This window comes from Leifsonia virtsii (genome assembly GCF_030433675.1).
Taxonomy (GTDB): Bacteria; Actinomycetota; Actinomycetes; order Actinomycetales; family Microbacteriaceae; genus Leifsonia; species Leifsonia virtsii.
Genome location: NZ_JAROCB010000001.1, coordinates 480,228 through 536,992 on the forward strand (window position 1 = coordinate 480,228; position 56,765 = coordinate 536,992).

Here is a 56,765-nt window from a genome sequence, read left to right on the forward strand (position 1 = left end):
GGCACGCAGCGCAACGGCGTGACGGTCGACGAGGCGATCGAGCGGATCGTGGAGAGCATCCGCAGCCACGAGCTGGTCGACACGGCATGGCACGACTGAACCTCGGCTCGTACGAGGACGGCGGCGGTGCGGACGGGTCCGACGGTCCCGTCCGCATCGACGACCCGTCGTACCTGGTGGGGGTGCCGGATGAGTTCCAGCGGCTGTGGACCCCGCACCGGATGGTCTACATCCAGCAGGGCGACCCCGGTCACCACGACTGCCCGTTCTGCGTGGCGCCCAGCATGAGCGACGAGGACGCGCTGATCGTCGCGCGCGGCACGCACGCGTACGCGCTGCTGAACCTGTTCCCGTACAACAGCGGGCACCTGCTGGTGTGCCCGTACCGCCACATCGCGACCTACGACGAGGCGACGCCGGAGGAGGTCGCCGAGATCGGCAGCCTGACCCAGACGGCGATGCGCGTCATCCGCGAGGTGTCCAAGAACGACGGCTTCAACATCGGGATGAATCAGGGCGCGGTCGCGGGCGCGGGCATCGCGTCGCACTTGCACCAGCACATCGTGCCGCGGTGGGCGCAGGACGCGAACTTCCTGCCGATCATCGCCAAGACCAAGGCGCTTCCTCAACTCCTCGGCGAGGTCCGCGTCGCCCTGGCGAACGCCTGGCCTCACTCCGCCTAGCCATCAGCTCCTGAGTTCTTCGAGTCTTTCGCGGCGATTCGCACGAACAACTCAGGAGCTGATGGCGGGAGAGCGGGTCAGCGGACGCGGGTGACGGTGAACTGCTCGCGGGGGTGGGCGTACGACTCCTGCGACTCGACGAGCTGCAGCTCGCGCTCGCCCGAGGCGAGGGTGCGCTCCAGCAGGTCGAAGACGCTCGACACGGTCTTGCCCAGGGCGAGCGCGGCGTCGCCGGTGCGGACGTAGTGCGCGGTGAACAGCGCGGCCGTCACGTCGCCCGAGCCGTTCGCCTTCATCGGGAGGCGCGGGGTCTGCACGATCCAGGCGCCCTGGTCGTCGACGGCGAGCATCTCGATCGTGTCCGCGGGCGCATCCGGCCGTTCGACGCTCGTGACCAGCACGGTGCTCGGGCCCATCGCGCGGGCCGCATCCACCGACTCCAGCGTCGACTCGAGGGTGTCGGGCTCGGTCTCGGTGAGGAAGCCGAGCTCGAACTGGTTGGGCGTGATGATGTCGGCGACCGGCACCACGCGCTCGCGCAGCAACACCGGGATGGCCGGCGCGACGAAGCAGCCCGACTTGGCGTTCCCCATCACCGGGTCGCAGGCGTACACCGCGTCCGGGTTGGCCGCCTTGACCCGCGCGACCGCGTCGATGATGACGTCGCCGATCCCTTCGCCGCCCTGATAGCCCGACAGCACGGCGTCGATCTGGCCGAGCACCCCGCGCTCCTCGATGCCGGTGATGACTTCGCGGACGTCGTCCGGAGAGATCATCGGCCCGCGCCAGGCGCCGTAGCCGGTGTGGTTCGAGAAGTTGACCGTGTACACCGGCAGCACCTCGACGCCGATGCGCTGCAGCGGGAAGACGGCGGCCGAGTTGCCGACGTGACCGTAGGCGACCGCGGACTGGATCGAGAGGATCTTCATCCCCCCATCCTCTCATCGGCGCCGCCTCTCATCGGCGCGGGCCCTCACTTCCCGAGCGCGGCCTCCGTCAGGTCGTCGAGCAGGCGCGCGGTCTCGTCCTCGTCCAGGTCGTGCACGGTCAGCCGCAGGTGCTGGGAGGGTGCAGGATGCTCGGCGAGCTGGAACTCGTCCCCGGTGCGGGCGAGCCACCCGCGGCGCATGAGCCGCTCGACGACGACCCGCGCCTCGACCGGCAGCGGCACCCACAGGTTGAGCCCGTCGCCTGGCTCGGTCGGCAGCCCGCGTTCCGTGAGGCGCGCCGCGAACGCGGCATTGCGGTCGGCGTAGTACCGCCCGGCGTCGGCGACGCGGTCGAGCACGGCGTCGTCGGTGAGCTGCGCCAGCACGAGCCGCTGCAGGATGTGGCTGACCCAGGTGGTGCCCGGGCTCAGCCGGAAGGCGAGCCGGTCCGCGGTCTCGGGGTCGGTGGCGGCGACGGCGAGGCACATGTCCGGACCCAGCGACTTCGACACCGACCGGACGAGGGCGTAGCGGCGGTGCTCCGGGCCGATGAGCGTCTCGTAGCCGCGCTGGGAGAGCATCGAGAAGTGGTCGTCCTCGATCACGAGCACGTACGGGTGGTCGGCGAGCACCTCGCGCAGCGCGGCCGCCCGAGCGGGCGAGAGCGAGGCGCCGGTCGGGTTCTGGGCGCGCGGCGTGCAGATGACAGCGCGCACTCCGGCGTCGAGTGCGGCGCGCAGGCCGTCGACGGTCATGCCCTCGGCATCCACCGAGACGGGGACCGCCCGGTAGCCGCCGAGCCGGACGGTGTGGATGGACGCCAGGAAGCACGGGTCCTCCAGCGCGACCGCGTCGTCACGGTGCAGGGCCTGCGCCAGCAGCCGCTCGACCGCGTCCACCGCGCCGTTGGTGACCGTGATGCGCACGTCCGTCGCGGGCAGGTCGGCACGCACCCAGTCGAGTGCGCGCTCCTCCAGAGCCGGGTCGATGACCGGCTCGCCGTAGAGCACCGGTCGGCCGATCGCGCGGGCCAGGGCGGGGGAGAGGTCGGGGATGCGGCCGGGGTCGGGGTTGCCGGTCCCGATGTCGCGCAGCACACTGTCGGCCGCGTAGCCCTCCTGGGCCACGGCCTCGCGTCCCGCGACGACGGTGCCGGCGCGGCCGCGCGCCGTGACGACGCCGGCCTGCGCGAGCATCCGGTAGGCGGCGACGGCGGTGTTGCGGTTCACGCCGAGCCGGACGGCGAGCTCGCGGACCGGTGGGAGGGCATCGCCGGCCCGCAGCGCGCCGCGCTCGTGCAGGGCGCGCACGCTCGCGGCGATCTCCGACGCGGTCGTGCCCGCGATGCTCAGCTGGTCCATCGGGTCGAGTCTATCGACCGGCGAGGAGGATGCTATCGTTCGGCATAGGCCAAAAGATTCTTTGTTCCGCACGAGAGGGCGACGATGACAGACAACGACAAGGGCACGTTCACCGGATCGAGCCGCGTGAAGCGCGGACTCGCCGAGATGCTGAAGGGGGGCGTCATCATGGACGTCGTCACGCCCGAGCAGGCCCGCATCGCCGAGGACGCCGGCGCCGTCGCCGTGATGGCGCTGGAGCGCGTCCCCGCCGACATCCGCGCGCAGGGCGGCGTCGCCCGCATGAGCGACCCCGACCTCATCGAGGCCATCATCGCCGAGGTGTCCATCCCGGTCATGGCGAAGGCCCGCATCGGCCACTTCGTCGAGGCGCAGGTGCTGGAGGCGCTCGACGTCGACTACATCGACGAGTCGGAGGTGCTCTCGCCCGCCGACTACGTGAACCACATCGACAAGTGGAAGTTCACCGTCCCCTTCGTCTGCGGCGCCACCAACCTCGGCGAGGCGCTGCGCCGCATCAACGAGGGCGCTGCCATGATCCGCTCGAAGGGCGAGGCGGGCACCGGCGACGTGTCGGAGGCGACCAAGCACATCCGGAAGATCACCTCGGAGATCAACGCGCTGAAGTCGATGACCAAGGACGAGCTGTACGTCGCGGCCAAGGAGCTGCAGGCGCCGTACGAGCTGGTCGCCGAGATCGCCGAGACCGGCAAGCTCCCGGTCGTGCTGTTCACCGCGGGCGGCGTCGCCACCCCGGCGGACGCCGCGATGATGATGCAGCTGGGCGCGGACGGCGTGTTCGTCGGCTCCGGCATCTTCAAGTCGGGCAACCCGGAGCAGCGCGCGGCGGCGATCGTCAAGGCGACCACGTTCTACGACGACCCGTCGGTCATCGCGGAGGTCTCCCGCGGTCTCGGCGAGGCGATGGTCGGAATCAACGTGGGCGACCTCCCCGCCCCGCACCGCCTGGCAGAGCGTGGCTGGTAACGGTCTGCGCGTCGGCGTCCTCGCCCTGCAGGGCGACTTCCGCGAGCACCTCGCCGTGCTGCGCGGGCTGGGCGCCGACGCGGTCCCCGTGCGCCGTCCGGCGGAGCTGGACGAGGTCGAGGGGCTGGTCATCCCCGGCGGCGAGTCGAGCGTGATGGACAAGCTCTCGCGCGCGTTCGGACTGGCAGGGCCCCTGCGCGACGCGATCGCGGGTGGCCTGCCGGTGTACGGGACATGCGCGGGCCTCATCATGCTGGCCGACCGTGTCCTGGACGGGATCGCCGGCCAGCAGACCCTCGGCGGCCTGGACGTCTCGGTGCGCCGCAACGCGTTCGGGTCGCAGGTGGACTCCTTCGAGACCGACCTCGACATCCCGGCCGTGGGAGGGGAGCCGATGCACGCCGTGTTCATCCGCGCCCCCATCGTCGAGGAGGTCGGGCCGAACGCGACCGCGCTCGCCCGCGTCGACGACGGCCGCGTGGTCGCCGTCGAACAGGGCAACCTGCTCGGCACGTCCTTCCACCCGGAGATCACGGGCGACACCCGCTTCCACGAGTACTTCCTGACGAAGGTCAGGGACGCCGTGCAGAAGGCGGCCTGACGCGGGCCGTCCTCGGCACCGGTGCCCCGGCAGGGTCGAACCTGGAGTGGGGAGCGTTCGAATCTCCGTCTGGGCTGCCTTCCGTCGGAGATTCGAGCCCATTGCGACCGGATCTCCGACCGAAGTCGGGGCCCGGCGGGAGCGTCGCGCGGGCGGCGGGGGAGACCGCTCGCGTACAATGGACGAGTTTTCAGACGTACGACGAGGGAGCACCAGTGTCCGGGCATTCCAAGTGGGCAACGACCAAGCACAAGAAGGCGGTGATCGACGCCCGCCGCGCGAAGTCCTTCGCCAAGCTCATCAAGAACATCGAGGTGGCGGCGAAGACCGGCGGCGCCGACCTGTCCGGCAACCCGACGCTCGTCGACGCGGTGCAGAAGGCCAAGAAGACCTCGGTCCCCAACGACAACATCGACCGCGCCATCAAGCGCGGCGCCGGGCTGACCGGTGAGTCCATCGACTACACGACGATCATGTACGAGGGCTACGGCCCGGGCGGCGTCGCCCTGCTGATCGAGTGCCTCACCGAGAACAAGAACCGCGCCGCCGCCGAGGTGCGCACCGCGATGACCCGCAACGGCGGCACGATGGCCGACCCGGGCAGCGTCGCGTACAACTTCCACCGCAAGGGCGTCATCGTCGTGCCGCACGCGGACGGCGTCGACGAGGACACCGTCCTCGCCGCCGTGCTCGACGCGGGCGCCGAGGAGGTCACCGACCGCGGCGAGAGCTTCGAGGTCCTGACCGAGGCGTCCGACCTGGTCGCAGCCCGCACCGCCCTGCAGGAGGCCGGCATCGACTACGACTCGGCCGACGCCGAGTTCGTCGCCACGGTCAACGTGGAGGCCGACGCCGAGGTCGCCCGCAAGGTCTTCCGCCTGATCGACGCGCTGGAGGACTCGGACGACGTGCAGAACGTCTACACGAACCTCGACATCAGCGCCGAGGTGCAGGCGCAGCTCGACGACGAAGAGTAGGCGGAAGCCGTGACGATCCGGGTGCTCGGCATCGACCCGGGTCTGACGCGCTGCGGCGTCGGGATCGTGGATGTGCGACCCGACCGCCGCGCGGCGCTGGTCGCGGTCACCGTCATCCGGACGCCGCCCGACATGCCGCTCGAGGAGCGGCTGCTCACGGTCGGCACCGGCATCGAGGCGCTCCTGGACGAGCACGGCCCCGCGGTCGTGGCGATCGAGCGCGTCTTCGCGCAGCACAACCTCCGGACGGTCATGGGCACCGCCCAGGTGAGCGGCGTCGCCCTGCACTCGGCGGCCAAGCGCGGGCTCCCGGTCGCGTTGCATACGCCGAGCGAGGTGAAGGCGGCGATCACGGGATACGGTTCCGCCGACAAGAAGCAGGTGCAGGCCATGGTGGCGCGCATCCTCGGACTCGACGAGGCGCCGAAGCCCGCCGACGCCGCGGACGCCCTCGCCATCGCGATCTGCCACGCCTGGCGGGGCGGCCCCGTCGCGCCGGGCACCGGGGGAGCGACCGGCACGGCGCTGACGCCCGCCCAGGCGGCGTGGCGCGCCGCCGAGCGCTCCAGCCGGACGTCGGCGGCTCCCCGTAGGCTTGCCAGGTGATCTCCTCCCTCCGCGGCACCGTGCTCTCGGCCGTCGGCGGCACCGCCGTCGTCGAGGTCGGCGGCGTCGGCTTCGCCGTCCAGCTGACCCCCGACCACGTGCTCTCGCTGCGCGTCGGCGAGGAGGCCTTCGTCTACACGTCGCTCATCGTCCGGGAGGACGCGCTGCAGCTGTTCGGCTTCGCCGACCGCGAGCAGTTGGAGGTGTTCGAGCTGCTCACGGGTGTCTCCGGCGTCGGCCCGAAGTCGGCGATCGGCGTGCTCTCGGTGCTCTCGCCCGACGACATCGCCGCCGCGGTCGCGGCCGACGACGACGCCCCGTTCCGCAAGGTCTCGGGCATCGGACCGAAGACCGCGAAGCTCATCGTCGTGTCGCTGACCGGAAAGCTGACCGCTTCGCGGCGTCCCGCCCGGGTGGCCAAGACGGCCGGTGCGCCTTCCTCGGTGGCGGACAGTGTGCTGGTGGCCCTCGTCGGGCTCGGCTGGCCCGAGAAGGTCGCGTCCGAGGCCGTCGCGGAGGTCGTCGGCGACACCGACGAGAAGCAGCGCGACAGCGTCCAGAGCCTCCTGCGGCTCACCCTCGCCCGGCTCGGCCCGGCGCAGCAGGCGGCGCGATGAGCGACGACGACCTGACGACGCCCGAGCTGGAGTCGGAGTCCGAGCTCGCCTTCGAGGGCGCGCTCCGGCCGCGCAGCCTGTCGGAGTTCGTCGGCCAGGCGAAGGTGCGCGGGCAGCTGCAGCTGCTGCTCACCGCGGCTCGCATGCAGGAGCGCACGGCCGACCACATCCTGCTCGCGGGTCCTCCCGGGCTCGGCAAGACGACGCTCGCCATGATCGTCGCGCACGAGAGCGGGCGGCCGCTCCGGCTCTCCAGCGGCCCCGCCATCCAGCACGCCGGCGACCTCGCCGCCCTGCTCTCGTCGCTGACGCCCGGTGAGGTGCTCTTCATCGACGAGATCCACCGCATGGCGCGCTCGGCGGAGGAGATGCTGTACCTCGCGATGGAGGACTTCCGCATCGACATCATGGTCGGCAAGGGGGCGGGGGCGACCTCCATCCCGCTCGACCTCGCGCCGTTCACCCTGGTGGGAGCGACCACGCGCTCGGGCCTGCTGCCCAACCCGCTGCGCGACCGCTTCGGCTTCACCGCGCACCTCGAGTTCTACGACGACTCCGAGCTGACGCAGGTGCTGACGCGCGCCGCCGCGATGCTGGAGTTCGAGGTCGACCGGGAGGCGCTGGCCGAGATCGCCGGGCGCTGCCGGGGCACTCCGCGCATCGCCAACCGGCTGCTCCGCCGGGTGCGCGACTACGCGCTCGTCCACGGCGGGCGGGCCGACGTCGCGGCGGTGCGTGCGGCCCTCGAGCTGTACGACGTCGACCCGCTGGGGCTCGACCGGCTCGACCGCGCCGTGCTGCACGCCATCCTGGAGCGCTTCGACGGCGGCCCGGTTGGCCTCAATACATTGGCGGTGTCTGTCGGCGAGGAGGCGGAGACGATTGAATCGGTCGTGGAGCCGTTCCTCGTGCGCATCGGGCTGCTCTCGCGCACCCCGCGTGGGCGGGTGGCCACGCCCGCGGCGTGGCGGCACCTGGGAATCCCCAGCCGCCCGCGGGACAGCTCACAGCCTCCGACGCTGATAGATGACATATAATCCAAGCTGGCCGTTCGGCCAACCCCTTGCCCCCATTGAAAGGTTCGGCATCTCCCCATGGCTGGATTTGATCCGCTGACCATCGTGATGGTCGTCATCCTGGCGGCCCTCGTCTTCTTCATGTTCCGCAACAGCCGCAAGCGGCGTCGCGAGCAGGAGGAGACCCGCTCGAAGATGGTGCCCGGCGCCGAGGTGATGACCAACTTCGGACTCTACGGGACGCTGAAGTCCGTGGACGAGGAGAACAACACCGCCGTCATCGAGACGAGCCCCGGCCACGAGGTCAAGGTGCACCGCCAGGTGCTCGCGCGCGTCGTCGAGCCGACCGAGACCGAGACCGCGGGCGACGACGCCGCGCCGGCCACCGGTGTCGAGCTCAACGAGGACCACGCCATCCCGGCGGAGGGCAGCACGCAGCCCGAGTACGGCGAGCGTCTCGACGACGGCTCGAAGAAGCCCGGCTCGAAGAGCGACGACTGACCTATTCCCTGTGCTCACGCGCCGTAACGGCGCGGGGGTGCTCGTAGAAAGCTGAGTTCCTGGTGGCAAAGTCGACCCCGGTCAAGAAAGCCTGGCGTTCGCTGACGTGGCTCGGCGTCCTCGTGGTGGTGCTCCTCGGCACCCTCACGGCCGGCGTCCTGTTCAGCAATGCCACCTGGCTGCCCAAGCTCGCCCTCGACCTCGAGGGCGGCACGCAGATCATCCTCGCCCCGCAGGTCGAGAACGGTCAGTCCGTGCAGCAGCAGCAGCTCGACCAGGCCGTCTCGATCATCCGCCAGCGCATCGACGCGTCCGGCGTCTCGGAGGCGCAGATCTCCACCGAGGGCTCGCGCAACATCGTCGTGTCGCTCCCCGGCAAGCCCGACCAGGCGACGCTCGACCGCGTCAAGTCGAGCGCCCGGCTCGACTTCCGCCCGGTGCTGATCGCGGGCGGCCCGACCAACAAGGTCGTGGGCGCCGACGGCAAGTCGACGCCCGCACCGTCGCCGGCGCCGGGGCTGCAGTCGACACCGTCGACCAAGCCGACCAACGGCTCCGACCTGGCCTGGGTGACGCCGGAGCTGCAGGCGCAGTTCAACGCGTACGACTGCAAGGCGAACGCGAACAAGACCACCAGCCAGGCGCCGACCGACAAGCCGCTCATCACCTGCGACGACCAGAACACGGTCAAGTACCTGCTCGGCCCGGTCGAGGTGAAGGGTCAGGACATCCAGGACGCGAGCGCGGGCCTCGTGCAGAGCTCGCAGGGCGTCACCACCGGACAGTGGGCCGTCAACATCGTCTTCAACGGCGCGGGCACCAAGGCGTTCGCCGACGTGACGACGCGCCTGGTGGGGCTGCAGGGATCGCAGAACCAGTTCGCGATCGTGCTCGACGGCAAGGTCATCTCGGCGCCCACCACGCAGGCCGCCATCACCGACGGCAAGCCGCAGATCACCGGAAACTTCACCGAGACCACGTCGAAGGCCCTCGCCGACCAGTTGAAGTTCGGCGCACTGCCGTTCAGCTTCAAGGTGCAGAGCCAGGACACCATCTCCGCGACCCTCGGAACCGCGCAGCTGCTCGCCGGTCTGATCGCCGGCCTCATCGGACTGATCCTGGTCGGCATCTACACGTTCTTCCAGTACCGGCTGCTCGGCTTCGTCACGATCTTCTCGCTGGTCGTCGCGGGCGTCCTGACCTGGCTGACGATCTCGCTGCTGTCCTGGCACTACGACTACCGGCTCTCGCTCGCGGGCGTCGCGGGTCTGATCGTCGCCATCGGCTTCACAGCCGACTCGTTCATCGTCTACTTCGAACGCATCAGAGACGAGTTGCGCGATGGGCGCGGTCTCGAATCCGCCGTCGAGGCGGGCTGGGGACGCGCGCGGCGCACCATCTACGCGTCCAAGGCCACCAACCTCCTCGCGGCCATCGTGCTGTACGTGCTCGCCGCGGCGAACGTGCGCGGGTTCGCGTTCACGCTGGGACTCACCACGATCATCGACGTCATCGTCGTGCTGCTCTTCACCCACCCGACGCTGCAGCTGCTGGCGCGCACGCGCTTCTTCAGCTCCGGCCACCCGCTCTCGGGTCTCGACCCGGAGGCGCTCGGCGCGGTCTACCGGGGTGCGGCGCAGTTCCGCACGCCGACCGCCGTCAAGGCGGGCACCGCCGCGCGCAGCGGCAAGGAGGCGGCCCGCCGCCAGACGATCGCGGAGCGCAAGGCGGCGGAGCTCGCCGGCGCGTCGACCTCCAGCGATCGTTCGACCGAGGGGAAGGACTCCTGATGGCCAGCCGTCTCGTCACGTTCGGAAACGACCTCTACACCGGCGCCCGGTCGATCGACTTCGTCGGTCGCCGGAAGATCTGGTACTCGATCGCGGCCGTCATGGTCGTGCTGTCGATCCTCATTCCGGTGATCAAGGGCGGGTTCAACTTCTCGATCGAGTTCCGCGGGGGCTCGCAGTTCCAGATCAGCGACGTGTCGAGCACCGACACGTCGAAGGCGCAGAGCGCGGTCACCAGCGTGGTCCCGAACGCGGTCTCGCACGTCAGCGTCGTCGGCGACAACGCGGTGCGCGTGCAGACCGACCAGCTGTCGGAGTCGCAGACCCGCGAGGTGTCGGACGCGCTGGCGAAGGCGTACGGCGTGAACTCGTCGGAGATCTCGGCGACCTTCATCGGGCCGTCCTGGGGCGCGGACGTGACCCAGCAGTCCATCCAGGGCCTCATCGTCTTCCTGCTGCTCGCGTTCATCGCCATGGCGCTGTACTTCCGCACCTGGAAGATGTCGGCGGCCGCGATCATCTCGCTGTTCCACGACCTCATCATCACGGCCGGCGTGTACGCCCTGGTCGGCTTCGAGGTGTCGCCTGCGACCATGATCGGCTTCCTGACCATCCTCGGCTACTCGCTGTACGACACCGTGGTGGTATTCGACAAGATCCGCGAGAACACCAAGGAGGAACTGGAGCTCACGCGGCGCACCTTCCCGGAGGCGGTGAACCTCGCGGTGAACCAGACCCTCGTCCGGTCGATCAACACGGCCGTCGTCGCGGTGCTGCCGGTCGCCTCCATCCTGTTCATCGGCGCCTACGCTCTCGGCGCGGCGACGCTGCGCGACATCTCGCTGGCGCTCCTGATCGGCATCATCGTCGGAACGTACTCGACGATCTTCCTCGCGGCTCCGATGTACTCGCAGTTCCGCGAGAAGGAGCCGGCGATCCGCAAGCACGACCAGAAGGTGCTCTCCATTCGGCCCAAGGCCACGGCGAAGAGCCCGGCCGACGCGGTCACCGCGAGCGCGGAGTAGCCGGCCCGGATGACCGACGGCGTGCCGCAGCAGCGCTTCCTCCCCGAGGACGAGGTGTCGGCCGCGCGTGCGCGGGAGCTCACGGAGGCCGGAGGTGCCTGGCTGCTCGACGTCCGTGAGGACTTCGAGTGGGAGGCAGGTCATGCGCCGGACGCCCACCACATCCCGCTCGGGGAACTGGGCGCTCGTCAGCACGAATTGCCGGAGGACCGCCAGCTTCTGGTCATCTGCCGCAGCGGTGCCCGTTCCCGGATGGTGACCGACGCGCTCACCGAGGCGAACTATCCCGCCGCGAACGTGGCCGGCGGGATGGGCGCCTGGCAGGCCTCCGGAGGCCCCGTGCTCCGGGACGACGGTACGCCAGGAGCGATCGTCTAGACCCGGATGCGTTCACCGTGACAGAACGGTGATCCGAAAAGGTCATAATGGACGACAGGAGGCGCGCGCGAATGGTTGACACGACGACATCGCAGAGCGCTTCGCTGCGCCGCCTCGTCCCGCGCATCTTCTCGCGGGCGCAGCCGTCGGGCGCCGTGGACACGCTGATCCGCACGGTCCGCATGCACCACCCGAAGGCCGACCTCTCGCTCATCGAGCGGGCGTACTCCGTCGCCGAACGCGCCCACCGCGGTCAGAAGCGCCGGTCGGGGGAGCCGTACATCACGCACCCGGTCGCTGTGGCGCAGATCATCGCCGACCTCGGCATCGGCGCCAAGACGATCGCGGCCGCCCTGCTGCACGACACGGTCGAGGACACCGAGTACACGCTCGACGAGCTGCGCGACCAGTTCGGCGACGAGATCGCCATGCTGGTCGACGGCGTCACCAAGCTCGACAAGGTCAAGTACGGCGACAGCGCCCAGGCCGAGACCGTGCGGAAGATGATCGTCGCGATGTCGAAGGACATCCGCGTGCTGATCATCAAGCTGGCGGATCGTCTGCACAACGCCCGCACCTGGGGCTTCGTGCCCGCCGCCTCCGCCACGCGCAAGGCGACCGAGACCCTGGAGATCTACGCTCCGCTCGCGCACCGCCTCGGCATTCAGGCGATCAAGTGGGAGCTGGAGGACCTCTCGTTCGCCGTGCTGTACCCGAAGCTGTACGCCGAGATCGAGAGTCTGGTGAAGCAGCGCACGCCGGAGCGCGAGCGGCTGGTGCAGCAGGTCATCGACGCGATCAACGACGACCTGAAGTCGGCGAAGATCCGCGGCAAGGTGGTCGGTCGCCCCAAGCAGTACTACTCGATCTACCAGAAGATGGTCGTGCGCGGCCGCGAGTTCGACGACATCTACGACCTCGTCGGCATCCGCGTGCTCGTGAACACAGTGCGCGACTGCTACGCGGTGCTCGGCCAGATCCACGCGCGCTGGACGCCGATGCCCGGCCGCTTCAAGGACTACATCGCGACGCCGAAGTTCAACCTCTACCAGTCGCTGCACACCACCGTGATCGGCCCGCAGGGGCGCCCGGTGGAGATCCAGATCCGCACCGAGGAGATGCACCAGCGCGCCGAGTTCGGTGTCGCCGCCCACTGGAAGTACAAGGAGCAGACGACCGGCAAGAGCAGCGGCGGCCCCGCGAACGTGGACACCGACCTGGCGTGGCTCGCGCACATCTCGGACTGGCAGGCGGAGACCGCCGACCCGAGCGAGTTCCTCGACTCCCTGCGCTTCGAGATCGGTGCGAAAGAGGTCTACGTCTTCACGCCGAAGGGTCGCGTCATCGGTCTGCCCGCGGGCGCGACTCCGGTCGACTTCGCCTACGCCGTGCACACCGAGGTCGGCCATCGCACCATGGGCGCGAAGGTGAACGGCCGGCTGGTGCCGCTGGAGAGCGGCCTCAACACCGGCGACGTCGTCGAGATCTTCACCTCCAAGAACCCGGACTCCGGCCCGAGCCAGGACTGGCTGAACTTCGTCAAGAGCCCGCGTGCGCGCAACAAGATCCGCCAGTGGTTCACCAAGGAGCGCCGCGACGAGGCGATCGAGCAGGGCAAGGACGCGATCGCGCGCGCGATGCGCAAACAGAACCTGCCGCTGCAGAAGCTGATGACGCAGGACGCCCTGGTGGAGGTCGCGTCGTCGCTCAAGCACCCGGACGTCTCCGCCCTGTACGCCGCGGTCGGCGAAGGCCACATCTCGACGCAATCGGTGATCGAGAAGATCGTGGCCTCGTTGCAGACCGAGGTCGAGTCGGACGGCGAGCTGGAGATCCCGGTCAAGGGACGCCGGCAGCTGCGCAACAGCGACTCCGGCGTGCTCGTTCGCGGCGCGCCCGACATCCTGGTCAAGCTCGCCAAGTGCTGCACCCCGGTGCCGGGCGACCCGATCGTCGGCTTCATCACCCGCGGGCAGGGCGTCTCGGTCCACCAGGCCAGCTGTCACAACGTGCAGTCGCTGCTGCAGGAGCCCGACCGCATGATCGACGTGGAGTGGGCGCCGAGCTCGAAGAGCGTCTTCCTGGTGCAGATCCAGGTCGAGGCTCTCGACCGCTCCGGCCTGTTGAGCGACGTGACTCGCGTGCTCTCGGAGCATCACGTGAACATCCTGTCGGCCACCGTCACCACCTCGAGCGATCGCCTCGCGCTGAGCCGGTTCGTCTTCGAGATGGGCGACACCACCCACCTCGACCGCGTGCTCAACGCCGTGCGCCGCATCGACGCCGTCTACGACGTCTACCGCGTCAGCGCGGGCTGACCGGCCCATCAGGCCGCCTCGGGCGGTGCGCCGAGAAGCGACGCCCGGGCGACCTGCGGCAGCCGCGCCCGCGCCACGTCGCGGCCGCGGCGGCGGGCGGCGCGCAACAGCTCGTCGAGCCGTGCGGGCGTCACCTCGGCCAGGACGAGCAGGTGCCGGATCTCGAGCGCGTCGGCGTCGGCGAAGGGCCCGGGCGTGCAGAGCAGATCGTGCGCCGTGCGGAGAGGCGTGGTCACCCGGATGCCGGCGAACGTGAGCGTCTCGTCGGCGGACACGGAGCGGTAGGCCGTGTCGAGCCGTGCGAGCGTTCCGCCGCCGCGGTGGGAGGGCGGAACGCACACCTGGGGAACGGGCGGCGGCGAGGACCGCGTGCCGTGGATCCACGCGGCCGTTCCCCGGTCGGCCACCGCCCACGCCGGCGCGGTGCGGGCGAAGGCGTGTGCGCGCAGTTCGGGGCCGTCAGGAGTGTCGGCGGACGCGAACGCGTCGCCGACCCGGTAGATCTGACCGTCGAGGCAGAGGGCGAGCAGCTCGACCATCGGCAGTACGTCGTCGTCGAGCAGGGGAGAGGTGGTGGGGGTCATGGGTCCACCCTCGCCGGAATCGGCCGCGTGCGGCGGCCGGGAACGGAAACGGTGGAGAACTCGGGCGGAGCCCGGGCTGTGGACGGGTGGGCTCAGCCCAGCGCGTCGAGCCAGATCTTGCGCGCGTCGAGCGCCTCCTGCGCCGCCTTCACCTTCGCGGCGTCGCCGGAGGCCTGCGCCTCCGCGAGCTCCTGCTCCAGCTTGGCGATCGCGGCGTTCAGCTGGCCGGCGAGGCCCTCAGCGCGCGCCTTCTTCTCCGGGTCGTTCTTCTCCCAGTGCTCCTCGTGGAGGCGGCGTACGGCGGCCTCGACCCGACGCAGGCGGTCTTCGATGGGACGCACCTGGTCGCGCGGCACGCGCCCGATCTGGTCCCAGCGCTCCTGGATCGACAGCAGCTGCGCGCGGGCCTGCTCGCGGTCGGTGGCCTTGAGCAGCGGCTCCGCCTCCTCGAGCAGGGCCAGCTTCTGCTGGAGGTTGGCGTCGTACTCGGCGTTGTCGCGCGCATCCACCTCGGCCTTGGCGGAGTAGATGGCGTCGCCCGCGGCCTTGAAGCGCGCCCACAGAGCGTCGTCGTTCTTCTTGCCCGCGCGACCGGCGGCCTTCCACTGGTCGAGCAGGCGCCGGTACTCCGGCACTCCGTCGGCACCCAGCGGGATGAGCTTCTCGGCCTGCTCGATCAGCTCGTTCTTCCGGTTGCGGACGTCGCGGTGCTGCGTGTCGAGCTCGGCGAAGAACGCCTTGCGGTTGTGCTCGATGGTCGACCGGGCGGCGCGGAACCGCTTCCACAGCTCGTTCGCCTCGTTCTTCGGCAGGCGCGGACCGTCATGCTGGTGGGCCTGCCAGCGGGCGAACAGGGCGTCGAGCGCTGCGCTGGTGGACTTCCACTGCGTGCGCGCCGGGTCCTGGGCCGCGAGGGCCTCCGCCTCTTCGACGATGGCGGTGCGCTCGGCGACGGCGGCCTCCAGAGCAGCCTTGGCCTCGGCGGTCTGCTGCTCGGTGAGCTCCTCGACGGTGCCGCCGAGGGCGTCGAGCCGGGTGAGCAGCGACGCGAGGTCGCCCACGGCGTTGGCGCCCTCGACCGACGAGCGGAGGTTGGCGACCGACTTGGCGATGTCGGCGGCGGGAGCGCCGCGGCGGGCGCGCTGCTCCAGCAGGCCGACCTGCCCGGCGAGGTCGTTGTACTTGCGCTCGAAGTAGGCGAGCGCCTCGTCGGCCGTGCCGTCGGGGTACTCGCCGACGACGCGTTCGCCGTCGCCCTCCCGGACGTAGACGGTTCCGCTGTCGTCGACGCGTCCCCAGGGGTGCTGTTCAGAAGTAGCCAAGAGCCTCACCTTGCTGCTGCGTGGTCGGGCGGGGATGCCGCCCCACGTGTCGGGAATCAGCCTATTGCACGCGCCGGGATCACTGCAGGGTGAAGCCGTCGATGGTCGTCTTCACCGCGGGCGCGCCGTCGGTCTTGCCGCCCTCGATCCCCTTGTCGGTGACCTGCGTCTTGAGCTCGTCGAGGCCGGAGGTGACGTGGCCGATGACGGTGTAGCCGCCGGCCTGGTCGGAGGGGATGGTGGTGTCCTCGTAGACGATGAAGAACTGGCTGCCCTGGCTCTCCGCGTTGTTCCCCTGGCGCGCCATGGCGATCGTGCCCGCCTTGTAGACGTTGTCGGCCGGCGCGTTCTCGATCGGGCCGTACGAGTAGCCCGGGCCGCCGCTGCCGTCGCCCTTGGGGTCGCCGCACTGGAGCACGTAGAAGCCGCCGTTGGTGAGGCGGTGGCAGGTGAGGCCGTCGTAGAACTTCTTCTGCACGAGCGACACGGTGGAGGCGACGGCCTGGGGTGCCGCGGCGCCGTCGAGCGAGACTCCGAGCGGGACGTTGTTGATCGTCAGCGTGCCGGTCCAGGTACGGTCCTCCGCCAGCGACTTGGGCGGCACCGTCGCAGCGGAGGACGACGGCGAGGCCGACGAGGACGCCTTGGCGGCGCCGGGACCCGCCGAGAAGTAGAGCAGCTGCGTGCCGACCGCCAGGGCGACGATCACGACGGCCGCGATTCCGGCCACCCAGTTGTCACGACGGCGTCGCTTGGCCTTGTGCAGGTGCACGGTCTGGCGGGCCTGATAGGCGCGCAGCCGCTCGCGGGCCTGGCGTGCTTCTCTGTCGTTCTGCTTCGGTGCCACGTGTGTCCTCCGGAGGCGTGTTCGGGGGATCTCCGCGAGACCTGGCCCGCTGGATCATGGAGAACCCTATCCGGCGCCGCTATGGACGACAAAGTCACCGCTCACAGCGAGAGTGTCGGTGGTCGCGACTAGCCTTGTCGGGTGGTCGACGTGCAACCAGGGCTCCGGACGGGAGCGACACCGCTCGCGGTCCGCATGCGCCCCAAGTCGCTCGACGAGGTGGCGGGGCAGCGGCACCTGCTGAAGCCGGGGTCTCCGCTGGTCGCGCTCGCGTCCGACAAGGAGGGGCAGTCGGGCTCTGTCTCCGTGATCCTGTGGGGCCCTCCCGGCACGGGCAAGACCACGCTGGCGCAGGCCATCGCGCACTCGTCCGGTCGCCGGTTCGTCGAGCTGTCGGCGGTCACCGCCGGGGTCAAGGACGTCCGGCTGGTGATGGACGAGGCACTCTCGACGCGCGACCTCTACGGCGTCTCCACGGTTCTCTTCCTCGACGAGATCCATCGGTTCACCAAGGCCCAGCAGGACGCGCTGCTCCCTGGCGTCGAGAACGGCTGGGTCATCCTGGTCGCGGCGACGACCGAGAACCCGTCGTTCTCGGTGATCTCCCCGCTGCTCTCGCGCAGCCTGCTGCTCACGCTCGAGACCCTCAGCGACGACGACCTCGGCGTGGTCGTCGACCGTGCGGTGGCGGACGACCGCGGGCTGGGCGGCCAGTACACGCTCGACCCCGAGGCGCGCGCCGCGCTGATCCGGCTCGCGTCCGGCGACGCGCGCCGCGCGCTGACCGCCCTGGAGGCGGCGTCGGTGACGGCCGCATCGGCCACGCCGGCGACCTCGAAGAAGAAGCCCGTGATCACCGCGGAGCTCGTGGCGCAGGCGGTCGACCGCGCGCTGCTGCGCTACGACCGCAACGGCGACGAGCACTACGACGTCATCAGCGCCTTCATCAAGTCGGTGCGGGGCTCCGACGTGGACGCGTCCCTCCACTACCTGGCCCGCATGATCGAGGCGGGGGAGGACCCGCGGTTCATCGCCCGGCGCATCATCGTGCTGGCGTCGGAGGACATCGGCATGGCCGACCCGACGGCGCTCGGCGTCGCGATCGCCGCGGCCGACGCCGTGCAGTACATCGGGATGCCGGAGGGCCGCATCCCGCTCGCGCAGGCCGTGGTGCACCTCGCGACCGCGCCGAAGTCCAACGCCGCCTACATGGCGCTCGACGCCGCGATCGCCGACGTGCGCGCCGGGAAGATCGGCCGGGTGCCGAAGCATCTGCGCGACGCGCACTATCCGGGGGCGAAGCGGCTCGGCCACGGCAAGGGCTACAAGTACCCGCACGATGACGCGCTCGGAGTGCTGCAGCAGCAGTACCTGCCCGACGAGTTGGACGGCACGACGTACTACACGCCGACCGAGCACGGCAACGAGCGCGACGTGTCGGCACGCCTCGCGAAGCTCCGCCGTATCGTGCGCGGACGCTGATCCGGCTCTGCTATGATTGATCCGCCTAGAAGCGTGTGCGGGGTCGGCTGCCGAGTACACGATTCGACGGGACAGGCCCTGTAGCCGGGCGTCCCTGGTGACAATCCCTCTCTCTTCGGGCGCGCGTGTGCGCCCGCATCCATCACTTCAGAGAGAAATTTCGAAAGGAAACCGTGTCTTCACGTTCCCGCAGCAAGACCCGCGAGTCGCGGGCCCTGGGCATCCCGCTCACCCCGAAGGCGGCGCGCTACATGGAGAAGCGCCCCTACGCTCCGGGTGAGCACGGCCGCACCAAGCGCAAGGCCGACTCCGACTACGCGGTGCGTCTGCGCGAGAAGCAGCGTCTGCGCGCCCAGTACGGCATCCGCGAGAAGCAGCTGCGTATCGCCTTCGAGGAGGCCCGCCGCACCCAGGGCCTGACCGGTGAGAACCTGGTCGAGCTGCTCGAGATGCGTCTCGACGCCCTCGTGCTCCGCGCCGGCTTCGCCCGCACCATCACGCAGGCCCGCCAGTTCGTCGTGCACCGTCACATCCTCGTCGACGGCAAGCTCGTCGACCGCCCCTCCTTCCGCGTGAAGCCGGGCCAGCTCATCCACGTCAAGGCCCGTTCCGAGGGCACCGAGCCCTTCCAGGTCGCGGCCGCCGGCGGTCACGTCGACGTCCTGCCGAAGACCCCGGGCTACCTCGAGGTCGAGCTCGACAAGCTGCAGGCCCGCCTGGTGCGCCGCCCGAAGCGCGCCGAGGTCCCCGTGACCTGCGAGGTCCAGCTGGTCGTCGAGTACTACGCGGCCCGCTAAGCACCCAGGTACGACCCGGACGGGGTCGCGGCGTCACGCCGCGGCCCCGTTCGTCGTTCCAGCCGGGCCGTCGGCGGACTACGCTGGAGCCGTATACCCGCAGCGGAATGGAAGGGGCGCACGTGTCCGGAGGAGACATCGCAGGGTTGATCGCGGCCGTCGTGTTCGCGGTCCTCGTGGGCTTCATCGCCATACCGCTCGTGAAGCTCGGGCGCGTGCTCGACTCCACGCGCGACGCGATCAAGGAGGCGAGCGACGGCATCACGCCGATCCTCGACGAGACCGCCACCACCCTGCAGGAGACCAACAAGCAGCTGGCGCGCGTCGACGTCATCACCAAGAACGTCGCGGATGTGACTGGCAACGTGTCGGCGCTCGTCGCGTTGTTCGCGGCCACCGTCGGCGGCCCGCTGATCAAGCTCGCCGGTTTCAGCGCGGCGGCCAGGGCTGCCTTCAAGGCGGCGGGCGGCTTCGGCTCCCGGAAGCCGCGGGGCGGGTCGCACTAGACTTGGTTTCCGTGCGCCCGCGTCCGCGCGCGGTGCCGTCCAGAGAGGGAGGATCAGCATGAAGAGTTTCCTGTGGCTGCTCGTCGGCGTGGCCATCGGCTTCGCCGTGGCCCACAAGGTCAACGAGACCCCCAAGGGTCGCGAATTCTTCAGCACCATGGACCGCAAGGCGCGCGATTTCGGGGAGGCCGTCACCGACGGCTACCGGCAGCGCGAGGCCGAGATCCGCTCGGCCATCCAGGGCGACTGACGCCGCCACCCCTCACAGACTCCTAGACAAAGAACCCATGCAGACTGCTGAAATCCATCGCCGCTGGCTCGACTTCTTCGCCAAGCGCGGCCACACCGTCGTCCCCTCCGCCTCCCTGGTCAGCGACGACCCGTCGCTGCTGTTCACGGTGGCCGGGATGGTGCCGTTCGTCCCGTACCTGACCGGTGTGGTGCCGGCGCCCTTCCCGCGCGCCACGAGCGTCCAGAAGTGCATCCGCACCCTCGACATCGACGAGGTCGGCAAGACCCCGCGGCACGGCACGTTCTTCCAGATGGCCGGCAACTTCTCCTTCGGCGACTACTTCAAGGAGCAGGCCATCACGTTCGCGTGGGAGCTGCTGACGACCTCCGAGGAGGAGGGCGGCCTCGGTTTCGACCCGAAGGACCTGTGGGTCACGGTGTACGAGGACGACGACGAGGCGCGTGAGATCTGGCAGCGGGTCTCCACGCTGCCTCCGGAGCGCATCCAGGGTCTCGGCAAGGACACCAACTACTGGTCGACCGGCCAGCCGGGACCCGCGGGCCCCTGCTCGGAGATCTTCTTCGACCGTGGACCTGCGTACGGCATCGACGGGGGACCGGCGACCGACGACGACCGCTACGTCGAGATCTGGAACCTCGTGTTCATGCAGTACCTGCGCGGCGAGGGCGACGGCAAGAAGGACTTCGAGATCCTCGGCGACCTGCCGAAGAAGAACATCGACACGGGCCTCGGGCTCGAGCGCGTCGCGTTCATCAAGCAGGGCGTCGACAACATGTACGAGATCGACCAGGTGCGGCCGGTCCTCGACCGCGCGGCCGCGCTCGCGGGCAAGCCTTACGGCAACGAGGCGCACGAGGACGACGTGCGGCTGCGCGTCGTCGCCGACCACGTCCGCAGCGCCCTGATGCTCATGGCCGACGGCGTGACGCCGTCGAACGAGGGCCGCGGCTACGTGCTGCGCCGCCTGCTCCGCCGCACGGTGCGCGCGATGCGCCTGCTGGGGGTCGAGACGGCCACCTTCCCCGAGCTGTTCCCGGTGTCGCGCGACGCGATGAAGGCGGCGTACCCGGAGGTGGACACCGAGTTCGAGCGCATCTCGCAGCTCGCGTACGCGGAGGAGGAGACCTTTCTCCGCACCCTCGCGGCAGGCACCAGCATCCTGGACACCGCGGTCGCGTCGACGCAGAAGGAGGGCCGAAAGCAGCTCGCGGGCGACACCGCGTTCCTGCTGCACGACACCTACGGCTTCCCGATCGACCTGACGCTGGAGATGGCGGAGGAGGCCGGCCTCAGCGTCGACCGCACCGCGTTCGACAAGCTGATGGCCGACCAGCGTTCGCGCGCGAAGGCGGACGCGAAGGCCAAGAAGACGGCGCTGGCCGACCTCTCGGTCTACAGCGGCTTCCGCTCGCTCGGCGAGACGGTCTTCACGGGCTACACCGAGCTCGAGACGGAGTCGAGCGTGCTCGGCCTCATCGTCGACGGCCGTACGGTCGACCGTGCGAGCGAGGGCCAGGTCGCCGAGATCATCCTGGGCGCGACCGCGCTGTACGCCGAGTCCGGCGGTCAGGACGCCGACGCGGGCACGATCGTCGGCCCGGGCTACGAGCTCGAGGTGCTCGACGTGCAGAAGCCCGTCAAGGGCCTCATCAGCCACAAGGTCCTGGTGCGCAGCGGCGAGGTCGGCGTCGGTGCGCCGGCGACGAGCATCGTGGATGCGGACTACCGCCGCGGGGCGCGCCAGGCGCACTCGGGCACCCACATCATCCACGCGGCGCTCCGGCAGGTGCTCGGCTCGAACGCGCACCAGTCCGGTTCGTTCAACAAGGCCGGTTACCTGCGCCTCGACTTCTCCTGGAACCAGGCGCTCTCGGCCGAGACCCGCAGCGAGATCGAGGAGATCTCGAACAACGCCATCCGGCAGAACCTCGAGGTCACCACGCGCGAGCTGCCGCTCGCCGAGGCCAAGTCGCTCGGCGCCATGGCCCTGTTCGGCGAGAAGTACGGCGACGTCGTGCGCGTCGTCGACATCGGCGGACCGTGGTCGCGCGAGCTGTGCGCGGGCACCCACGTGTCGACGAGCGCCGAGATCGGGATGATCAACCTGGTCAGCGAGTCGTCGGTCGGCTCCACCAACCGCCGCGTCGAGTCGCTGGTCGGTCTGGAGGCCTTCAAGGACCTGGCGGTGGAGCGCACGATCGTGTCGCAGCTCTCCAGCTCGCTGAAGACGCCGCGCGAGCAGCTCCCGGAGAAGATCGCCGACCTGATGGCGAACCTGAAGGCGGCGGAGAAGCGCATCCAGGCGTTCGAGGCCCGCGCGGTGCTCGACAAGGTGCCCGCGCTGCTGGAGTCGGCGACCCGTCGCGGCGCGGTCACGGTCGTGGCGGAGGACGCGGGCACGCTGAACACCGCGGACGACCTGCGCCTGCTGGTCACCACGGTGCGCGAGCGCCTCGGCTCCGACCCGGCGACCGTCGCCCTGGCGGCGCGGGCGGGCGGCAAGCCGGTCGTCATCGTCGCCACCAACCAGGCGGCGCGCGACGCGGGTGTGAACGCCGGCGCTCTCGCGAAGACGGCGGCGGGCGTGCTCGGTGGCGGCGGCGGCGGGAAGGCCGACCTGGCGCAGGGCGGCGGCACCGACGCGGACGCGATCCCCGCGGCGCTCAGCGCGGTCGTCTCGGCGATCGGATAGCGCCGGGTGCGCAGCGGGGTGCGGGTCGGCATCGACGTCGGCAAGGTGCGGATCGGCGTGAGCCGGTCCGACCTGCACGGGATGCTGGCCACGCCCGTCGAGACCGTCGCGCGCTCCGAGGATGCTGCGGATCGCCGCAGGATCGCGGAGATCGTCGGGGAACTCGGAGCCTTCGAGGTTATCGTCGGACTGCCGCTGGCGCTCTCGGGAGCGCGCACGGCCTCCACGGCGGATGCGATCGGTTTCGCCGAATCGCTGGCTTCGGAGGTCGGTGTTCCGGTACGAATGGTGGACGAACGCCTTTCGACCGTGTCCGCGACCTCGGCGCTCCGCGCGTCGGGCAGGAACACGAAGAAGGCGCGTCCCGTCGTCGATCAGGTCGCGGCCACGATAATTTTGCAGCACGCCCTCGATGCGGAGCGGGCCACTGGCCGTCCGCCGGGTGACACCGTCGAATCGAGCATTGGACCTTAGCTTGTCTCAGAACCCCCAGGAGCGGCCGGAGCCGCCCGTCTTCCCGGCCGTGAACCGGCCGCCGACGGCGCCGCAGAATCCGCCCGCCAGCCTGTCGGCGCAGGCCGAGCGACCCCCGATGACGCGCCGCGAGGCGCGCGCCGCCCGTGAGGCGGAGGAGGCACGGCTCGCGCCGCAGGAGGGGACGCAGCCGCAGGAGCAGCAGCCGGCAGCGCCGCCGGCGGAGGCTCCCGCGCCGGTCGGGCCCGCATCCGCCGGGCCCGCTCCGACGCAGCCCGAGCCCGGCGAGCCCGAGCCCGCACAGCCCGCTCCGCCGGTCTCGGCCGCATCCACCCCGTCCGCCGGCTGGTCCCTCGGCGGTGAGCCCATCTCGTCGCCGACACCGACCCAAGAGTCGTCCGCCGACCGCGCCGCCCTCGCCGGACTGGACTTCGACGCCGTCATCACCGGCCCGGTGGCCCAGGTGGAGGAGCCGCAGCCGGTCGGCGCCACCGCCCGTCACGGAGCCGACGACCGGGTCGCCTCGCCCCCGGACCATCCTGCGCGTACTGTGTTTGGCGTGCTCGAGGACACAGAAGACGAGACCGCCGAAGACGGCCATCCGCTGATCTGGCGGCAGCAGAACTACCTGTCGCACGACGAGCCGCCGAAGAAGCGCCGCTGGGTGCGGGGCCTCGTCGTCACGGTCGTGATCCTCGCGGTCCTGGGCGGCCTGGCCGGGGGTGCGTACGCGATCTTCCAGCCGCAGATCGTCAAGCTCCAGGACGCCCTGTTCCCGCCCGAGAACGACTACAAGGGCAGCGGGAGCGGCGAGGTCATGTTCACGATCAAGTCGGGCGACGACGGCTCGACCATCGCCAACAACCTGGCGAAGGCCGGCGTGGTGAAGACCTACGAGGCGTTCTACTCGCTCCTGCTCCGGCAGAAGTCGGACCCGGAGTTCCAGCCGGGAGTCTTCAAGCTGGCGAAGAAGATGAGCGCCGCGTCCGCCCTGGCCGCGCTCCAGGACCCGCAGTCCCGGGTGGAGAACACCGCGGTCATCCCGGAGGGGACGGCCGAGAAGGACATCCTGCAGACGGTCGCCGACGCCACCAAGATCCCCCTGGCCGACCTGCAGGCGGCCGCCGCGAACCCGCAGGCGTACGGCGTCCCGGCGGAGGCGAAGTCGCTCGAGGGCTTCCTGTTCCCGGCCACATACACCTTCGCCCCCGGCACCACGGCGCAGCAGGCGATCAAGACGATGGTCGACCGGATGTTCCAGGCTCTGGATGAGGCGGGCGTCGCGCCCGAGAACCGCTGGAACACGATCGTGCTGGCCTCGATCGTGCAGCGGGAGGCCGGGCTCAAGGACGACTACCCGAAGGTGGCCCGCGTCTTCCTCAACCGCATCGCGCAGGGCTGGGACCTCCAGTCGGACGCGACGGTCGCCTACGGCACGGGCCACACCGACCGCGTGACGACGACCGACGCCGAGCGCGAGGACGCCAACAACCCGTACAACACGTACGTGCATCCCGGTCTCCCGGTCGGGCCGATCTCGAACCCGGGCGACCTGGCGATCAACGCGGTGCAGCATCCCGCCGACGGCACGTGGATGTACTTCGTGACCTGGAACCTGCAGACCGGCGAGACCATCTTCTCGACGACGCAGGCCGAGCACGAGGCGGCCGTGGAGAAGTGGCAGCAGTGGATGAAGGACAACCCCGGCTATGGATGAGCGCAAGCGCACGGACGAGGAGACGGCTGAGCCGGCGGTGCTCGAGGACGATGGCGAGCTGACGACCGGAGCCGAGGCGGACGACGAGCCTGCGGTCGAGGACGGCGTCTCCGAGGCCTCGGCGGAGGCCGGCATCGCGGAGCTGGTCGAGGCCGAGCGCGAGCGCGAGGCCGAGGAAGCCGCGGTGGCGGAGGCCGAGGAGGCCCTCGAGCGCGAGGAGCCCAAGGACGCGGAGCCGGTGGCCGAGCCCGAACCGCTTGCCGCGAAGCCCGCCGCCAAGGCGAAGACCGCCAAGCCGCGGAAGGCAGCCGCGCCGAGCCGCCGCCTCGCGGTGCTCGGCTCGCCCATCCAGCACTCCCAGTCGCCGGCCCTGCACAGGGCGGCCTACGAGGCGCTCGGCCTCGACTGGTCGTACGAGGCCGTCGAGGTGACCGAGGACGGGCTGGCCGACTTCGTGCAGGACCTCGGCCCGGAATGGCGCGGGCTCTCGCTCACGATGCCGCTGAAGAAGGCGGTGCTCCCGCTGCTCGCCGAGAGCGACCGCTACGCCGAGCAGACCGGCGGTGCGAACACGGTGCTGCTCGACGGCGACAGCCTGCGCGGCTTCAACACCGACGTCGTCGGCATCGTCCGCGCCCTGCAGGCCGCGGGTCTCGAGGAGGCACGCTACGTCCACATCCTGGGCGGGGGAGCGACGGCCGCTTCGGCGCTGGTCGCGGCGGCGGAGCTCGGCGCCGAACGCGTCGACGTGCACGTGCGCGACCTCACCCGCGCCGGATGGATCGAACCGCTCGCGAACGACCTCGGGCTGCGCGTGCGCATCCGGCCGTTCTCGCAGGCCGACCGTTCGCTCGACGTCCCGGACCTCGTGATCAGCACCCTCCCCGGCGGCACGCAGACGGAGGCGGTCTACACCGACTCGACGCGCCGCCGCTCGCTGCTGTTCGACGTGGCCTACGAGCCCTGGCCGACGGCGCTGGCGCGGCAGTGGGAGGCCGTGGGCGGCCGGGTGGTCTCCGGGCTCGCGATGCTGGCGCACCAGGCGCTGCTGCAGGTGCGGATCTTCGTCTCCGGCGACCCGCTGCAGCCGCTCCCGGACGAGCCGGACGTGCTCTCCGCCATGCTCGACGCCGTCGGAATCGACGAGCAGGGCGCCCCGCTGGAGGTCTGACCGCGGCGCGGGAGCTCCACCGCGCTGTGCCAGAATCGAAGCATGCTTCGTTGGCTCACGGCCGGGGAATCCCACGGTCCCGAACTCATCGCCGTCCTGGAGGGGCTCCCCGCCGGGGTCCCGGTGTCGCTCGACGCCATCCGCGCCGACCTCGCGCGGCGCAAGCTCGGCTATGGCCGCGGCGCGCGCATGAAGTTCGAGCAGGACGCGCTGGAGGTCTCCGGCGGCGTGCGCCACGGCTACAGCCTGGGCAGCCCGATCGCGCTCCGCATCGGCAACACCGAGTGGCCGAAGTGGGTGGATGTGATGAGCCCGGAGCCCGTCGATCCGGCCGTCCTCGAGACCGGCCGTGGCGCGGCGCTGACCCGGCCGCGTCCGGGCCACGCCGACCTGGTCGGCATGCAGAAGTACGGCTTCGACGAGGCCCGCCCCATCCTGGAGCGCGCCAGCGCCCGCGAGACCGCCGCACGCGTGTCGCTCGGCGCGGTCGCCCGATCGTTCCTCGCCGAGCTCGGCATCACGCTGGTGAGCCACACCCTCTCGATCGGCCCGGTGCGCGTCCCGGAGGACGCCCCGCTGCCGCGCCCGTCCGATGTCGACACCCTCGACGCCGACCCGCTGCGCTGCTTCGACCCGGCGACCTCCGAGCGGATGGTGGCCGAGGTGGATGCCGCGCACAAGGACGGCGACACCCTCGGCGGCGTCGTCGAGGTGCTCGCCTACGGCCTCCCGCCGGGGCTCGGCTCGCACGTGCACTGGGACCGCAAGCTCGACGCGCAGCTCGCCGCCGCGCTCATGGGCATCCAGGCGATCAAGGGCGTGGAGATCGGCGACGGTTTCCTCACCACGACCCGCCGCGGGTCGGAGGCGCACGACGAGCTGATCGCCGAGGACGGCACGATCGTGCGCACCAGCGACAAGGCCGGTGGCACCGAGGGCGGCATGAGCACCGGCGGCGTCCTGCGCGTCCGGGCCGGGATGAAGCCGATCGCGACCGTGCCGCACGCGCTGCGTACGGTGGATGTCGCCACCAGCGAGGCCGCGCCGGCGCACCACCAGCGCTCCGACGTCTGTGCGGTCCCGGCCGCCGGGGTCGTCGCGGAGGCGATGGTCTCGCTCGTGCTGGCGAACGCCGTGCTGGAGAAGTTCGGCGGCGACTCGATCGCCGAGACGCGGCGCAACCTGCAGGGCTACCTCGACAGCATCCCGCAGAACCTCGCCACGGAGCGCGTGAGCGCCCCCTACGCCTGACGCCGTGACACGGGACACCATCGCGCTGATCGGGCCGCCCGCGGCCGGCAAGTCGCGCGTCGGGAAGCGGGTCGCCAAGCTCCTCGACCTGCCGTACGTCGACACCGACGCCGTCGTGGTCGCCGGCCACGGACCCATCGCGCAGATCTTCGCGGAGCACGGGGAGCCGCACTTCCGCGCCCTCGAACGGGAGGCCGTCGCGGAGGCGCTCCGGCGCCCCGGCGTCGTGTCGCTCGGCGGCGGCGCGGTGCTCGACCGCGACACGCAGGCCGACCTGGGTGCCGCGCGCGTGGTGCTGCTGACGGTGCGCCCGGAGGCCATCGCGAAGCGCATCGCGGGGGGCAAGCGGCCGCTGATCACCGACCTGGAGTCGTGGAAGCGGCTCGTCGCCTCCCGGAGCGAGTTGTACGCGTCGCTCGCGGACTACACGGCGGACACCTCGTCCCGCCCGATCGAGACCATCGCCGACGAGATCGCGCAGTGGGTTCTGGCCTCGGAAGCGCAGAATCCGGACCCGCAGAATCCGGACCCGCAGACGGAAGGACCAGCATGACCGACGCCCCCACCGAGATCCTGGTCACGGGCGCGCACCCGTACCCGGTGCTGGTCGGCCGCGGCCTGCGCTACCGGCTTGCCGAGCACCTCGGCTCCGGTGTCGCCAAGGTGCTCATCGTGCACCCGCCGACCCTCGGCGCCGCCGCGGCGGAGCTGCGCGAGTCGCTCGTCGGCCGCTACGAGGTGCTGCTCGCCGAGATCCCGGACGCGGAGGCGGCCAAGCGCGTCGAGGTGGCGTCCTTCCTCTGGCAGATCATGGGCCAGGCCGACTTCACCCGGTCGGACGCGGTCGTCGGCTTCGGCGGAGGCTCGGTCACCGACCTCGCCGGCTTCGTGGCCGCGACCTGGCTGCGCGGCGTCAAGCTCATCCAGGTGCCGACCACCCTGCTCGGGATGGTGGACGCCGCGGTCGGCGGGAAGACCGGCATCAACACCGCGGAGGGCAAGAACCTGGTCGGCGCGTTTTACGCGCCCGACGCCGTGATCTGCGACCTCGACACGCTGACCTCGCTGCCGCGGAACGAGATCCTCGCGGGGTTCGCGGAGGTGGTGAAGTACGGCTTCATCGCCGAGCCGGAGATCCTGGACACGATCGAGGCCGATGTCGACCGGGCGACCGACCCGGAGACGCCGGAGTTCCGCCGGCTGGTGGAGCTCTCCATCGGCATCAAGGCGCGGGTCGTGGGGGAGGACTTCACCGAGCAGGGGCTGCGCGAGATCCTCAACTACGGCCACACCCTCGGCCACGCGATCGAGCACGCCGAGCGGTACCAGTGGCGGCACGGCGCCGCCATCTCGGTGGGGATGGTGTTCGCCGCGGAACTCGCCCGGCTGAGCGGCCGGCTGAGCGACGAGGTCGCCGACCGGCACCGCCGCATCCTGGAGTCGCTCACGCTGCCCGTGAGCTACCCGGCGGGTCGCTGGCAGACGCTGCTGGCCACCATGCAGCGCGACAAGAAGGCGCGGGGCAGTATGCTGCGCTTCATCGTGCTCGACGACGTGGCCCGGCCGACCGTGCTGGCCGGCCCGGACCAGAGCCTGCTGTTCGCCGCATACCAGGAGGTGGCTTCGTGAGCGGGAAGACCGTGCTGGAGAGGTTCCAGGCGAAGCCGGGCGTCGGCGTCGCCATCGTCGTCGCGGACGACGCGGACCGCGTCCTGCTCGGCCCGCTCCCGGAGGGGGCGACGGAGGCGGAGGTCGCCGCCGCGGCCGTCGTCGCGACGGTCGTGCGGTCGCACGACGAGCTCGTCGCCCGATACGCCGAGCAGCTGCCGGTCGCGGCAGGCGCCCGGGCCGTCTGGGTCGTGTACCCCAAGGGCGGCCGTGCCGACGTGAACCGCGACGTCGTCGCGGGCGAGGCGCGTGCCCACGGCTGGCGCGGCGTCAGCAACATCGCGGTCGACGAGACCTGGTCGGCGGTGCGCGTGCGCCCGCTGAAGGACGGCGAGGAGTGACCGTGGCGACCATCCTCGTCCTGAACGGGCCGAACCTCGGCCGACTCGGCACGCGCGAGCCCGACGTCTACGGTTCGGCGACGCTCGACGACCTGCGCGCCGTGCTCGCGGAGGACGCCGGCGACGACACCGTCGACCTGCGCCAGACCGACGACGAAGGCCAGCTGCTGCGCTGGCTGCACGAGGCGGCCGACACCGGTGCGCCCGTCATCCTGAACGCCGGGGCGTGGACGCACTACTCGTTCGCCCTGCGGGACGCGGTGTCCCTGGTCACCTCCGCCGGCGGTGTCGTCGTCGAGGTGCACCTGTCGAACCCGCATGCGCGCGAGGAGTTCCGGCACACGAGCGTGATCACCGCGGTGTCCACCGGAGTGATCGCCGGATTCGGCTTCGAGTCGTACCGGCTGGCGCTCGCGTTCATTCGCCGAAACGCGCGCTGACGTCTAGAATCTTTCCCGGACCGCTGAAGCGCGGTCGTCGTGGGCCGCCCTCTCGTGCGCGGCATCCACCCGAATCTTCACACCGAACGAACGGAACATTCGCCTTGGCTTCTACCGCTGACATCAAGAACGGCATCGTCCTCAACATCGACGGACAGCTGTGGTCCGTGATCGAGTTCCAGCACGTCAAGCCGGGCAAGGGCGGAGCGTTCGTCCGCACCAAGCTGAAGAACGTCACCACGGGCAAGACCGTCGACCGCACCTACAACGCGGGCGCCAAGATCGAGATCACCAACGTCGACCGCCGCGACTACCAGTACCTGTACCAGGACGGCGCCGACTTCGTGTTCATGGACACCTCCGACTACGACCAGATCACGATCCCGGGCCCGGTCGTCGGCGACGCCGCCAACTTCATGCTCGAGAACCAGAACGTCACCGTCGCGCTGCACGAGGGCGAGCCGCTCTACGTCGAGCTCCCGGCCTCCGTCGTGCTGGAGATCACCTACACCGAGCCCGGCCTGCAGGGCGACCGCTCCACCGGTGGCACCAAGCCGGCGACCGTCGAGACCGGCTACCAGATCCAGGTCCCGCTGTTCCTCGAGACCGGCACGAAGGTCAAGGTCGACACCCGCTCGGGCGACTACCTCGGCCGCGTCAACGACTGAATGAGCGCGCGGACCAAGGCGCGCAAGCGCGCCCTCGACGTGCTCTACAGCGCCGACCTGCGGCAGACGCCGCTCCGGCAGGCGCTGGCGACGGAGGCGGAGCGCGCGGCCAACGAGCCCGCGCGCGAAGCCTCGTGGCTGTACGCCCGTGAGATCCTCGACGGCGTCATCGAGCACCAGGACGAGATCGACGAGCAGATCGAGACGTACGCCCAGGGGTGGACGCTCGCGCGCATGCCCGCCGTCGACCGCGCCATCCTGCGCATCGGCGTCTGGGAGGTGCTCTACAACGACGAGGTGCCGGACGGCGTCGCGATCTCGGAGGCCGTCGAGGCGGCGACCGTGCTCTCGACGGACGACTCGGCCGGGTTCGTGAACGGCCTGCTCGCCAAGATCGCCCAGGCGAACGGGGCCGCGGGGAGAGGCGCCTGATGGGCCGCCCCAGCCTCCGCCGTGCCGCGGCCGTCGCAGTGCTCGCGATCGGGGTGGCCGTCGCGGCCGCCGGCTGCTCGCTGCTCGGCGGCGCCTCGAACGTGCCCGCGGCGACCGACGCGCCGCCGAAGGGCTCCGACGGCGCCGTCGACTTCGACGGCGGCTTCATCACCGTCGGCGACGGCGCGAAGAAGGTCGACATCTGGTTCGACGCGATGTGCCCGGTGTGCGGCGCCTTCGAGCAGGCCAACGGCAAGACGCTCGCGAGCGCCGTCGACGACGGCTCGATCACGCTGCGGCTGCACCCGCTGACCTTCCTGGATGCGGTGTCTAACGGCACCGGCTACTCCACCCGGGCCGCGGCGGCCCTGACGTGCGTGGCCGTGACCGACCCGAACGCCGTCCTGCCGTTCTACCAGGCGCTGTACACCGACCAGCCGGAGGAGAACTCCGACGGGCTGACGGACAAGCAGCTGGCGCAGCGCGCGAGCGACGCGGGGTCGCAGGACATCTCGACCTGCGTCGCCGACAGCGGCCCGTACCAGGCGTGGGCGCAGCGGAACACGGCCGACTCGCAGAAGGGCCCGATCGAGGTCGACGGCAAGAAGGTGCTCGACACGATCAAGGGCACGCCGACCGTGCTCGTCGACGGCAAGCAGTACCCCGGCGGCGTCACCGACGCGAAGGCGTTCTCGAAGTTCCTCGCCGGGAACTGATCCGCGCCATCTCGGCCGACTACGGTCGCTCGGAACGTCTGCGGGCGCGCGCGCGCACCCGCAGACGTTCCGTGGGGCCGCAGTCGCGGCTGGTAGAGTGGGTGGCAGAAGTACGTAGGCATCCTTTAAGAGCCGTCCTGTGAGGCGGGGAAGGAGGTCGGCATGACAGCGCGCACCGTGCTGCAGCAGGCTGACATCGCCCGGGCGTTGACTCGGATCTCCCACGAGATCCTGGAGTCCAACCGGGGAACGGACGAGCTGGTGATCCTTGGGATCCCGACCCGCGGCGTCGTGCTCGCGCGGCGGATCGCGGAGAACATCCAGCGCATCGAACCGGCGGCGGTCCACTCGCCCGCCGACATCGTGGGCGCGCTCGACGTCACGATGTACCGCGACGACCTGTCGCGCCACCCCACCCGCACCCCGCAGCCGACGTCGCTGCCCGGGCCCATCGACGGCAAGACCGTGGTGCTGGTCGACGACGTGCTCTTCTCGGGCCGCACCATCCGCGCCGCGCTGGACGCGGTCAGCGACCTGGGCCGACCGCGCGCCGTGCGGCTCGCGGTGCTGGTCGACCGCGGACACCGGGAGCTGCCCATCCGGGCCGACTTCGTGGGCAAGAACCTGCCGTCGGCCGCCTCGGAGCGCATCTTCGTGCGCCTCGACGAGGTGGACGGCGAGGAGTCGGTGACCATCGACGAGCCCCACGAGAACCAGGAGGCCGGAGCATGAGGCACCTGCTGTCGACGCGCGACCTCGCGCGGGAGGACGCCATCCGGCTGCTCGACGTCGCCGAGGACATGGCGGACGTGCAGGAGCGCGAGGTGAAGAAGCTCCCGACGCTGCGCGGCAAGACCGTCGTGAACCTGTTCTTCGAGGACTCGACCCGCACGCGCATCTCGTTCGAGGCGGCCGCGAAGCGGCTCTCGGCGGATGTGATCAACTTCTCCGCCAAGGGCTCCAGCGTCTCCAAGGGCGAGAGCCTGAAGGACACCGCCCAGACGCTGCAGGCGATGGGCGCCGACGCCGTGGTGATCCGGCACGGGTCCTCCGGCGCGCCGCAGACGCTGGCGACGAGCGGCTGGATCCAGGCCGGCATCCTGAACGCCGGCGACGGCACGCACGAGCACCCGACGCAGGCGCTGCTCGACGCGTTCACGATGCGCCGGCGCCTGCACGGCACGGCGTCGCGCGGGAAGGACCTCGACGGGGTCTCCGTCGCGATCGTGGGCGACATCCTGCACTCGCGGGTGGCCCGCTCGAACGTCTGGCTGCTGCGCACGCTCGGCGCCCACGTGACGCTGGTCGCGCCGCCGACGCTGCTGCCGGTGGACGTGTCCGGCTGGCCGGTCGCGGTGCAGTACGACCTCGACGAGGCGATCGCGGACGGGCCGGACGTCGTGATGATGCTGCGCATCCAGGCCGAGCGGATGAACGCGGCGTTCTTCCCGACCACACGCGAATACTCGCGGCGCTGGGGCCTGGATGAGGAACGCCTCGGGCGTCTGCGGGCCGATAGCATTGTGATGCACCCGGGACCGATGAACCGCGGGCTGGAGATCTCGGCCGCGGCCGCGGACTCCCCGCGCTCGACGGTCCGGGAGCAGGTCGCGAACGGCGTCTCCGTGCGGATGGCAGCTCTGTACCTGCTGCTGTCGGGTGCCGGTCGAGAGCAGGCGGTGTGAAGGTGGGCATGGGCGAAAGAATCTTGATCGGCGGCGCGACGCTGGCCGACGGCAGCCGTACCGACCTGCTGCTGGAGGACGGCCGGATCGTCGAGACCGGCACAGGCCTGAGCTCCGCGGGCGCGACCCCGATCGACGCGGACGGGCTGCTCGCGCTGCCCGGACTGGTCGACCTGCACACGCACCTCCGCGAGCCCGGCTACGAGCAGAGCGAGACCGTGCTGACCGGCACGCGCGCCGCGGCGGCGGGCGGCTTCACCGCGGTGTTCGCCATGGCGAACACGTCGCCGGTCGCCGACACCGCCGGCGTGGTCGAGCAGGTGCTGAGCCTGGGGGAGGCCGCCGGTTACGCCACGGTCCGTCCGATCGGCGCGGTCACCGTGGGCCTCGAGGGCGAGCGGCTGGCGGAGCTGGGCGCGATGGCGCAGTCCCGCGCCCGCGTCCGGGTGTTCTCCGACGACGGCAAGTGCGTCTCCGACCCGCTGCTGATGCGCCGTGCGCTGGAGTACGTGAAGGCGTTCGACGGCGTGATCGCGCAGCACGCGCAGGAGCCGCGGCTGACGCAGGGCGCGCAGATGAACGAGGGCGCGCTGTCCGGCGAGCTGGGGCTGACCGGCTGGCCGGCGGTCGCCGAGGAGTCGATCATCGCCCGGGACGTGCTCCTCGCCGAACACGTCGGCTCGCGCCTGCACGTGTGCCACGTGTCGACCGCGGGCAGTGTCGACGTCATCCGCTGGGCCAAGGCGCGCGGCATCGACGTGACCGCCGAGGTGACACCGCACCACCTGGCGCTCACCGAGGAGCTGGCGACCGGCTACGACGCGCGCTACAAGGTGAACCCGCCGCTGCGGCGCCGCGAGGACGTGGAGGCGCTCCGCGCCGGCCTCGCCGACGGCACGATCGACATCGTCGCGACCGACCACGCTCCGCATCCCGTCGAGGCGAAGGACTGCGAGTGGGACGCCGCGGCGTTCGGGATGGTCGGGCTGGAGTCGGCGCTCTCGGTGGTGCAGGCGAGTGTGGTGGACAACGGGATGCTGGACTGGGCCGACATCGCCCGGGTGCTCTCCGCGACGCCCGCGCGCATCGGCCGGCTGGAGGGCCACGGCAGTCCGCTGGAGGCCGGTGCGCCCGCGAACCTGTTCCTCTACGACCCGACCGTCTCGCGCTCGTTCTCCACGGCCGACCTCGCCGGGAAGGGCGTCAACTCGCCCTACCTCGGTCTCACGCTGCCGGGGCGGGTCGTGGCGACCTTCCACCAGGGCCGGGCGACCGTGCTCGACGGCGCGGTGCGCGACGCCGAGGAGGTGGGCGCCCGTGGATAAGCTTCTCCCCACCCTCGGCATCCTCGCGGTCGTCGTCATCGTGCTGGCGCTGGCCGTCGTCGGCTGGCGGCGGCGCGTTCGGCGCGACAGCGGCGCGGGCGGCGGCTACTCGACGCCCGGAACGCTGAGCGCACCGACGGCCGAGACCGAGGCGCTGTACGTCGCGACGACGAAGGCCGGCCAGCACCTGGAGCGGCTCGCTCTTCCGGGGCTCGCGTACCGCGGGAAGGCCACGGTCGCCGTCCGACCGGAGGGCGTCGGGATCGCGGTGACCGGAGAGTCGCCCGTCTTCATCCCGGCCGCCGTCGTCACCGGCGCAGGCCTCGCGAGCGTCGCCATCGACCGGGCGGTCGAGCGCGACGGGCTGCTGCGCCTCGGCTGGACCACCAGCGGCGGCACGGCCGCCGACACGTACTTCCGGGTCGTCGACCCGGCCGGCCGGGCGCAGGTCGCCGCGGCCATCGAACAGATCGTCCCGAACGACAAGGAGGTGTGACGTGCTCGCAACAGAACCAGCGGTGCTCGTCCTCGAAGACGGCCAGCGGTATGTCGGCCGGGCCTACGGCGCCCGCGGGCGCACGCTCGGCGAGGCCGTGTTCGCCACCGGCATGACCGGCTACCAGGAGACCCTGACCGACCCGTCGTACGCGGGCCAGATCGTCCTGCAGACGGCGCCGCACATCGGCAACACCGGCACCAACGACGAGGACATGGAGTCCCGCCAGATCTGGGTCGCCGGCTACGTCGTGCGCGAGCCCAGCCGCGTCGTGTCCAACTTCCGTGCCCAGCGCAGCCTCGACGACGACCTCGTCGCCCAGGGCGTCGTCGGCATCAGCGGCATCGACACGCGTGCCGTGACCCGCCACATCCGGTCGGCGGGAGCCATGCGCGCGGGCATCTTCTCGGGCGAGGACTTCGACCTGAGCGACAGCGAGCAGCTCGACCTCGTGCTCGCCGGTGCGCCCATGGCGGGCCGCAACCTCTCCGCCGAGGTCTCCACGGTCGAGCCGTACACGCTCCCCGCGGTGGGCGAGAAGGTCGGCTCCGTCGCGGTGCTCGACCTCGGTGTGAAGAAGTCCACTCTCGAGAACCTCGCTGCCCGCGGCCTCGACGTCCACGTCCTGCCGCAGCAGGTGTCGGCGCAGGATGTGCTGGGCCTGGGCGTCTCGGCCCTGTTCTTCTCGAACGGCCCCGGCGACCCGCAGGCCTCCGACAAGCACGTCGCCCTGCTGCAGGAGACCCTGCGCGCGGGCCTGCCGTACTTCGGCATCTGCTTCGGCAACCAGCTGCTCGGCCGCGCGCTCGGGCTCGACACCTACAAGCTGCCGTTCGGCCACCGCGGGATCAACCAGCCGGTGCTCGACAAGCGCACCGGCCGGGTGGAGATCACCGCGCAGAACCACGGCTTCGCCGTGAAGGCGCCGATCGACGCCGAGTTCGACTCGCCCGCCGGCTTCGGCCGGGTCGAGGTGAGCCACTTCTCGCTCAACGACCAGGTCGTCGAGGGGCTCAACTGCCTCGACCTGAACGCGTTCAGCGTGCAGTACCACCCGGAGGCGGCGGCCGGCCCGCACGACGCCAACTACCTCTTCGACCGCTTCCTGGACATGATTCGCGCCCAGCACAGCGCCGCGTCCAGCACCGAGAGCCAGGAGAACAACTGATGCCCAAACGCGACGACATCAACTCCGTCCTCGTCATCGGCTCCGGCCCGATCGTCATCGGCCAGGCGGTCGAGTTCGACTACTCGGGCACGCAGGCCTGCCGGGTGCTGAAGGCCGAGGGCGTGCGCGTCATCCTGGTCAACTCCAACCCGGCGACGATCATGACCGACCCCGACTTCGCCGACGCGACCTACGTCGAGCCGATCACCTGGGAGGTCATCGAGACGATCATCGCCAAGGAGAAGCCGGACGCGATCCTGCCGACCCTGGGCGGCCAGACCGCGCTCAACGCGGCCATGCAGCTGCACGAGCACGGCATCCTCGAGAAGTACGGCGTCGAGCTGATCGGCGCCAAGTTCGAGGCCATCCGGAAGGGCGAGGACCGCCAGATCTTCAAAGAGCTGGTCGTCGAGGCCGGCGCGGAGGTCGCCCGCTCGCACATCGCCCACACCGTCGACGAGGCGCTGGCGTTCGCCGAAGACCTCGGCTACCCGCTCGTCGTGCGCCCGTCGTTCACCATGGGCGGGCTGGGCTCCGGCTTCGCCCACACCCCGGAGGAGCTGCGCCGCATCGCCGGCGACGGCATCCACCAGAGCCCGACCAGCGAGGTGCTCCTGGAGGAGTCCATCCTCGGCTGGAAGGAGTACGAGCTCGAGCTCATGCGCGACACGGCCGACAACACGGTCGTCGTCTGCTCGATCGAGAACGTCGACCCGGTCGGGGTGCACACCGGCGACTCGATCACCGTGGCGCCCGCGCTGACGCTGACCGACCGCGAGTACCAGCGGATGCGCGACATCGGCATCGACATCATCCGTGCGGTCGGCGTCGACACCGGCGGCTGCAACATCCAGTTCGCGGTGAACCCGGAGAACGGCCGCATCATCGTCATCGAGATGAACCCGCGCGTGTCCCGTTCCTCCGCCCTTGCATCGAAGGCGACCGGCTTCCCGATCGCCAAGATCGCGGCGAAGCTCGCCATCGGGTACCGGCTCGACGAGATCCCGAACGACATCACCAAGGTCACCCCGGCGAGCTTCGAGCCGACGCTCGACTACATCGTCGTCAAGGTGCCGCGGTTCGCGTTCGAGAAGTTCCCGGCCGCCGACCCGACCCTGACCACGACCATGAAGTCGGTGGGCGAGGCGATGGCGATCGGCCGCTCGTTCACGAGCGCGCTGCAGAAGGCGCTGCGGTCGCTGGAGAAGCGCGGCTCGTCCTTCCACTGGGGCCCGCAGACGCGGACGGTGGAGGAGCTGCTCGCCTCCATCTCGACCCCGACCGACGGCCGCATCGTCGACGTGCAGCAGGCGCTCCGCCTGGGCGCGACGCCCGAGCAGGTCTTCGAGGCGACCAAGATCGACCCCTGGTTCATCGACCAGATCGTTCTGATCAACGAGGTCGCCGATCAGATCCGGGACGCTCCGACCCTCGACACCGACACGCTGCGATTCGCCAAGGACCACGGCTTCTCCGACGCCCAGATCGGCGAGCTCCGCGGCTTCGGCGAGGCCGACGTGCGCGAGGTGCGGCACATCCTCGGCGTCCGGCCGGTCTACAAGACGGTGGACACCTGCGCCGGCGAGTTCCCCGCGCTCACGCCGTACCACTACTCCAGCTACGACCTGGAGACCGAGGTCGAGCCGAGCGACAAGCGCAAGGTCGTCATCCTGGGCTCGGGCCCGAACCGCATCGGGCAGGGCGTCGAGTTCGACTACTCCTGCGTGCACGCGTCGTTCGCGCTGCACGACGCCGGGTTCGAGACGATCATGATCAACTGCAACCCGGAGACGGTGTCGACCGACTACGACACCAGCGACCGGCTCTACTTCGAGCCGCTGACGCTGGAGGACGTGCTGGAGGTCATCCACGCGGAGTCGCAGACCGGCGAGCTGGTCGGGGTCGTCGTGCAGCTCGGCGGCCAGACCGCGCTCGGGCTCGCGAAGGGCCTGGAGGCCGCGGGCGTCCCGATCCTCGGCACCACGCCCGAGGCGATCGACCTGGCGGAGGAGCGCGGCCTGTTCGCCGAGATCCTCGAGAACGCCGGACTGGTCGCTCCGCGCAACAGCACGGCGGTCGACTACCCGTCGGCCGCGCACGCCGCGGAGCAGATCGGGTACCCGGTCCTGGTGCGCCCGAGCTTCGTGCTCGGCGGCCGCGGCATGGAGATCGTCTACGACAACGCGTCGCTGGCGGACTACTTCGAGCGCGTCGCCGGCCAGGGCATCGTCGGCCCGTCGCACCCGCTGCTGGTCGACCGCTTCCTCGACGACGCGATCGAGATCGACGTCGACGCGCTGTACGACGGGGAGCGGCTCTACATCGGCGGCGTGATGGAGCACATCGAGGAGGCGGGCGTCCACTCGGGCGACTCCTCCTGCACCCTGCCGCCGATCACGCTCGGCCGCCGCGAGATCGACCGCGTGCGCGAGGCGACGCTGAAGATCGCCGAGGGCATCGGCGTGCGCGGCCTGCTGAACGTGCAGTTCGCGATCGGCGCGGGTGTGCTCTACGTGCTGGAGGCCAACCCGCGCGCGTCGCGGACCGTGCCCTTCGTGTCCAAGGCGCTCGGCATCCCGCTGGCGAAGGCGGCCTCGCGGGTCATGGTCGGCGAGACCATCGCCGGGCTGATCGCGGAAGGCCTGCTGCCCGAGCAGGACGGCTCGCTCATCCCGATGGACTCGCCCGTCGCGGTCAAGGAGGCCGTGCTGCCCTTCAAGCGGTTCCGCACCGCTGAGGGCACCGTGGTGGACTCGGTGCTCGGCCCCGAGATGCGCTCGACCGGCGAGGTCATGGGCATCGACAAGGACTTCCCGACCGCGTTCGCGAAGAGCCAGTCGGCCGCGTACGGCGGGATGCCGCTGACCGGCACGGTGTTCGTCTCGGTCTCCGACCGCGACAAGCGCGCCGTCGTGCTGCCGGTGCTCCGCCTCCACCAGCTCGGCTTCGGGATCGTCGCGACCGAGGGCACCGCCGAGGTGCTGAACCGCAACGGCATCGAGGCGCGCATCGTGCGCAAGCACAGCGAGGCGCAGGAGTCGGGCGGAGACTCGATCGTCGACATCATCAACCGGTCCGAGGTGGATGTCGTGATCAACACCCCGAGCGGCCGCTCGGCCCGCGCCGACGGCTACGAGATCCGGGCCGCCGCGGTGGCCGCGGACAAGCCGCTGTTCACGACGATCGCGGAGCTGAGCGCGGCGGTGGCCTCGCTCGACGCCATCCGCGAGGGCTTCGACGTGAAGTCGCTGCAGGAGTACGCGCGAGAGAGGCTCGCCCGAGCATGACGTTCGGCGACCGGCTCGCGGCGGTATTCGCCGAGCGCGGCCGGCTGTGCGTCGGCATCGACCCCCACGCCCACCTGCTGGAGGCGTGGGGGCTGCCGGCCACGGCCGACGGCCTGCGCTCCTTCGGGCTCACCGCGGTCGAGGCGGTCGCCGGCCGTGCGGGCATCGTCAAGCCGCAGGTGGCGTTCTTCGAGCGCTTCGGCGCGGCCGGCTACGCCGCGCTGGAGGACGTGCTCGCCGCAGCGCGAGCGGCCGGTCTGCTCGTGATCGCGGACGTCAAGCGCGGCGATATCGGCACCAGCGTCACGGCCTACGCGGAGGCCTGGCTGACGCCCGGCTCGCCGCTGGAGGCCGACGCGATGACGGTCGCGGCCTACCAGGGCGTCGGCTCGCTCGCCGACGCGATGGCCCTCGGCGAGAGCGCGGGGAAGGGCTTGTTCGTGCTCGCGGCGACCTCGAACCCCGAGGCCGCGGCGGTGCAGCAGGCGGTCGTGCAGTCCGGGCCGCGGGCGAACCAGTCCGTCGCGCGTGCGATCATCGAAGACGTGCATGCATTCAACCAGGAGCAGTCCGGGCCGCGCCCGTTCGGATCCGTCGGGCTGGTGCTCGGGGCGACCGTCGACCTGGCGGACTATGGCATCGACGTGGCGACGGCGGGGGAGCGGACGCCCGCCCTTCCGGTGCTCGCGCCGGGGTTCGGCCACCAGGGCGCCCGGGTGGAGGATGCGGCGCGCCTGTTCGGCTCGCTGGCGTCCGGGGTCATCGTGAGCGAGTCCCGTGGGCTGCTCACCGCCGGACCCGCCGGTCTCGCGGACGCCGTGGCGCGCCGCGCCGAGGAGGTGCGCGCCGCGCATGTCTGAGGCGTCGAACCGCCCGGCCCCGCCCGAGGTGGACCGCCGCGCGGCCTCGCAGGCGGCCGTCGCCGCCCGGCGCGCGCGGGCGGCCGTGAAGGCTGCGATCGCCGCGCGCGAGCTGTCCCCGCTGACCGTGCTCGATCGTGCGACCGCCGACCCCGAGGGTGTCGAGGGCCGGCTAAGGGTGACCGAGTTCCTGCTCAGCGTCCCCGCCATCGGCACGACCAAGATGGAGGAGGCACTGAAGCGGCTCTCCATCTCGCCCGCCAAGCGCCTCGGCGGCCTCGGCCGTCACCAGCGGCTGCGGCTGCGGCAGTTCCTCATCGAGCGGGAGAACCGCTCGGAGCGCCAGCGGAACCGCCTCGTCGTGCTCGCCGGGCCGACCGCGGTCGGCAAGGGGACCGTGTCCACGTACATCCGGGAGAACTATCCGGACGTGCTGCTCTCGGTCTCGGCGACCACGCGCAAGCCTCGCCCGGGCGAGGTCGACGGGGTCAACTACTACTTCGTCGACGACGCCGAGTTCGACCGGATGATCGAGGGCGGCGAGCTGCTGGAATACGCGACCGTGCACAATGCGTACCGGTACGGCACGCCCCGCGCCCCGATCGAGAAGGCGCTGGCCGAAGGCCGGAGCGTGCTGCTCGAGATCGACCTGCAGGGCGCCCGCCAGGTGCGCCGGTCGATGCCGGAGGCGCGGCTGATCTTCCTGCTGCCGCCCACCTGGGAGGAGCTGGTCCGGCGGCTGATTGGGCGCGGCACCGAGGACCAGGCCGAGCAGCAGCGCCGGCTGGAGACCGCGAAGGTCGAACTGGCCGCCCAGGACGAGTTCGACTACCGCGTGGTCAACCACGACGTCGCGACCGCCGCCCGCGAGGTCGTAGACTTGATGAAGGTCCGCGCGGCGCCGTCGCGTCCGTAGGCCGTCCTCCGCGCCGCCCCAGGCAGCGCCCACCGAGCCCGGTCGTGCCGCCACGACCGCCCGATCCCGCGTGATCGCGTGATCGATCAGAACAAGGAGCAGCCGCATGGCAACCAGCAACAACGGCATCATCGACCCGCCCATCGACGACCTGCTGTCCCGCGTCGAGTCGAAGTACGCGCTCGTGATCTTCGCCTCCAAGCGCGCGCGCCAGATCAACGACTACTACGCCGACCTCCACGAGGGCAGCCTGTTCGACAACGTGGGCCCGCTGGTCGACTCGTCGGTCGACGACAAGCCCCTCTCCGTCGCGCTGCACGAGATCAACGAGGACAAGCTCGTCGTAAAGCCGATCGCCGCCGAGTAAGGGCGGACGTACCGCAAGACGTCGCACCGGGTCCGGCCGCAGCCGGCGCCCGGCCGAGGAGAGGTGCCGCCGTTGAGCCCACGATTGACCGTCGTCGTCGGAGTGACCGGCGGCATCGCCGCATACAAAGCCGTCGGAGTCATCCGCGCCCTGGTCCTCGAAGGGCACTCGGTGCACGTGGTCGCCACGGAGAACGCGCTGCGGTTCGTCGGCCGGCCCACCCTGGAGGCGATCAGCCGCAACCCGGTGGCGACCGACCTCTACGAGGGGGTCGCCGAGGTGCGGCACGTGGCCATCGGGCAGTCGGCCGACCTCATCGTCATCGCTCCGGCGACGGCGAACACCATCGCCAAGCTGGCGGCCGGCCTCGCCGACGACCTGCTCGGCAACACGGTGCTCGCCTCCACGGCCCCGCTCGTGATCGCCCCGGCGATGCACACCGAGATGTGGCGCAACCCGGCGACGGTCGCCAACATCGCGACCCTCCGTGCCCGCGGCGTCACCATCGTCGGGCCGGCGAGCGGCCAGCTGACCGGCACCGACTCCGGGCCCGGACGCATGGAGGAGCCGGAGGTCATCGTCCGCGCGGCCCTGCGTGCCGCCGGGGCGACCCCGCGCGCGGTGGAGGCGCCCGCGCCGATCGCGCTCCCGTCCGGAGCCGCCGCGGTCAACGACGTGGTCGTGCTCTCCGAGCGCCGCCGCGCCAACGAGGCCGCCCGCCTGCCGCGCGGCGGAGTCGACCTCGCCGGCAAGCGCGTGGTCGTGACCGCCGGAGGGACGCGCGAGCCGCTCGATCCCGTCCGCTTCCTGGGCAACCGGTCCAGTGGCCGCCAGGGCGTCGCGATCGCGAGCGCCGCGCAGGCCCGCGGCGCCGACGTCGTGCTCATCGCTGCGCACCTCGAGGTGGAGCCGCCGGAGGGCGTGGAGCTGATCCAGGTGCAGACCGCGCTCGAACTGCAGGAGGCCGTCGAGGAGGCCGCCCGGGCCGCCGACATCGTCGTGATGACCGCGGCGGTGGCCGACTACCGTCCGGCCGAGACGCAGGACGCCAAGATCAAGAAGTCCGACCACGGCGACCGTTTGACCCTCGAGCTCGTCGCCAATCCCGACATCCTCGCGGGGCTCTCGGCACGCAAGCGCGACGGACAGGTCGTCGTGGGCTTCGCCGCCGAGACCGAGCCGGACCCGCAGGCCCTCATCGACCTCGGCCGTACCAAGCTGGAGCACAAGGGCAGCGACTTCCTGGTGCTCAACCAGGTGGGCTGGACCCACGGCTTCGCAACGGAGAGCAATGAGGTCGTGGTCCTCCGAAAGGGCGGCGATATAGTGATGGAGGCCTCCGGGAGCAAGCTGTCGGTGGCCGACCGTATCCTCGACGTCATCGCCTGACGGGCACCGCTCGACAGGCTCGCGCCGGGAGCATCCGGTCGCGCTCGCATCCCGTCGACCAGGAAGAACCATGGCAGATCTGCGTCTCTTCACGTCCGAGTCCGTGACCGAAGGCCACCCCGACAAGATCTGCGACCAGATCTCGGACAGCATCCTGGATGCGCTGCTGACCGTCGACCCGCACAGCCGGGCGGCCGTCGAGACGCTCGTCACCACCGGTCTCGTGCACGTCGCCGGCGAGGTGACCTCGAACGGTTACGTCGAGATCCCCGCGATCGTCCGCAACAAGCTGGTCGAGATCGGCTACGACTCGTCCGACGTCAGCTTCGACGGCACGCAGTGCGGCGTCTCGGTGTCGATCGGCGCGCAGTCGCCCGACATCGCGCAGGGCGTCGACAACGCGCTGGAGACGCGCGCCGAGCAGAGCCACGACGACCTCGACCGCCAGGGCGCGGGCGACCAGGGCATCATGTTCGGCTACGCGACGACCGAGACGCCGCAGTACATGCCGCTTCCCGTGTGGCTGGCGCACCGCCTCGCCGAGCGGCTCGCCGCCGTGCGCAAGGACCGGACGCTCGACTACCTGCGGCCGGACGGCAAGACCCAGGTCACCATCGGCTACGAGGGCGCCGTGCCGAAGTCGGTGCAGACGGTCGTGCTCTCCACGCAGCACGCCCCGCAGGTGTCGAACGAGCAGCTGCAGGCGGAGATCGTGGAGGAGGTCATCCGTCCGGTGCTGCACGGCGCGGGCCTCGACTCGTCGCACGTGCGCACGCTGATCAACCCGACCGGACGGTTCGAGATCGGCGGCCCGAAGGGCGACGCCGGGCTCACCGGCCGCAAGATCATCGTCGACACCTACGGCGGGGCCTCCCGCCATGGCGGCGGCGCCTTCTCGGGCAAGGACCCGTCGAAGGTCGACCGCTCGGCGGCGTACGCCATGCGCTGGGTCGCCAAGAACGCGGTCGCCGCGGGCCTGGCCGACCGGCTCGAGGTGCAGATTGCGTACGCGATCGGCAAGGCCGCGCCCGTCGGGCTGTACGTGGAGACGTTCGGGACGGCGACGGTGCCGGAGGAGCGCATCATCCACGCCATCCGCGAGGTGTTCGACCTGCGGCCGGCGGCGATCATCCGCGACCTCGACCTGCTGCGCCCGATCTACGCGCAGACGGCGACCTACGGCCACTTCGGCCGCGAGCTGCCCGACTTCACCTGGGAGCGCCTGGACCGCGTCGACGACCTGCGCTCGGCCGCGGGGCTGTAGCGGTGGCGGCGGCCGGACGGGTCGCCCGGGTCGTCATCGACTCCCCGCTCCCGCAGCTCGACCACCTCTTCGACTACAGCATCCCGGAGGAGCTCGCGGAGGAGGCCGTCCCCGGTGTGCGCGTGCGCGTGCCTCTGCGGTCGGCCGGGCGGGTCGCGGACGGTTTCCTGGTCGAGGTGGGCGATCCGGACGACGGCTTCGAGGGCGCCCTGAGCCCGCTGGAGGCGGTCGTCTCGCCCGCGCGAGTCCTCACCCCCGGCGTCTGGCGTCTCGCCCGGCGGCTGGCCGACCGCAGCGCGGGTACCGCGAGCGACATCCTGCGCCTCGCCGTGCCCGGCCGCATGGTGCGCGTCGAGAAGGCCTGGCTCGCCGCCCGCAGCTCCGGAGTTCTTCGACCCGACACGCCGGCGGAGGGTGGAACAACTCCGGAGGCGACGGCAGGGGTGCGGGGGTACGGGGAGCGGGTGCTCGAGGAGGCGGTGGCGCGGGACGAGCGGATCGCGCTGCGTGCCATCCCGCGACTCGTGCCGTTGCCCGACGGGACCTGGGTCGGGGAGTGGGCGGTGACGCTCGCCTCCCTCGCGACCGACTGCTGGCGCGGGGGACGCACGGCGATCGTCGCGGTGCCGGACCACCGCGACCTGGAGCAGCTGTCCGCGGCACTGGCGGCGGTCGGGGCGACCGAAGCGGTCGTGCGCGCGGACGCCGGCCAGCCGAACGCCGACCGCTACCGCGGATTTCTGGAGGCGCTGTCCGGTCCGCGCATCGTCATCGGCAACCGGTCGGTCGTGTACGCGCCCGCCGAACGGCTCGGACTCATCGTGGTCTGGGAGGACAGCGACCCGCTGCACGCCGAACCGCTCAGCCCCTATGTCCACACCAGGGACGCGGCGCTCGTGCGGCAGGAGCTGGAGGGCTGCGCACTCGTGCTGAGCGGCAACATCCGGAGCGTCGAGACCCAGCGTCTGGTCGAGCTCGGCTGGCTGCGCGACGTCGGACCCGAACGGGTGACGACGGCGAAGGTCGTGCTCACCGCCAATCAGCAGGCGGACGAGCCCGCGGCGCGTGCCGCGCGCATCCCGTCGACCGCGTGGCGCACCGCTCGGGAGGCACTGACCGGCGACAGCGGACGGCCGCGCGGCCCTGTGCTGGTGCAGGTGGCGCGCCCGGGCTATGCGCCGGTGATCGCCTGCGCGAACTGCGGACAGGCGGCGCGCTGCATGAACTGCCACGGCCCGCTGCACCAGACGCGCGCCGGCGCTCCGCCGTCGTGCACGGTGTGCGGACGGCTCGCCACGGACTGGCGTTGCGAGCACTGCGAGCACACTCGGTTCCGGCTGGTGACGGTCGGCTCCGGGCGCACCGCGGAGGAGCTGGGACGTGCGTTCCCCGGCACGCGCGTCATCCTGGCCGACGGCGACCACCCCGTTCAGCGCATCGGCCCGGCGCCCGCGCTCGTCGTCGCCACGCGTGGCGCGGAGCCGATCGCCGAGGGGGGTTATCAGGCGGTGCTGCTGCTCGACGGTGAGCGGATGCTGGCGCGCGAGAGCCTGCACGTCGCCGAGGACTGCCTGCGCTGGTGGCAGAGCGCCGCAGGCCTCGCCGCGCCCGGTGCGCCGACCGTGCTCGTCGGCGTCTCGGGGCCCCTCGCGCGCGACTTCGCCACCGGACGTCTGGTCGAGTTCGCCCACGAGGAGCTGGTGGACCGCCGCGAGCTGCGGTTCCCGCCCGCGGTGCGCCTGGCGTCGGTGACCGGCGCCGAAGCGACCGTGGAGGAGGTGCTCGCCGCGGTCGACCCCGCCCTGCTCATCGACGTGCTCGGCCCCGCGGCGGTCGAGCCGGAGGGCGGGCCGGCCCGGGCCACCCGGGCGACGAACGACCAGGTGCGGGCGGTGCTGCGCTTCGAGTACGCCCGCGGAATGGAGGTCGCGGCCGCGGTGCGCGCCGCCGTCGTCAAGAACGCGACGCGCCGCCGCCGCGCGCCGGCCGGAAAGCCGGGCTACCGCCCGGCGCCGTCCCTGCGCGTGCGCTTCGACGACCCGGAGATCCTGTAGCCCTGCATCTATGGGACGCAACACGCCGCTCTCGTTCGCGGGAAGCGGCGTGTTGCGTCCCATGGATGCGCGGCGGGCAGGCGGGCAGGCGGGCGTGCGGTTGGGCGGGCACAAGCGCCCGCCCGCCCGCCGCGTCGCGTGGGGGGCACCCCGGGCGCGCGCGGTAGGCTTGGTGGCCGTCCCGAAACGGAGGAACATGCGCATCGTCTTCGCCGGCACCCCCGCGGTCGCCATCCCGTCGCTTGCGGCCGTCGCGGCCCGCCACGAGGTGGTCGCGGTCATCACGCGCGAGGATGCTCCGCTCGGGCGGAAGCGCGTGCTCACCCCGTCTCCGGTCGCCGCGGAGGCCGCGCGGCTCGGTCTCCCCGTGATCAAGGCAAACCGGCTGCGCGAGGAGGTCACCGAGCGCATCGCGGAGCTGCAGCCCGACCTCGGGGTCGTCGTCGCCTACGGCGGTCTGGTGCGGGAGCCGCTGCTGTCGCTTCCGCGCCTCGGATGGGTCAACCTCCACTTCTCGCTGCTCCCGCGCTGGCGGGGCGCCGCCCCCGTACAGCACGCGGTGATCGCGGGCGACGCCGAGACCGGCGCCGCGGTCTTCCACCTCGTGCCCGAGCTGGATGCCGGCGACGTCTACGCCGAGCTGCGCCGCCCGATCGGCCCCGACGAGACCGCGGGTGAGCTGCTCGACGCCCTCGCGGTCGAGGGCGCGGCCCTCCTGGCCGACACGACCGACGCCCTCGCGGTCGGCACCGCCGTCGCCGTTCCGCAGCAGGGCGAGATCACCGTTGCCCCGAAGCTCTCGCTCGACGACGCCCGGCTCGACCTGACCCAGCCGGCGGAGCGCGTCTACGCACGGCTGCGCGGCGTCACGCCTGAGCCCGGCGCCTTCGCCCTGCTCGGCGGCGAGCGGTTCAAGCTCCACGCGGCGCGCCGCACCATCGACGAGCCGCCCCTCGCGCCGGGCGCGGTCGAGGCCCGCGGACGCCGCGTGCTGCTCGGCACCGGCACCGACCCGCTGGAGCTCGTCACGGTGCAGCCTGCCGGCAAGCGCGCGATGCCCGCGGCCGACTGGCTGCGCGGCGCCGCATCCCCGACTGGGCTGGTGCTGTCATGACACCGCAGAACCGCTCCGGCCACGCTGGGCGTGCCGCCCGCCCGCAGCAGACCCGCGTGCAGCCGTCGCGCCAGGTCGCCCTGGACGTGCTGCAGGCTGTGCGCGAGTCGGACGCGTACGCGAACCTGCTGCTGCCGACCCGCATCGCCCGCGCCGGATTGTCCCCGGCGGACGCCGCGCTCGCCACGGAGCTCACTTACGGCACTCTGCGCCTGCAGGGCTTCTACGACCGGGTCATCACGATCGCCGCAGGACGCCCGGTGGACCGGATCGACCCTCCGCTGCTCGACGTGCTGCGCCTCGGTGCCCACCAGCTGCTCTCCACCCGGGTCGCCGCGCACGCGGCCGTCAACGAGTCCGTCGGTCTCGCGCGCACGGTCGGCAGCCGCTCCGGCACCGGCTTCGTCAACGGCGTGCTCCGGGAGGTCGGCCGCCATACCGTCGAGGAGTGGCGGGATGAGGTCGCCCGGCGCGCGAAGAACGACGACGACCGCCTCTCCGCCCTGTACTCGCACCCGGTCTGGATCGTGCGCGCGTTCCGGCGGTCGCTCGAGAACGAGGGCCGGGGCGAGGAGCTGGAGAGCCTGCTGGAGGCCGACAACACCGCGCCGCGCGTCAACCTGATCGCGCTGCCCGGCCTAGCCGAGATTCCGGACGACGCGCGACCCGACCGGTTCTCGCCGCCGGGGTTCACCGCGGGCGGGGGAGACCCGCAGGGGATGGTGGAGGCCGCCGAGGGCCGCATCCGGGTGCAGGACGAGGGGTCGCAGCTCGCCGCGCTTGCGCTGACCCGGGCTCAGGCCGTGACGCCGGGGGAGCGCTGGCTGGACCTGTGCGCCGGCCCGGGCGGGAAGGCCGCGCTGCTCGCCGCCGAGGCCCTCGCGGGCGGAGCGGAGCTCGTCGCGAACGAGCTCGTCCCGGCGCGGGCCCAGCTGGTGCGCCGCGCGCTGGCGGCTGTGCCGCTCGACGTGCCGGTGTGGGAGCTCGACGGCACCGTCGTCGGGCGCGAGCATCCCGAGTCGTTCGACCGCATCCTCCTCGATGCGCCCTGCACGGGCCTCGGCGCGCTGCGGCGTCGCCCGGAGGCGCGCTGGCGGAAGACCCCGCGCGACGTCTCCGAACTGACCGCCCTCCAGACCGCGCTGCTCGACTCCGCGGTCGCGGCGCTGAAGCCGGGTGGCCTGCTCGCCTACGTCACGTGCTCGCCGCACGTCGCCGAGACGCGCGCGATCGTCGCGGACGCGCTCAAGCGCCACGGCGACGTGCTGGAAGCGGAGGAGACGGCGACCATCGTGCAGGGTCTCGCCGCAGAGCGGCTCGACCTCGCCGGCGACCCGGCGGCCGTGCAGCTGTGGCCGCACCGGCACGTGACGGATGCGATGTTCATCGCGCTGCTGCGCAAGCGCTGACGGCAGAGGGGAGTGGCGGAGGCCTTGTGTGCTGATCATGCCCTCCACCTTCCCGGGGAGCGGTCCGGTGGTTCGCTCGACGTCCGAATCTGTGGAGAGATCGCCGCCGGCTCCGCCTGTGTGCACCAGCGCTCGAACGTTCGAATCTCCGTCTCGGCGGCCTCCGGTCGGAGATTTCGAACAGCTCACAGCCGAATCTCCGCCGAACACAGTCGAGAAGCCAGCCGAGAACGCACACGAAAACCCAGGCGAATAGGCTGGAGGCATGGCACCCCTGCGCATCAACCCCAGCATCCTCGCGGCCGACTTCGTCAACATGCAGAGCGAGCTGGAGCGCATCTCCACCGCCGACCTGGTGCACGTGGATGTGATGGACAACCACTTCGTGCCCAACCTGACCTTCGGGCCGCAGATGGTGGGCCGCATCCAGGACGTCAGCCCGATCCCGCTCGACGTGCACCTCATGATCGACGACCCCGACCGCTGGGCCCCCGGGTACGCCGAGCTCGGCGCGTACTCCGTCACCTTCCACGCCGAGGCCGCGGCCGACCCGGTCGCGCTGGCCCGGGAGCTGCGGGCGAGAGGCGCCCGCGCCGGCATCGCGGTCAAGCCCGGCACCGGGATCGAGCCCTTTCTCGACCTGCTGGAGGAGTTCGACCAGGTGCTCGTGATGACCGTGGAGCCCGGTTTCGGCGGCCAGTCCTTCATGCCGGAGACCATGCCGAAGCTGCGCGCGCTGCGCGAGGCGGTCGAGGCGCGCGGCCTCGACGTCTGGCTGCAGGTGGACGGCGGGATCACCGAGGAGACCATCGTCACGGCCGCGGCCGCGGGCGCCGACACCTTCGTCGCCGGCTCGAGCGTCTTCCGCGGCGAGCCCGCCGAGCGGATCACCGCCTTGCGCGACGCCGCCGCGGCGCACGCGCACTGACAGTCCCGCTACGCTAGAACGGTGAAAACCTTCGACGACCTCTTCGCCGAGCTGACCGAGAAGGCGCGCACGCGTCCGGAGGGCTCCGGCACGGTCCGCGAGCTCGACGCCGGCGTGCACGCCATCGGCAAGAAGATCGTCGAGGAGGCCGCCGAGGTGTGGATGGCCGCGGAGTACGAGTCCGACGAGGCCCTCGCCGAGGAGGCCTCCCAGCTGCTCTACCACCTGCAGGTGCTGCTGCTCGCGAAGGGCCTGACGCCGGCCGACGTGTACCGACATCTGTGATGGGCCACCCCATCCACTCGTCCGTCACGTCACGAAAGTCACCACCATGCTGAAGATCGCCGTCCCCAACAAGGGCTCCCTCTCCGAGACCGCGGCGCAGATGCTGCACGAGGCCGGGTATGTCGGCCGCCGCGACCCGAAGGAACTCATCGTCGCCGACGCCCGCAACGGCGTCGAGTTCTTCTACCTGCGCCCGCGCGACATCGCCACCTACGTGGGCTCGGGCGCGCTGGACGTCGGCATCACCGGCCGCGACCTGCTGCTCGACTCCGGCTCGCCGGCCGCCGAGATCGCCGCGCTCGACTTCGCCGCCTCCACCTTCCGCTTCGCCGGCCCGGCGGGCGTGTTCGCCGAGCTCTCCGACCTCGAGGGCAAGCGCGTCGCCACCAGCTACCCGGGTCTCGTCGGCGCATTCCTCGCCGAGAACGGCGTCAGCACCTCGCTCATCAAGCTGGACGGCGCGGTCGAGTCGGCCGTGCGCCTGGGCGTCGCCGACGCGGTCGCCGACGTGGTCGAGACCGGCTCGACCCTGCGCAAGCAGGGGCTGGAGATCTTCGGCCCGGTCATCCTGGAGTCCGAGGCGGTCCTGGTCTCCTCGCCTGCGCCCGCTTCCGGAGTCGACACGCTGCTGCGGCGCCTGCACGGCGTCATGGTCGCCCGCCAGTACGTGCTGATCGACTACAACCTGCCGGTCGCGCTCCTGGAGAAGGCGGTCGCGCTCACCCCGGGCGTCGAGTCCCCGACCGTGTCGCCGCTGGGCGAGCCGGAGTGGGTCGCTGTCCGGGTGATGATCAAGCGCGATCAGACCAACCACATCATGGACGAGCTGTACGAGCTGGGCGCCCGGGCGATCCTGGTCACCTCCATCCACGCTGCGCGGATCTGATGGGTGTCTCGGTTCGCGTCATCCCGTGCCTCGACGTGGCCGCCGGCCGCGTGGTCAAGGGTGTCAACTTCCAGAACCTGCGCGACCAGGGCGACCCGGTCGAGCTGGCCGCGCGCTACTTCGAGCAGGGCGCCGACGAGCTGACCTTCCTGGATGTGACCGCGACGGTCGACGACCGCGCCACCACCTACGACGTGGTGCGGGCGACGGCGGAGCAGGTCTTCATCCCGCTCACGGTCGGCGGCGGCGTGCGCAGCCCGGAGGACGTCGCGAAGCTGCTCGGCCATGGCGCCGACAAGGTGGGCGTCAACTCGGCCGCGATCGCCCGCCCCGAGCTGATCGCCGAGATCGCGGAGCGCTTCGGCGCCCAGGTGCTGGTGCTGTCGCTGGATGTGAAGCGCTCGGCCGCCACGCCCTCCGGCTTCGTCGTCACCACGCACGGAGGCCGCACGGAGACCGACCTGGACGCGCTGGACTGGGCGCGCCGGGCGATCGAGCTGGGCGCGGGGGAGCTGCTGGTCAACTCGATCGACGCCGACGGCACGAAGGAGGGCTTCGACCTGGAGCTGATCCGCGAGATGCGGGCGCTGAGCAGCGTCCCGGTGATCGCCTCCGGCGGCGCCGGCCGGCTGGAGCACTTCGTGCCCGCCATCGAGGCGGGAGCCGACGCGGTGCTCGCCGCGAGCGTGTTCCACCAGGGCGAGCTGACGATCGAGCAGGTCAAGGACGAACTGGCCGCGGCCGGGATGGAGGTCCGCCGATGAATGCCACGAGCAGTGCGAGCGCCGACGCGGTGCTGGAGCGCATCCGCTTCACCGACACCGGGCTGGTGCCCGCGATCGTGCAGCAGTGGGACACCCGCGAGGTGCTGATGATGGGCTGGATGGACGCGGAGGCGTTCCGCCGCACCATGAGCGAGGGCCGGGTGACCTTCTGGTCTCGTTCCCGCCAGGAGTACTGGCGCAAGGGCGACACCTCCGGTCACGTGCAGTACGTGAAGGGCGTGGCGCTCGACTGCGACGGCGACACCCTCCTCGTCACCGTCGAGCAGATCGGCGCGGCCTGCCACACCGGCACGCGCACCTGCTTCGACGCGGACGTGCTGCAGCCCGTCGTCGGCGAGAGCCGCGAGCTGGAGGCGACAGACCTGTGATCGACACCGCCGCCGCCACGACCACCCGGGAGGCGTTCGACGCCCTCGCGGCCGACCACCGTGTCGTGCCGGTGATCCGCGAGCTGTTCGCCGACGGGGAGACCCCGGTCGGCATCTACCGCAAGCTGGCCGCCGGACGGCCGGGCACCTTCCTGCTCGAGTCGGCGGAGCAGGGCGGGATCTGGTCCCGCTTCTCGTTCGTCGGCGCGGCGTCCTTCGGCGTGCTCACGCAGCAGGGCGACGCGGTCCGCTGGCTCGACTACGGGCTCTGCGCCGAGCGCGCGCTCGGCACGGCGGGGGTGCTCCGCCCGCTGGAGGCTCTGGCGGCGCTGCACGCGCGCTGGCAGACCGCGCGCATCCCGGGGCTCCCTCCGCTCACCGGCGGGCTGGTCGGCTTCATCGGCTGGGAGGCGATCCGGCAGATCGAGCGGCTCCCCGACGCGCCGCCCGCCGACGTGGACGTACCGGGCCAGGCGCTCGCCTTCGTCGCCGACCTCGTCGTGATCGACCATCGCTCCGGCACCGTGAAGCTGGTCGCCAACGCGCTGGCCGACGGCACCGACCACGCCGACGACCTGTGGGCCGACGCGCAGCGCCGTCTCGACCGGATGCAGACGCAGCTCGCTCAGCCGTCGGAGGCGTGGCTGGAGGAGGTCGACCTCGGCACCCCGGCCGACCCCGTGTCGCGCACCCGGCGCGAGGACTTCCTCGCGTCGGTGGTCACGGCCAAGGAGCGGATCGTCGACGGCGACATCTTCCAGGTCGTCATCTCGCAGCGCTTCGAGCTGGAGTGCACGGCCCCCGCGCTCGACGTCTACCGGGTGCTGCGGGCGCTGAACCCGAGCCCGTACATGTACCTGCTGTCGCTGGAGAAGCCGGACGGCGAGCCGTACCAGATCGTCGGCTCCTCGCCCGAGGCGCTGGTGAAGGTGCAGGAGGGGCGCGCGTTCACGCATCCCATTGCCGGCTCCCGCCCGCGCGGCGCGACCCCGGAGCAGGACCTCGACCTGGAGGCCGCGCTGCTCGCCGACGACAAGGAGCGGGCCGAGCACCTCATGCTGGTCGACCTCGCCCGCAACGACCTGCTCAAGGTCTGCGCGGCCGGGACGGTCGAGGTGACCGAGTTCATGCGCATCGAGCGGTTCAGTCACATCATGCACATCGTCTCCTCGGTGGAGGGCGACCTGTTGCCGGATGCGACGGCGATCGACGTGTTCCGCGCCACCTTCCCGGCGGGGACCCTGTCCGGTGCGCCGAAGCCGATGGCGTTGCGGATCATCGACGAGCTGGAGCCCGCCCAGCGCGGCGTCTACGGCGGCGTGATCGGGTACTTCGACTTCGCCGGGGACGCCGACCTCGCCATCGCGATCCGCACGGCCACCATCATGGGCGGCGTGGCGCGGGTCCAGGCGGGCGGTGGACTCGTGGCCGACTCGGTGCCGGAGAGCGAGTTCCAGGAGTCGCAGAACAAGGCCGCCGCGCCGCTGCGCGCCGTCGCGGTCGCGAACGCCATGAGACGGGTGCGCGATGCGGGCTGACGGCAGCACCGGCCGTCGCGTCAAGTACTCGACGATGCTCCTCCTCGTCGTGGGGAGCGGTCTCGCGCTACTCGCCGCGACGCAGCCGTGGTTCACCATCCGGTTGACCGACACGGCGCAGCACGCGACGACGGTCTCGGTGGCCGGCTCTGTCGCGGCTCCCGCGCTCACGGCGCTCGCGCTGGCCGGACTCGCGCTGACGGCCGCGCTGGCGATCGCGGGTCCCGTGTTCCGGATCGTGCTCGCGCTGCTCGGCATCCTGCTCGGCGTGTCGGTGCTGATCTCGGCGATCACGGCCGTCTCCGATGCGGTGCGCGCCTCGGCCTCCGCGATCACGACGGCGACGGGCGTCGCGGGCGACGCGTCCATCCGCAATCTCGTGCACACCGTCGACACCGCTTTCTGGCCGTGGCTGGCGGTGGTCGCGGGCGTCGTGCTCATCCTGGCCAGCGCGGCCGTCGTCGTGTTCTCGCGGCTCTGGCCCGGCCCGTCGCGCAAGTACCAGACCCGGTTCGCCGGCGAGGACGGCCGTCCCGCGGACGAGGTCGTCGCCGAGGCCGCGGAGGAAGAGACCCCGCAGACGCACTCCGACGCCCAGGACGAGTCCGCGGAGTCCGCCGAGCTCGGCACCCTCGACCGCGACACCGCCATCGACTCGTGGGACGACCTCACCCGCGGCGACGACCCCACCCGCTGAGCATCCATGGGACGCAACACGCCGTGACGCCTGCGCGATGACGGCGTGTTGGGTCCCACGGATGCAGGTGCGGGCGGGGGAGCGGGGGCGGAGCCACTAGACTGGATGCGTTCCACAACACCGTGCGCGCCGTCGGGCGTGCACCCGACGTGCAGGAGTCCCATGAGCAGCGAGTCAGTCGAGCCAGGCCACGGTCACTCGCCGGCGGCGTGGACGGCCGTGATCATCATGCTGATCGCGTTCGCGATCGGCGCGGTCGCGTTCTTCTACGACGCCCCCGTCATCGTCTGGGCGTCGGCCGGTCTCGCGGTCGTCGGGCTCATCGTCGGCTGGATCATGAAGCGCGCGGGCTACGGCGTCGGCGGCGACAAGTACACCCCGAAGGGCCACTGATCCGTGCTCGCCGACCTCGTCGCCGGCGCGCTGGAGGACGCTGAGCGGCGACGGGCCGACCGCCCGCTCGCCGAGGTGGAGGCCGCAGCGCTCGCGCGCCCGGCCGCACTCGACGCCCTCGCGGCGCTCGCTCCGGCCGACCGCGTCAAGATCATCGCCGAGGTGAAGCGGGCGAGCCCGTCCCGCGGGTCGCTCGCCGCCATCCCGGACCCGGCCGGCCTCGCGGCGTCGTACCAGACCGGCGGCGCCAGCGCGATCAGCGTCCTCACCGAGGAGCGCAGGTTCCACGGCTCCCTCGCCGACCTGGAGGCCGTGCGCGACGCCGTGTCCATCCCGGTGCTGCGCAAGGAGTTCGTCGCGGAGCCATACCAGGTGTTCGAGGCCCGCGCCGCGGGCGCCGACCTGGTGCTGCTGATCGTCGCCGCCCTGGAGCAGAAGCAGCTGGTCGAGCTGCACGGGCTGATCACCCAGCTCGGCATGACCCCGCTGGTGGAGGCGCACTCGGCCGACGAGCTGAGCCGCGCCCTCGAGACCGGCGCGTCGCTCGTGGGCGTCAACGCCCGCGACCTCACCACGTTCGAGCTGGATCGGGATCTGTTCGGCCGCCTGGCCGACCGCATCCCGTCCGGCGTCATCCGCGTCGCGGAGTCCGCCGTGAAGTCGGCCGACGACGTCGCGCACTACCGGGCGGCGGGCGCGGATGTCGTGCTCGTCGGCGAGGCGCTCGTCACGAGCGACCCCGTCGCGACGCTCGGCGAGTTCCTGGGAGTCTGATGTCCCTCCGCACTGAGCAGGGTCCGTACTTCGGCGACTTCGGCGGGCGGTTCGTCCCCGAGTCGCTGGTCGCAGCGCTCGACGAGCTGTCGGCGGCGTGGGAGGAGGCGAAGGCCGACCCCGCGTTCCACGCCGAGCTCGACGAGCTGCACCGGTCGTACACCGGCCGTCCGTCGATCATCACCGAGGTGCCGCGGTTCGCAGAACATGCGGGCGGCGCGCGCATCATCCTGAAGCGCGAAGACCTGAACCACACCGGCTCGCACAAGATCAACAACGTGCTCGGGCAGGCGATCCTCACCAAGCGCATCGGCAAGACCCGCGTCATCGCCGAGACCGGCGCGGGCCAGCACGGTGTCGCCACCGCCACGGCCGCCGCCCTGTTCGGCCTCGAGTGCACGATCTACATGGGCGAGGTCGACACCGAGCGCCAGGCGCTCAACGTCGCCCGGATGCGCCTGCTCGGCGCCGACGTCGTGGCGGTCAAGACCGGCTCCCGCACGCTCAAGGACGCGATCAACGACGCCATGCGCGACTGGGTGACCAACGTCGAGCACACCAACTACATCTTCGGCACGGTCGCCGGTCCCCACCCGTTCCCGGCGATGGTCCGCGACCTGCAGAAGATCATCGGCGAGGAGGCGCGCGAGCAGGTGCTCGGCCTGACCGGCCGGCTCCCGGACGCGGTCGTCGCCTGCGTCGGCGGCGGCTCGAACGCCATGGGCATCTTCCACGCCTTCCTCGACGACGAAGACGTGCGCCTGGTGGGCTTCGAGGCCGGCGGCGAGGGCGCGGACACCCCGCGCCACGCGGCCACCATCACCAAGGGCCGCCCCGGCGTCCTGCACGGCGCTCGCTCGATGCTGCTCCAGGACGAGGACGGCCAGACGATCGAATCGCACTCGATCTCCGCTGGTCTCGACTACCCGGGCGTCGGCCCCGAGCACGCCTGGCTCGCGAACATCGGCCGCGCCGAGTACCGCCCGGTCTCCGACGCGGACGCGATGGAGGCGCTGCGCCTGCTCAGCCGCACCGAGGGCATCATCCCGGCCATCGAGTCGTCGCACGCCCTCGCCGGCGCGCTGGCGCTGGGCCGCGAGCTCGGGCCGGAGGGTGTCATCCTCGTGAACCTCAGCGGTCGTGGCGACAAGGACATGGAGACGGCGGCGCGCTACTTCGACCTCATCGACGCCGGGGCGGTGCAGTCGTGAGCGGTACCGTGACCAGCCGCGTCGCCGAGACGATCGCCCGTCGCAACAGCGAGGCGTCCGGCGCCCTGATCGGCTACCTGCCCGCCGGGTTCCCCGACCTCCGCACCAGCGTGGACGCCGCGGTCGCGCTCGCCCAGAACGGCGTCGACGTCATCGAGCTCGGCCTGCCGTACTCCGACCCCGTCATGGACGGCACGGTCATCCAGGCCGCCACCCAGCAGGCGCTGAGCGCCGGCTTCCGGCTGCGCGACGGCTTCACCGCCGTGCGCGAGATCACCAAGCAGGTCGACATCCCCGTACTCGTCATGACGTACTGGAACCCCGTGCTGCAGTACGGCGTCGACCGGTTCGCCGACGACCTCGTCGAGGCCGGGGGAGCAGGGCTCATCACGCCCGACCTCATCCCGGACGAGGGC

The 56,765-nt window shown here is 71.4% G+C and carries 59 protein-coding genes (2 of these 59 cut by a window edge); 54 read left to right on the top strand and 5 right to left on the bottom strand.

Annotated features, from left to right (window positions below; all coding sequences use genetic code 11):
* Window positions 1-99 carry the 3' portion of a threonine--tRNA ligase gene (gene thrS, locus P5G59_RS02335; RefSeq protein WP_301215580.1) on the top strand. The gene continues 1,884 nt to the left of window position 1, outside the view, so 99 of the gene's 1,983 nt are visible here — the last part of the coding sequence; the start codon falls outside the window, past its left edge; its stop codon occupies window positions 97-99.
* Window positions 87-683 carry an HIT family protein gene (locus P5G59_RS02340; RefSeq protein ID WP_301215581.1) on the top strand — a complete coding sequence of 199 codons (597 nt, stop codon included), beginning with the start codon at window positions 87-89 and terminating at the stop codon, window positions 681-683. Before thrS ends, P5G59_RS02340 begins: the two co-directional genes overlap by 13 nt.
* A gap of 77 nt (window positions 684-760) precedes the next feature.
* On the opposite strand, the gene pdxY is transcribed toward P5G59_RS02340, so the two are convergent.
* Both pdxY and P5G59_RS02350 read right to left on the bottom strand, forming a co-directional pair.
* Complete coding sequence (gene pdxY / locus P5G59_RS02345) at window positions 761-1,612, bottom strand: pyridoxal kinase PdxY (RefSeq protein ID WP_301215582.1); 852 nt, start codon at window positions 1,610-1,612, stop codon at window positions 761-763.
* Window positions 1,613-1,656: 44 nt separating this feature from the next.
* The gene (locus P5G59_RS02350; protein WP_301215583.1) at window positions 1,657-2,973 is read right to left on the bottom strand and encodes an aminotransferase class I/II-fold pyridoxal phosphate-dependent enzyme; all 1,317 of its coding nucleotides are present in this window, start codon (window positions 2,971-2,973) and stop codon (window positions 1,657-1,659) included.
* A gap of 84 nt (window positions 2,974-3,057) precedes the next feature.
* Here P5G59_RS02350 and pdxS point away from each other — a divergent pair, with 84 nt between their 5' ends.
* From pdxS to P5G59_RS02405, 11 genes are all read left to right on the top strand, one after another.
* Window positions 3,058-3,960, top strand: a complete 903-nt coding sequence (gene pdxS / locus P5G59_RS02355) for a pyridoxal 5'-phosphate synthase lyase subunit PdxS (protein WP_301215584.1) — start codon at window positions 3,058-3,060, stop codon at window positions 3,958-3,960.
* Complete coding sequence (pdxT, locus tag P5G59_RS02360; RefSeq protein ID WP_301215585.1) at window positions 3,950-4,561, top strand: pyridoxal 5'-phosphate synthase glutaminase subunit PdxT; 612 nt, start codon at window positions 3,950-3,952, stop codon at window positions 4,559-4,561. The genes pdxS and pdxT overlap by 11 nt, the downstream gene beginning before the upstream one ends.
* A 215-nt stretch (window positions 4,562-4,776) precedes the next feature.
* Window positions 4,777-5,538 carry a YebC/PmpR family DNA-binding transcriptional regulator gene (locus tag P5G59_RS02365; RefSeq protein WP_301215586.1) on the top strand — a complete coding sequence of 254 codons (762 nt, stop codon included), beginning with the start codon at window positions 4,777-4,779 and terminating at the stop codon, window positions 5,536-5,538.
* Between the two features lie 15 nt (window positions 5,539-5,553).
* A complete protein-coding gene (ruvC, locus tag P5G59_RS02370) occupies window positions 5,554-6,144 on the top strand; it encodes a crossover junction endodeoxyribonuclease RuvC (RefSeq protein WP_301216973.1) in 591 nt (196 codons plus the stop codon).
* Window positions 6,141-6,761 (top strand): Holliday junction branch migration protein RuvA, encoded by a 621-nt coding sequence (gene ruvA, locus P5G59_RS02375; protein ID WP_301215587.1) that lies wholly within the window; start codon window positions 6,141-6,143, stop codon window positions 6,759-6,761. Before ruvC ends, ruvA begins: the two co-directional genes overlap by 4 nt.
* Window positions 6,758-7,798 carry a Holliday junction branch migration DNA helicase RuvB gene (ruvB, locus tag P5G59_RS02380; protein WP_301215588.1) on the top strand — a complete coding sequence of 347 codons (1,041 nt, stop codon included), beginning with the start codon at window positions 6,758-6,760 and terminating at the stop codon, window positions 7,796-7,798. Before ruvA ends, ruvB begins: the two co-directional genes overlap by 4 nt.
* A 57-nt stretch (window positions 7,799-7,855) precedes the next feature.
* Window positions 7,856-8,278 (top strand): preprotein translocase subunit YajC, encoded by a 423-nt coding sequence (gene yajC, locus P5G59_RS02385; protein ID WP_301215589.1) that lies wholly within the window; start codon window positions 7,856-7,858, stop codon window positions 8,276-8,278.
* 62 nt (window positions 8,279-8,340) lie between these two features.
* On the top strand, window positions 8,341-10,068 hold the full coding sequence (secD, locus tag P5G59_RS02390; protein WP_301215590.1) for a protein translocase subunit SecD: 1,728 nt from the start codon (window positions 8,341-8,343) through the stop codon (window positions 10,066-10,068).
* Complete coding sequence (secF, locus tag P5G59_RS02395; RefSeq protein ID WP_301215591.1) at window positions 10,068-11,093, top strand: protein translocase subunit SecF; 1,026 nt, start codon at window positions 10,068-10,070, stop codon at window positions 11,091-11,093. The genes secD and secF overlap by 1 nt, the downstream gene beginning before the upstream one ends.
* Window positions 11,094-11,102: 9 nt before the next feature.
* On the top strand, window positions 11,103-11,471 hold the full coding sequence (locus P5G59_RS02400) for a rhodanese-like domain-containing protein (RefSeq protein ID WP_301215592.1): 369 nt from the start codon (window positions 11,103-11,105) through the stop codon (window positions 11,469-11,471).
* Between the two features lie 71 nt (window positions 11,472-11,542).
* Entirely contained in the window at window positions 11,543-13,789 is a 2,247-nt protein-coding gene (locus tag P5G59_RS02405; RefSeq protein ID WP_301215594.1) for a RelA/SpoT family protein, read from the top strand.
* A gap of 8 nt (window positions 13,790-13,797) precedes the next feature.
* Here the strand turns inward: P5G59_RS02405 and P5G59_RS02410 are convergent, their stop codons facing one another.
* The 3 genes from P5G59_RS02410 to P5G59_RS02420 form a co-directional block, all read right to left on the bottom strand.
* Complete coding sequence (locus P5G59_RS02410) at window positions 13,798-14,373, bottom strand: type IV toxin-antitoxin system AbiEi family antitoxin (RefSeq protein ID WP_301215595.1); 576 nt, start codon at window positions 14,371-14,373, stop codon at window positions 13,798-13,800.
* Between the two features lie 92 nt (window positions 14,374-14,465).
* The gene (locus tag P5G59_RS02415; protein WP_301215596.1) at window positions 14,466-15,695 is read right to left on the bottom strand and encodes a DUF349 domain-containing protein; all 1,230 of its coding nucleotides are present in this window, start codon (window positions 15,693-15,695) and stop codon (window positions 14,466-14,468) included.
* Between the two features lie 79 nt (window positions 15,696-15,774).
* Window positions 15,775-16,542: a peptidylprolyl isomerase gene (locus tag P5G59_RS02420; protein ID WP_301215597.1), complete on the bottom strand. Its 768-nt coding sequence runs from the start codon at window positions 16,540-16,542 to the stop codon at window positions 15,775-15,777.
* 141 nt (window positions 16,543-16,683) lie between these two features.
* Here P5G59_RS02420 and P5G59_RS02425 point away from each other — a divergent pair, with 141 nt between their 5' ends.
* The 41 genes from P5G59_RS02425 to trpA form a co-directional block, all read left to right on the top strand.
* Window positions 16,684-18,024: a replication-associated recombination protein A gene (locus tag P5G59_RS02425; RefSeq protein ID WP_301215599.1), complete on the top strand. Its 1,341-nt coding sequence runs from the start codon at window positions 16,684-16,686 to the stop codon at window positions 18,022-18,024.
* Between the two features lie 173 nt (window positions 18,025-18,197).
* Complete coding sequence (rpsD, locus tag P5G59_RS02430; RefSeq protein WP_175336272.1) at window positions 18,198-18,821, top strand: 30S ribosomal protein S4; 624 nt, start codon at window positions 18,198-18,200, stop codon at window positions 18,819-18,821.
* A gap of 122 nt (window positions 18,822-18,943) precedes the next feature.
* Window positions 18,944-19,327 carry a DUF948 domain-containing protein gene (locus tag P5G59_RS02435; protein WP_301215602.1) on the top strand — a complete coding sequence of 128 codons (384 nt, stop codon included), beginning with the start codon at window positions 18,944-18,946 and terminating at the stop codon, window positions 19,325-19,327.
* 58 nt (window positions 19,328-19,385) lie between these two features.
* A complete protein-coding gene (locus P5G59_RS02440) occupies window positions 19,386-19,577 on the top strand; it encodes a hypothetical protein (RefSeq protein ID WP_301215604.1) in 192 nt (63 codons plus the stop codon).
* Window positions 19,578-19,614: 37 nt separating this feature from the next.
* Window positions 19,615-22,272 carry an alanine--tRNA ligase gene (gene alaS, locus P5G59_RS02445; RefSeq protein WP_301215605.1) on the top strand — a complete coding sequence of 886 codons (2,658 nt, stop codon included), beginning with the start codon at window positions 19,615-19,617 and terminating at the stop codon, window positions 22,270-22,272.
* 6 nt (window positions 22,273-22,278) lie between these two features.
* Window positions 22,279-22,746 carry a Holliday junction resolvase RuvX gene (gene ruvX, locus P5G59_RS02450; protein WP_301215607.1) on the top strand — a complete coding sequence of 156 codons (468 nt, stop codon included), beginning with the start codon at window positions 22,279-22,281 and terminating at the stop codon, window positions 22,744-22,746.
* A gap of 1 nt (window position 22,747) precedes the next feature.
* Window positions 22,748-24,463, top strand: coding sequence for an endolytic transglycosylase MltG (mltG, locus tag P5G59_RS02455; protein WP_301215609.1), 1,716 nt, complete (start codon window positions 22,748-22,750; stop codon window positions 24,461-24,463).
* Window positions 24,456-25,634, top strand: a complete 1,179-nt coding sequence (locus P5G59_RS02460) for a shikimate dehydrogenase (RefSeq protein ID WP_301215611.1) — start codon at window positions 24,456-24,458, stop codon at window positions 25,632-25,634. The genes mltG and P5G59_RS02460 overlap by 8 nt, the downstream gene beginning before the upstream one ends.
* A gap of 42 nt (window positions 25,635-25,676) precedes the next feature.
* On the top strand, window positions 25,677-26,885 hold the full coding sequence (gene aroC / locus P5G59_RS02465; protein WP_301215612.1) for a chorismate synthase: 1,209 nt from the start codon (window positions 25,677-25,679) through the stop codon (window positions 26,883-26,885).
* A gap of 4 nt (window positions 26,886-26,889) precedes the next feature.
* On the top strand, window positions 26,890-27,438 hold the full coding sequence (locus P5G59_RS02470; protein ID WP_301215614.1) for a shikimate kinase: 549 nt from the start codon (window positions 26,890-26,892) through the stop codon (window positions 27,436-27,438).
* Complete coding sequence (aroB, locus tag P5G59_RS02475) at window positions 27,435-28,514, top strand: 3-dehydroquinate synthase (RefSeq protein WP_301215616.1); 1,080 nt, start codon at window positions 27,435-27,437, stop codon at window positions 28,512-28,514. Before P5G59_RS02470 ends, aroB begins: the two co-directional genes overlap by 4 nt.
* Window positions 28,511-28,894 (top strand): hypothetical protein, encoded by a 384-nt coding sequence (locus P5G59_RS02480; RefSeq protein ID WP_301215617.1) that lies wholly within the window; start codon window positions 28,511-28,513, stop codon window positions 28,892-28,894. The genes aroB and P5G59_RS02480 overlap by 4 nt, the downstream gene beginning before the upstream one ends.
* 2 nt (window positions 28,895-28,896) lie before the next feature.
* Window positions 28,897-29,334, top strand: a complete 438-nt coding sequence (locus P5G59_RS02485) for a type II 3-dehydroquinate dehydratase (RefSeq protein ID WP_175336263.1) — start codon at window positions 28,897-28,899, stop codon at window positions 29,332-29,334.
* 104 nt (window positions 29,335-29,438) lie between these two features.
* Complete coding sequence (gene efp / locus P5G59_RS02490) at window positions 29,439-30,002, top strand: elongation factor P (protein ID WP_301215620.1); 564 nt, start codon at window positions 29,439-29,441, stop codon at window positions 30,000-30,002.
* Window positions 30,003-30,434 carry a transcription antitermination factor NusB gene (gene nusB / locus P5G59_RS02495; protein WP_301215622.1) on the top strand — a complete coding sequence of 144 codons (432 nt, stop codon included), beginning with the start codon at window positions 30,003-30,005 and terminating at the stop codon, window positions 30,432-30,434.
* Window positions 30,434-31,150: a DsbA family protein gene (locus tag P5G59_RS02500; protein WP_301215624.1), complete on the top strand. Its 717-nt coding sequence runs from the start codon at window positions 30,434-30,436 to the stop codon at window positions 31,148-31,150. The genes nusB and P5G59_RS02500 overlap by 1 nt, the downstream gene beginning before the upstream one ends.
* 162 nt (window positions 31,151-31,312) lie before the next feature.
* Window positions 31,313-31,882: a bifunctional pyr operon transcriptional regulator/uracil phosphoribosyltransferase PyrR gene (gene pyrR, locus P5G59_RS02505; protein WP_301215626.1), complete on the top strand. Its 570-nt coding sequence runs from the start codon at window positions 31,313-31,315 to the stop codon at window positions 31,880-31,882.
* On the top strand, window positions 31,879-32,835 hold the full coding sequence (locus P5G59_RS02510; RefSeq protein ID WP_301215628.1) for an aspartate carbamoyltransferase catalytic subunit: 957 nt from the start codon (window positions 31,879-31,881) through the stop codon (window positions 32,833-32,835). The genes pyrR and P5G59_RS02510 overlap by 4 nt, the downstream gene beginning before the upstream one ends.
* A gap of 8 nt (window positions 32,836-32,843) precedes the next feature.
* Window positions 32,844-34,160: a dihydroorotase gene (locus P5G59_RS02515; RefSeq protein WP_301215630.1), complete on the top strand. Its 1,317-nt coding sequence runs from the start codon at window positions 32,844-32,846 to the stop codon at window positions 34,158-34,160.
* Window positions 34,153-34,656 carry a PH-like domain-containing protein gene (locus tag P5G59_RS02520; RefSeq protein ID WP_301215632.1) on the top strand — a complete coding sequence of 168 codons (504 nt, stop codon included), beginning with the start codon at window positions 34,153-34,155 and terminating at the stop codon, window positions 34,654-34,656. The genes P5G59_RS02515 and P5G59_RS02520 overlap by 8 nt, the downstream gene beginning before the upstream one ends.
* A 1-nt stretch (window position 34,657) precedes the next feature.
* Complete coding sequence (gene carA / locus P5G59_RS02525; RefSeq protein ID WP_301215635.1) at window positions 34,658-35,824, top strand: glutamine-hydrolyzing carbamoyl-phosphate synthase small subunit; 1,167 nt, start codon at window positions 34,658-34,660, stop codon at window positions 35,822-35,824.
* Window positions 35,824-39,111 (top strand): carbamoyl-phosphate synthase large subunit, encoded by a 3,288-nt coding sequence (gene carB / locus P5G59_RS02530; protein ID WP_301215637.1) that lies wholly within the window; start codon window positions 35,824-35,826, stop codon window positions 39,109-39,111. The genes carA and carB overlap by 1 nt, the downstream gene beginning before the upstream one ends.
* Entirely contained in the window at window positions 39,108-39,971 is an 864-nt protein-coding gene (gene pyrF / locus P5G59_RS02535) for an orotidine-5'-phosphate decarboxylase (RefSeq protein ID WP_301215639.1), read from the top strand. Before carB ends, pyrF begins: the two co-directional genes overlap by 4 nt.
* Window positions 39,964-40,887, top strand: coding sequence for a guanylate kinase (gene gmk, locus P5G59_RS02540; RefSeq protein WP_301215641.1), 924 nt, complete (start codon window positions 39,964-39,966; stop codon window positions 40,885-40,887). Before pyrF ends, gmk begins: the two co-directional genes overlap by 8 nt.
* A gap of 106 nt (window positions 40,888-40,993) precedes the next feature.
* The gene (rpoZ, locus tag P5G59_RS02545) at window positions 40,994-41,254 is read left to right on the top strand and encodes a DNA-directed RNA polymerase subunit omega (protein ID WP_175336253.1); all 261 of its coding nucleotides are present in this window, start codon (window positions 40,994-40,996) and stop codon (window positions 41,252-41,254) included.
* 84 nt (window positions 41,255-41,338) lie between these two features.
* Window positions 41,339-42,643 (top strand): bifunctional phosphopantothenoylcysteine decarboxylase/phosphopantothenate synthase, encoded by a 1,305-nt coding sequence (locus P5G59_RS02550; protein ID WP_301216975.1) that lies wholly within the window; start codon window positions 41,339-41,341, stop codon window positions 42,641-42,643.
* A gap of 70 nt (window positions 42,644-42,713) precedes the next feature.
* On the top strand, window positions 42,714-43,907 hold the full coding sequence (gene metK, locus P5G59_RS02555; RefSeq protein WP_301215645.1) for a methionine adenosyltransferase: 1,194 nt from the start codon (window positions 42,714-42,716) through the stop codon (window positions 43,905-43,907).
* A gap of 2 nt (window positions 43,908-43,909) precedes the next feature.
* On the top strand, window positions 43,910-45,961 hold the full coding sequence (locus tag P5G59_RS02560) for a primosomal protein N' family DNA-binding protein (RefSeq protein ID WP_301215647.1): 2,052 nt from the start codon (window positions 43,910-43,912) through the stop codon (window positions 45,959-45,961).
* Between the two features lie 196 nt (window positions 45,962-46,157).
* Entirely contained in the window at window positions 46,158-47,075 is a 918-nt protein-coding gene (gene fmt / locus P5G59_RS02565) for a methionyl-tRNA formyltransferase (protein ID WP_301215649.1), read from the top strand.
* Window positions 47,072-48,484 (top strand): transcription antitermination factor NusB, encoded by a 1,413-nt coding sequence (locus tag P5G59_RS02570; RefSeq protein ID WP_301215651.1) that lies wholly within the window; start codon window positions 47,072-47,074, stop codon window positions 48,482-48,484. Before fmt ends, P5G59_RS02570 begins: the two co-directional genes overlap by 4 nt.
* A 265-nt stretch (window positions 48,485-48,749) precedes the next feature.
* On the top strand, window positions 48,750-49,412 hold the full coding sequence (gene rpe, locus P5G59_RS02575) for a ribulose-phosphate 3-epimerase (protein ID WP_301215653.1): 663 nt from the start codon (window positions 48,750-48,752) through the stop codon (window positions 49,410-49,412).
* A 21-nt stretch (window positions 49,413-49,433) separates the two neighbouring features.
* A complete protein-coding gene (locus tag P5G59_RS02580) occupies window positions 49,434-49,697 on the top strand; it encodes a phosphoribosyl-ATP diphosphatase (RefSeq protein ID WP_175336247.1) in 264 nt (87 codons plus the stop codon).
* 46 nt (window positions 49,698-49,743) lie between these two features.
* On the top strand, window positions 49,744-50,583 hold the full coding sequence (gene hisG / locus P5G59_RS02585) for an ATP phosphoribosyltransferase (protein ID WP_301215656.1): 840 nt from the start codon (window positions 49,744-49,746) through the stop codon (window positions 50,581-50,583).
* Window positions 50,583-51,347 (top strand): imidazole glycerol phosphate synthase subunit HisF, encoded by a 765-nt coding sequence (hisF, locus tag P5G59_RS02590; RefSeq protein ID WP_301215658.1) that lies wholly within the window; start codon window positions 50,583-50,585, stop codon window positions 51,345-51,347. The genes hisG and hisF overlap by 1 nt, the downstream gene beginning before the upstream one ends.
* Window positions 51,344-51,736 carry a phosphoribosyl-AMP cyclohydrolase gene (gene hisI, locus P5G59_RS02595; RefSeq protein WP_301215660.1) on the top strand — a complete coding sequence of 131 codons (393 nt, stop codon included), beginning with the start codon at window positions 51,344-51,346 and terminating at the stop codon, window positions 51,734-51,736. The genes hisF and hisI overlap by 4 nt, the downstream gene beginning before the upstream one ends.
* On the top strand, window positions 51,733-53,274 hold the full coding sequence (locus P5G59_RS02600) for an anthranilate synthase component I (protein WP_301215662.1): 1,542 nt from the start codon (window positions 51,733-51,735) through the stop codon (window positions 53,272-53,274). Before hisI ends, P5G59_RS02600 begins: the two co-directional genes overlap by 4 nt.
* Window positions 53,264-53,971 (top strand): Trp biosynthesis-associated membrane protein, encoded by a 708-nt coding sequence (locus P5G59_RS02605; RefSeq protein WP_301215663.1) that lies wholly within the window; start codon window positions 53,264-53,266, stop codon window positions 53,969-53,971. Before P5G59_RS02600 ends, P5G59_RS02605 begins: the two co-directional genes overlap by 11 nt.
* Before the next feature lie 162 nt (window positions 53,972-54,133).
* Complete coding sequence (locus P5G59_RS02610; RefSeq protein ID WP_301215664.1) at window positions 54,134-54,364, top strand: DUF6704 family protein; 231 nt, start codon at window positions 54,134-54,136, stop codon at window positions 54,362-54,364.
* Window positions 54,365-54,367: 3 nt separating this feature from the next.
* A complete protein-coding gene (trpC, locus tag P5G59_RS02615) occupies window positions 54,368-55,138 on the top strand; it encodes an indole-3-glycerol phosphate synthase TrpC (RefSeq protein ID WP_301215667.1) in 771 nt (256 codons plus the stop codon).
* Complete coding sequence (gene trpB / locus P5G59_RS02620; RefSeq protein WP_301215670.1) at window positions 55,138-56,349, top strand: tryptophan synthase subunit beta; 1,212 nt, start codon at window positions 55,138-55,140, stop codon at window positions 56,347-56,349. The genes trpC and trpB overlap by 1 nt, the downstream gene beginning before the upstream one ends.
* On the top strand, window positions 56,346-56,765 hold the 5' portion of the coding sequence (gene trpA / locus P5G59_RS02625) for a tryptophan synthase subunit alpha (protein WP_301215672.1). Its footprint extends 378 nt past the window's final position; the window shows 420 of its 798 coding nt (coding positions 1-420); the start codon lies at window positions 56,346-56,348; its stop codon lies beyond the right edge, outside the window. The genes trpB and trpA overlap by 4 nt, the downstream gene beginning before the upstream one ends.

Bases quoted from the DNA above. Each gene is read 5' to 3' on its own strand.
- P5G59_RS02340 (WP_301215581.1), top strand. From the start codon at position 87: ATGGCACGACTGAACCTCGGCTCGTACGAGGACGGCGGCGGTGCGGAC.
- pdxY (WP_301215582.1), bottom strand. From the start codon at position 1,612: ATGAAGATCCTCTCGATCCAGTCCGCGGTCGCCTACGGTCACGTCGGC.
- P5G59_RS02350 (WP_301215583.1), bottom strand. From the start codon at position 2,973: ATGGACCAGCTGAGCATCGCGGGCACGACCGCGTCGGAGATCGCCGCG.
- pdxS (WP_301215584.1), top strand. From the start codon at position 3,058: ATGACAGACAACGACAAGGGCACGTTCACCGGATCGAGCCGCGTGAAG.
- ruvB (WP_301215588.1), top strand. From the start codon at position 6,758: ATGAGCGACGACGACCTGACGACGCCCGAGCTGGAGTCGGAGTCCGAG.
- yajC (WP_301215589.1), top strand. From the start codon at position 7,856: ATGGCTGGATTTGATCCGCTGACCATCGTGATGGTCGTCATCCTGGCG.
- secF (WP_301215591.1), top strand. From the start codon at position 10,068: ATGGCCAGCCGTCTCGTCACGTTCGGAAACGACCTCTACACCGGCGCC.
- P5G59_RS02400 (WP_301215592.1), top strand. From the start codon at position 11,103: ATGACCGACGGCGTGCCGCAGCAGCGCTTCCTCCCCGAGGACGAGGTG.
- P5G59_RS02405 (WP_301215594.1), top strand. From the start codon at position 11,543: ATGGTTGACACGACGACATCGCAGAGCGCTTCGCTGCGCCGCCTCGTC.
- P5G59_RS02410 (WP_301215595.1), bottom strand. From the start codon at position 14,373: ATGACCCCCACCACCTCTCCCCTGCTCGACGACGACGTACTGCCGATG.
- P5G59_RS02440 (WP_301215604.1), top strand. From the start codon at position 19,386: ATGAAGAGTTTCCTGTGGCTGCTCGTCGGCGTGGCCATCGGCTTCGCC.
- alaS (WP_301215605.1), top strand. From the start codon at position 19,615: ATGCAGACTGCTGAAATCCATCGCCGCTGGCTCGACTTCTTCGCCAAG.
- P5G59_RS02460 (WP_301215611.1), top strand. From the start codon at position 24,456: ATGGATGAGCGCAAGCGCACGGACGAGGAGACGGCTGAGCCGGCGGTG.
- aroC (WP_301215612.1), top strand. From the start codon at position 25,677: ATGCTTCGTTGGCTCACGGCCGGGGAATCCCACGGTCCCGAACTCATC.
- aroB (WP_301215616.1), top strand. From the start codon at position 27,435: ATGACCGACGCCCCCACCGAGATCCTGGTCACGGGCGCGCACCCGTAC.
- nusB (WP_301215622.1), top strand. From the start codon at position 30,003: ATGAGCGCGCGGACCAAGGCGCGCAAGCGCGCCCTCGACGTGCTCTAC.
- P5G59_RS02500 (WP_301215624.1), top strand. From the start codon at position 30,434: ATGGGCCGCCCCAGCCTCCGCCGTGCCGCGGCCGTCGCAGTGCTCGCG.
- pyrR (WP_301215626.1), top strand. From the start codon at position 31,313: ATGACAGCGCGCACCGTGCTGCAGCAGGCTGACATCGCCCGGGCGTTG.
- P5G59_RS02510 (WP_301215628.1), top strand. From the start codon at position 31,879: ATGAGGCACCTGCTGTCGACGCGCGACCTCGCGCGGGAGGACGCCATC.
- P5G59_RS02515 (WP_301215630.1), top strand. From the start codon at position 32,844: ATGGGCGAAAGAATCTTGATCGGCGGCGCGACGCTGGCCGACGGCAGC.
- carB (WP_301215637.1), top strand. From the start codon at position 35,824: ATGCCCAAACGCGACGACATCAACTCCGTCCTCGTCATCGGCTCCGGC.
- pyrF (WP_301215639.1), top strand. From the start codon at position 39,108: ATGACGTTCGGCGACCGGCTCGCGGCGGTATTCGCCGAGCGCGGCCGG.
- gmk (WP_301215641.1), top strand. From the start codon at position 39,964: ATGTCTGAGGCGTCGAACCGCCCGGCCCCGCCCGAGGTGGACCGCCGC.
- rpoZ (WP_175336253.1), top strand. From the start codon at position 40,994: ATGGCAACCAGCAACAACGGCATCATCGACCCGCCCATCGACGACCTG.
- metK (WP_301215645.1), top strand. From the start codon at position 42,714: ATGGCAGATCTGCGTCTCTTCACGTCCGAGTCCGTGACCGAAGGCCAC.
- fmt (WP_301215649.1), top strand. From the start codon at position 46,158: ATGCGCATCGTCTTCGCCGGCACCCCCGCGGTCGCCATCCCGTCGCTT.
- P5G59_RS02570 (WP_301215651.1), top strand. From the start codon at position 47,072: ATGACACCGCAGAACCGCTCCGGCCACGCTGGGCGTGCCGCCCGCCCG.
- rpe (WP_301215653.1), top strand. From the start codon at position 48,750: ATGGCACCCCTGCGCATCAACCCCAGCATCCTCGCGGCCGACTTCGTC.
- hisG (WP_301215656.1), top strand. From the start codon at position 49,744: ATGCTGAAGATCGCCGTCCCCAACAAGGGCTCCCTCTCCGAGACCGCG.
- hisF (WP_301215658.1), top strand. From the start codon at position 50,583: ATGGGTGTCTCGGTTCGCGTCATCCCGTGCCTCGACGTGGCCGCCGGC.
- hisI (WP_301215660.1), top strand. From the start codon at position 51,344: ATGAATGCCACGAGCAGTGCGAGCGCCGACGCGGTGCTGGAGCGCATC.
- P5G59_RS02605 (WP_301215663.1), top strand. From the start codon at position 53,264: ATGCGGGCTGACGGCAGCACCGGCCGTCGCGTCAAGTACTCGACGATG.
- P5G59_RS02610 (WP_301215664.1), top strand. From the start codon at position 54,134: ATGAGCAGCGAGTCAGTCGAGCCAGGCCACGGTCACTCGCCGGCGGCG.
- trpB (WP_301215670.1), top strand. From the start codon at position 55,138: ATGTCCCTCCGCACTGAGCAGGGTCCGTACTTCGGCGACTTCGGCGGG.